Below are 57,671 nucleotides of genomic sequence, written 5' to 3' on the forward strand. Positions count from 1 at the left end.
ACAATCTATCAGTTAAAGTCTATTGGCCATAGTTGTTCTGACATAAAAATGAACAAGGGGCTTACCACACATATCGAAAGCGAATGGAAACACTTTATCGATGGTACTTATGGGCTATGCACCAAAAGCGGACTCCCCGAGGATATAGCCCGTAAAGAGCTGGCCTCTATAGTGATCAAGGAGTTAACAAAAGAGGGGAATCTCAGCAGAATAGGCCTACAAAAATTACAGAGGGCTGTTGACCTGCTAGAGAGCGCCAGCAGCCTTTTCGCACCCCATGAGCGGCATAAGAGTTCGAGGCAAATACTGATTCATGATATTCGTCAACAATTTAATCTCAGATAAAGACACTGTAAAAGCCAACGTCAAAAACTGAGAAACATATTGTCGCCACAAGCCAAGAAAAGCAGGGTAGACTACACCTATACCAAATGGCCATATGATTTGGCATGTACTAAACGTATATGCCCCTATAAAATCCCGCCCCTTTAATTGGCTCAAGCCTCTCCGCACTTTTATTAGAGATATTCCATGAAAAGCAGAGTTTACTGCCTTATATCCTTTCTATTGCTATCCGTCTTAACGGTATCAGCCTACGCAAGAGATTGGCGGGAATATAAAAGCACTAACTTTACCGTCTACTCCGATGTTTCATCGAAAAAAACTGAGGCCTTATTGCGCGAGCTGGAAAAATTTCGCAGCGCCTCACTTATGGTAACAGGCATGGAAGATCGTCCTGAAAACTCTAGGCTTAGGGTCTATCACTTTAATAAGTCTAGAGAATTTGAAAAATTCTCCGGAAAAAGAAGTATCGCAGGCTTCTACATCAATACCATCGATGGCCCCTTAATTTTTTCCCAGGAAAACAAACGTGGCATATTGAACGGCCAAGCAATCATGTTTCATGAATATGTTCACCATCTTATGCGTGAGCGCGGTTCCATGCGTTACCCCAGGTGGTATTCAGAGGGTTTCGCAGAATTATTAGCCAGTGCGACTATTGATCAGGATTCCATCACCATCGGCAACGTTCCGGAGTGGAGAGCTTACTCTCTGGAAGAAGGCACTTTGAAAGCCAGGGAAATTCTCCAACCAAACTACAACAGGAAAGGTTGGAAACATGCTAACCAGTATTACGCCAGTGCATGGTTATTATTACATTATTTATTTTTTAGCGAAGATGCCAGAAAAAATGCATATCATGAAAAAACCAAAAATTACCTGGCAGATATCAATAATGGAGGAGATCCACTAGATCTCTTTACACAACATTATGATATCCGAGAGGAAGATTTAGATATCGCATTAACTCGCCACCTAAAAGAACGGCGTCTGTCGGGCTACAAGGTTAATCTAACCAAAAACGTCTTTAAAATCGAAAAGCGCAAACTGAACCATAATGAAAAATCCCTATTATTGGCGGAGCGAGCGGTTGACCTTGAAAGATATGATCAGGCGTTAAGCTATCTGAATAAAGTAAAAAAAGATGCTGCCAAGTTACCAGGAGTTATCGCTCTGAAAGCGAATCTATTAATGCACAATCAGCAGGAGACTGCGGCACAGGCTTTACTTCAGGAATTATCAGAAATATCTGATTTGAATCATACAGCGGCAACGAATCTATCTGTTTACCATTTATATAGCTTACATGATACGCTTGAATCCCGGCAATGGGATGAGGGGAGCTATACCAAAACGGTGCATTATGCAGATATGGCTATAGCGCTAAATCCGGCTTCCCTATCGGCTTACCAGTACAAATGGATGGCTCAGCAGTACAAAGGCGAAAGTGTTGCCGCACTGAAAACCATGATGGCAGCCTATCAGAAGAATCCAAATAGTATTGAAATAAATAGCGCTATTGGCTTTCACCTCGCAAAACTTAAAAAGCCAAAGCTTGCAAAACCATTTCTGGAGAAAACTCTGGCCTGGTCCCACAATCACAAGGTTCGATCACGCGCTAAAAAATTGCTCGATTGGGTAGCAAAGGAAACTTCCACTGACAGTGGAGTGAGTTCAGAACAGATATCCTGAGTCCGAGCGCTAGATCAAGCGCATAGCACGTAGAGAATTACTTTCTACGTGCTATGAAAGCGAAGAAATTAGCCTCTCCTCTAACTCTTCTTTTCCTCTTCCCGCAAAGTCAGCACTTCATATCCATTCGCCGTAACCAGCACTGTGTGCTCCCACTGCGCGGAGAGCCTGCCATCTTTGGTCACCACGGTCCAACCATCTTTTTTGAGTTTGGTTTTGCGATTACCCTGATTGATCATGGGCTCAATCGTAAATGTCATTCCCTCGCGTAAAACAGCTCCGCTGCCCGCTCGGCCAAAGTGCATTACCTGGGGTTCTTCATGCATTTCACGGCCAATACCATGGCCACAGTATTCACGCACCACACTGAACCCGCGCTTTTCAACATACTGTTGAATCGTATGGCCCACATCACCAAAAGTCGCGCCGGGTTTTACGGTGTGAATACCGGCCCACATGGCATCGTAGCAACACTGCACCAGTTTTTTGGCAATGGGAGTCACATTACCGATCATATACATCTTGCTGGAATCGGCGATATAACCGGACTTTTCCAGGGTTATATCCACGTTGACGATATCGCCATCGCGCAACACCTGCCCCTCCCGTGGCATGCCGTGGCAAACCACCTCATTAATCGAAGTATTGAGAGAGTAGGGATAGTCGTATTGCCCTTTGCTGGCTGGGCGCGCCTGCAACTCCCGGGTAATAAACGTTTCCACCCGGTCGTTAATTTCCATGGTAGTAATACCCGGCTTCACAATACCATCGAGCATGGCGAACACCCGGCTCAATAATTCACCGGAGTTACGCATCAACGTCTGTTCCCTGGCGGTCTTTATTTTTATGTTATTCACGAGTGAGCTCTTCCAGAGTAAATGATTCGGTGCGCAGTAGTTTCTTGCACAACTGGCTGTAACTGAGTTCTGGATTTAGCTCGGCCAGCATACCGATCTTTATCCAGTACTCGGCCTGGGCGTTGATGGAACGCGCCAGCGTTGTGCTCGCTTTACGGATTTCATCGTGTAGTTCATCCGAGATCTTGACGATACCCATTTTATACACCGTATATATCATTCATATACAAAGTGTATATCTCTTTTCATTGAAAGTACAAGCCAACCAGCAAGATCAAAAATATGCAACTTGTTGCATAGTCAATATTTGAGCGATATGGTTGAGAGATAAAAATAAAAGTGATGAGGCCACCATGTCCGAAACTACTGAAAAGAAACGCAGCGCCCCCAAGCCCAGCCGCCTGCGTATTGGCCAGCGTTACCGTGCCAGTCGCTTGAACGGCCCCTACGATGCCCTGGTAATCGGCTCTGGAATCGGCGGCCTGACTACCGCCGCTATGCTGAGTGCCACCGGTAAGAAGGTACTGGTCCTGGAACAGCACTACACCGCCGGCGGCTATACCCATGCCTACGATCGCAATGGTTATGAGTGGGATGTCGGTGTGCACTACATCGGCGATGTGGGCGAGCACCCAACCATGACCCGCAGGATTTTTGACTTTATCAGCAGGGGTAAGTTGCATTGGGCGCCGATGGACGACACCTACGACCGCATTTGTATCGGTAAAGAGCAGTTTGACCTGCGCGCCGGTCGCCAAACGTTTATCGATGAACTGGTTAAACATTTTCCCGACGAGCGGGAGAATATCGAACGCTATCTGGGCCGCCTCAACGAGGTGGCCAAATCCATGCAACGCATAGCGATGGAGAAGCTGTTTCCCGGCTGGTGCGGTCCATTCCTGAGACTGTGGCGCAAGCTGCGCGATCCTTCCTGGCTGAACAAAACCACCCGCGAAGTGTTGGCTGAAATCACCAGTAACGAGAAGCTGATCTCCGTACTCACCGGCCAGTGGGGCGACAACGGCATGGCGCCGGCACAGAGCAGTTTTATTATTCACGCCCTGATTGCCAAACATTATTTGTATGGCGGTTACTACCCTGTGGGCGGTGCCAGCAAGATTTCCGAGACCATTATTCCGCAAATTCAGGCCAGTGGCGGCGATGTATTTACCTATGCCAAGGTAGAAACCATTCTATTAAATGGCAATAAGGTTCGCGGCCTGCGCATGAGCGATGGCACCGAAATCGAGGCGCCCTTGGTGATTTCCGGAGCCGGTGTATTTAATACTTTCGAAAAATTACTGCCCCAGAGTGCCAGTGAGCGCCTCGGCTACCTGCGCGACCTGAAAACCGTCACTCCATCTATGTCTCACCTGTGCCTGTATATCGGCCTGGAAAAGACCGCCGAAGAACTACAACTACCGAAAACCAATTACTGGCTCTATACCAGTGAGAACTACGAGGAGGATATGCAGGCCTTCCTGCAGGATAGCGACAAAGATATTCCGCTAGCCTATATCTCTTTCCCCTCGGCCAAGGACCCCACCTTTACCCAGCGCTATCCTGGGCGCGCCACTATCGAAATCGTTGCACCAGCCAATTACGATTGGTTCGCCCAGTGGCATGACAAACCCTGGGGCAAGCGCGGTGATGACTATGAAGCCCTGAAAGAGGCCTTCAGCCAGCGTTTATTGGAGCACCTTTACAAGCATTTCCCCCATCTGCGCGGGCAAATCGATTACTACGAATTGTCCACACCCCTGTCGACAGATTATTTCTGCTTCTATCCTCGCGGTGAAATTTATGGCCTCGACCACGATCCCAAACGTTTTGAGCAGCGTTGGCTGAGACCCAAGACTCGACTCAGTGGACTCTATCTCACCGGCCAGGATGTGATGAGTTGCGGCGTGGCCGGGGCAATGATCTCGGGGGTATTAACCGCTCAAAGTATTCTCGGCTTGCGCCAGGGGGCGAAGTTGATGCGCCAGGTTATTAGTGGGCAGCCTTTTCAAACACCGGCAAATAACGGTGAGGCGCTAGGCAAAGCATCCACCTGATTTGTCGGCAATAACGCTCATTCGGCAACTGTAATAATAAAAACCCGGCGATCAATGCCGGGTTTTTATTAAATTTATGGGCTCGGAGATGTATTTAATCGCGGCAATCTACTGGGCATTCGGTCGAAGTTTAAGACGCGGATGACCAGACGTCGGTTTTCTTTCTGCCCGGCCTTGCTTTCATTATCGGCGATAGGGTCTGTATCACCATAGCCCTGGGCCCGCATACGCTCACCGTCTACACCGCGCTCGATCAGGAAATTGCGCACCCAGTCTGCTCGCCACTGAGACAGGTGCAGGTTTTTCTTTGGGTCGCCGTCATTATCCGTGTGCCCCTCAATCGTAATTCGCATCTCGGGGAAATCGCGCATGATCACCAATAACGCCTCTAGATCGGCGATGCTGTCCATACGCGGCGCAAAGCCACCGGGGTCAAACTCCAGGCGCAATCTAAAAGTATCCCCATCTTTACGGGAATTTCCGCGTAAAAAGCGCACTAAATCATCGGCAAAGGGAGCCGCCTGCCGCGCCTCTTTCTCGCTGTCTCCGGACTGCACCGCAGACTGAGGCTCAAGGGCGTATTTCCTGTTGGGATCGGGGGTGGGGCAGCCGGCAAGTAATAGCACCAGCAGGGCGAGATAGCAGACGAATAAAGGCTTGCCCGCCATAGACAAAACTTCCGGTTTGCAGACGTCAAATTCAGTGTAGAACAAGCTGCCGGCGGGAGGAGATATCTAGCCGTTAGAGGAAGTTCAACACCGACATCATATCGCTAACTACCCGGGCACCGCGCTGCTCCAGCTGTGGCGCTCTCTGCTTATGGGTACTGTAACCGACCACGCGCATGCCAGCGGCTACCGCAGCTTCCACGCCAGCGTTAGAATCCTCCACGACCAGACAACGCCCCGGCTCCACCCCCATACTGGTGGCCGCATGCAGGAACAGCTCCGGCCAAGGTTTACCGCGGGAAACATCCTCAGCACTGTAGATCCTGCCGTCGAAGTAGTCGTAGAGACCTGTTTTATTTAAGGTGAGATGCATTTTCTGGTGAGAACCCGATGAGGCCACGCAACTGCGCATGCCGATCTGCTGTAAGTGATCGAGCAAGCCCTCAATACCGACTACGGGTTCCAACTCGGCGTGGAATGCTTCGCGAATACGGCGCTCGGTATTGCCAAAATAATTGTCTGGCAGGGGGCCGCCGAAACGCTTCTCGATTTCCAGTAGGCAATCCCTGGCGGGCCGGCCGCTGAATTGCTCATCCAGCTCCTCCGCAGTGGTGGCCATACCCAACTTATTCATTTCTTCGGCGAGTATGCGGCAGACGATACTCTCACTATCCACCAACACACCGTCGCAATCAAAAATGATCAAATCTATGGAAGACATGGGACCCCGTAAAATCAGCGCGCTGAAAGCAGCATAATACCGATAACCACACCGAGTATGCCGCTGATACGCAGGAAGTTTTCATTGCCCTGGGAGATTTTGATCGCCAGCGCCTTGCCGCGCTCAAAACCCATTTGCAGCATATAGGCGCCACTTAGCAGCACCAATACGCCCAGGGCGTTGAAGAGGATATACCAGTGGCGCGTGTCAGCGATCAACAACAGGAAGAGACCGATAAAGATGCGCAGCCAGGCGGAAAAGAAATAGCCCGTTTCGCTGAGTCGCTCACTGATGGTTTGCGCCAACTTGGGCTTGGCAATAACCGCCAGTGACAACAAGACAATGGCGATACCCAATAACCCTACAATCACTCGAATCATAGTTTCCCTTCCTGGTTTTCATCCTATCCAATTTTGGCTTGCGTCGGCTCCTACAGGTCACCCCATTGGAACTGTAATACAGACAGTGCGGCGATAGGCGCGGTTTCGGTGCGCATAACCCTCGGTCCCAAGCGCAGTGGCATAAAGCCGTGGCCCAAGGCCAGATCAATCTCCGCCTGGGACAATCCACCCTCTGGCCCCACCATCAACAGGGCCGAATCCGGCTTGCCATTGTCCGCTTCCCAGCGACGCAGATCCAGCTCGGTGCGGTGGTGTAATACCAGCTTGGTTTGCGGTGCACCCTGTTGTACTGAGATCTGCAGATAGTGCGGTAGCTTTACCGGCTCGGCAATTTTCGGCAATAGATTGCGCTCACACTGTTCACAGGCGCTGATGGCAATCTGGCGCCAGTGGCCGAGCTTTTTTTGCAGGCGTTCGCCGGAAAGTTTGACCTCGCAGCGCTCGCTGAACAGCGGCTGGATAGCCGCCACCCCCAGCTCGGTAGCCTTCTGTATCACCCAGTCGAATCGGTCACCACGGGAAATGCCAATAGCCAGGGTTAACGCCAGAGGGGACTGGCGATTGTCTTCGCGAAACGCACCAACACCCACTTGCGCACGCTTACCTGCTGTCAGCAACTCTGCGCTGTACTCGCCGCCCAAACCATCGAAAAGAGTAATAGGGTGGCCGGCGCCGAGGCGCAGGACTTTTACCAGGTGCCGGGAGGCGCCCTCATCCAACTCGATTTGCGAAACACAGGCCAGGGCCTGCTGGGAGAAGATACGCGGAATGCGCATGGGTAAAGATCCTGTAAAGCACTATAAAAAAGCCGACAGAGATGTCGGCATTTTGCAGGCGGGTAGTTTAGGCACTAATGCGCAGACCAGGCAATGGCGGAGAGCCCCCGCCATTGCCTGGCGTGAAAATCGCGATCAGGCTGTTTCCAGAGACACCGGGGTATCAGTTTGCTCCTGGCGCTTGCTTTTCGGACGCAGTACTTCGATCACCTTGTACAGGTTCGGCACCAATACCAGGGTTACCGCAGTGGCAAACAGGACGCCGAAGGCGAGACTGATCACCATCGGGATCAGGAACTGGGCCTGGATTGAACGCTCGAACATAATCGGTACCAGACCGATAAAGGTAGTGATCGAGGTCAGGATAATCGGGCGGAAACGATCCCGGCCCGCCTGTACCACCGCATCCATCACCGCCCAACCCTGGGCGCGCAGCTGGTTGATGCGATCCATCAATACCAGGTTATCGTTCACCACAACCCCCGCTGCGGCGAGGAAGCCGAGCATGGACATGATGCTGATATCGTGACCCATCAACAGGTGGCCTACTACCGCACCGAAGAAGCCGAACGGTACTGCGGTGAGGATCAACAGCGGCTGCGAGTAAGAGCGGAAAGCGATGGCCAGCAGGGCGTAAATGGCGAACAGAGACAGCACGAAGAACGCCAGGATCGCACCGTTGAACTCCTCCTCCTCCTGCATTTCACCGGCGGTTCTCAGGGAGAAACCGGGGAACTGGCGCTCCAGCTCAGGTACCAGAGTCTCGCGCATATCCTTGAGAATTTCCTGCGCAGTGGAGGTGTTCGGCGTTAGCTCGGCAAACACTCGCACGGTGCGCTCGCGGTTGTTGCGGCGGATGGTGGTGTAACCGGGCACATAGACCGCCTCGGCTACCGCAGAGAAGGGCACCTCACCTTCTGCCGTACGAATACGCACGCGATCCATCTGCTCTTCGCTGGCGCGCTCTTCCTGCGGGTAGCGCACCATCACCCTAACGTCCTCACGACCGCGGGGAATACGCTGTACTTCTTCACCGTAGAAACCCTGGCGCACCTGTCTGGCCACATCCGCCAGATTGATACCCATGGTGGTGGCGTGGGGCCTCAGCTGGATTTCGATATCGCGACGCGCACTGGTGAGATTGTCACGCACATCGTAAACACCGGCGTAGCTGTTCATCTTCTTCTTAACCGCATCAGCGGCCGCGCGCAATTCGTCCATGTCCCCGGAAGCGGTACTCAGGTTCAGACTCATACCGTTGCCGCCATCGTTGATAGTGGCATCAATATTGAGGTCTTCAACACTGGCCGGCATTTCACCAATCAGCTCGCGCCAGCGCAGCGACAGGGTTTTGGAAGTCACATCACGCATCTCTCCGTCGGTGAGCTGCAAGATCACAAAGATATTGCCGCGCCAGTTGAACACCATGGAGTTCATCACGAAGGGCTCGCCATCGTTGAGCTTCAGCATCTCCTCATCGGTAGCGAGCTTATCTGCGGCCTCCAGCACCTGATTCATCACGCGCTCGGCCTCATGGAAAGGCTCGCCATCGGCCATGCTGGCGCGCAATTCCAACAGATCCGACGGTACCTGCGGCGAGAAGGAAGAACCCACATAACCACTGGTAAAGACACTGATGGAAAGTACCAGCGCCATGAAAAAGACCATCACCGTGGTGCGGCTGTTGCCAAGGGACTTCTTAAGCAGCGGCAAGTAGTACTTGTCACCGGCGGTCTTCATGGCCCCGGCGAAGCGGCCGCGCAGCTTCTGCAACTTGATGCCCATGGCGGATTTGGCGGGTTGCTCCGGTTTCATGCCCACCAGGTGCGCCGGCAGAATCAGCAGAGACTCCACCAGGGAGAACACCAGACACAAGAGCACCACCACCGGCAGTGCCAGCATCATCTGCGCGGTATAACCGGGCAGGAACAACATGGGGATAAAGAACACCATGGTGGAGGTCACGGCGAAGATCACCGGCGCGGAGACCTGCTTCACACCCTCTTCCGCAGCGGCCAGACCGGTCACACCGCGGTCGTGGGCCGCATGCACCGCTTCCCCCACAATAATCGCATCGTCCACCACAATCCCGAGAATCAGCAGGAAGGCGAACAGCGACAGCATATTCAGGCTGACCCCGGTAATCGGCAGCAACCAGAAAGCACCGAGGAAGGCCACAATAATGCCCACCGTTACCCACATCGCCAGCGCCGGGCGCAGGAACAGCATCAACATGATAAAGACCATGGCGAAGCCGCTTAAGGCGTTGGTGGTCAACAGGTTCATGCGGCCTTCAAAAGCTTTGGAGAAGTCGAACCAGACGTCGAATTCCATACCCGGCGGCAACTGGGTGCGCGCCTCCGCCATAAACGCCTTGATACGCTCGGCGGTGGCCACCACATCCAGCGGCTCCCCCTGAACCACACGCAGGTTCATAGCCGGATTGCCGTTAAAGAGAATGACGTTGTTGTACTCCTCGAAGCCATCGCGCACGGTGGCCACATCGCGCAGCAGCAGTACAGAGCCATCGGCACGGCTGACTACCGGAATACGCTCGAAGTCTTCGGCGGTATAGGCCTGACCACGGGTCTGCACCTGGATATCACCGCGATCCGAACGCACCATACCCGCTGGCAGATCGAGGGAGGAGCGGCGCACCGCGTTGGCTACGTCATTGAAGCTCAGGTTGTAGCGGCGCAGGTCCAGCTCGGAAACCTCGATGGACAGCTCATCCGGGCGCTCGCCCCAGATATCCACACGGCGTACACCGGGAATCAGTGTGAGTTTGTCGCGCAAGTCCAGCGCGGTCTCCTTGAGCTGACGCTCGGAAACCGGACCGCCAATGGCGATCATCATCAGCTGGGTATCCCACTCCTGCAGGCGAATCACCGGGCGCTCGATACCCTCGGGGAAGGTGTTAATACTATCCACCTGCACCTTGATATCGTTGAGCAAGCGCAGCTCATCGTAGCCATCCACCGCTTGAACTTCGATAGAGGAGTGGCTGCGGCGAGAGGCGGAGTTCACCTCCTTGATGCCCTTCACCTCAGAGATAGCCTCCTCCACACGCACGGTCACCTGCTGCTCGACTTCCGCCGGGCCGGCACCGGGATAGGAGATTTCTACCTCGACAATACCGGGCTGAATCGCCGGAAATACCTCGCGATCAATCCCACTGATTCCGAAGAAGCCGCCGATGATGATCATAATCATCAACAGGTTGGCGGCCTTACTGTTGCGCGCGAACCAGGAAATAATGCCGTTCATCAGTGGCCTCCGTGGGCAGCGCTATTCGTGGCTGCGGTCTCACCGGTGGTACTTGAATCGGTTTCGGCATCGCTCTTAACACTGTCGATCAAACCGGCGGGCTTTTCATTGAGCGGATTAGCGGTAAGCGCCATGCCCTCGCGGGAGTAACCCAGGCTGGAAACCACAACGCGATCACCAACGGCGATATCACCGCGCAACCACACCTGATCACCGATGCTCTGCAACAGCTCCACAGTTTTGAAAACCAGCTTGCTCTCTTCATCCAACACCAGCAGGTGATCGCCTTCGTGCAGGGCCTGGCGTGGCAATACCACTATGCGATCCAGAGTGCGACCGGCAATATCGGCCTCCACAAACAGGCCGTTCATCAGCGGAACATCGCCCTCATAGGGATTCTGTACCTGAGCCACGGCATAAATAAAACGACTATTGGTGTCGATGCTGGCCTCGGTGCGCACCAGCTGGGCACGCCACTCGCGCTCAAGCCCAGCTACCATCGCCCGCAGGCGTACTTCGGGGCCATGCTCAAAGGATTTACCCAGGGGCAGATCGAGCAGCGCCAGCTGTTGATCGGTCAGAGGCAGGCGCACTTCGGCGATGCCGGTGCTGTGGATTTTTGCCAGAGGCGTACCGGGGGTGATGTACTGGCCCAGATCGACATAAGTCTCCACCACGCGCCCGGCAAACGGCGTTTTCACTGCGGTGCGCGCCAGATCGAGTTTGGCTTGGTCGCGATCCGCTCGCGCGGCGGCCACTGCGGCCTCGGCGGCTTCAAGGTGTGGCTTGCGCAGAAACAGGGCGTTGGCAGCTTCGCTGCCCAGATTGCGCCACTCGCGCTTGGCCTGCTTGGCGCGACCCTGCTCTTGAGCCAGGGCGGACTTGGCATCGGCCAGCTGTGATTCGGCACGTGTCACTTTATAGATGTAGTCGGCTTGCTCGAGCTGCAGCAATGATTCCCCCTCGGCAAAGAAGCCGCCGGGCACAAAGGCCTCGCCCACACCTTCAATCACACCGCCGACACGGGCCACCACCTCAATTTCATGGCGAGCATGCACGGTGCCCTGGCTCGGTACCAACAAAGTCTGGCGCCCCGGCTCCGCATACAGGACATCCGCCACCGGCGGTACCACCACCTCCGGTGGTTTTTCTTCCGGCTTGGGCTTCAATAACACCACCGCAGTAATGGCGGCCGCCCCGATAGCCAAAACGGTAAATAAAAGCTTGTTCTTGCTCGACACTTTCACAGGCACCCTCTACCCCATTCTGTGACCGATACTGGTCAAATTTTAATTAGCGCGCATTCTACTGGAGTTCGACGCAGATAAGAGTCGATTCGGATGCAGGTCGCCGCAGGAGTTTGTGCTTTATCGCAAACCTTCCTCGCTAGCCCCTGGTAACGCATAATGCCCGCCCCAATTTACCGTTGCAGGAGAGACAACGGGCCGCGCAAAGCCAAGGAAACCGATAGGCTATTTCCCGGTCAAACGCCGCTCCTTAAGGTACGAACCCCCGGAAAACGGATATAGACATCAAATGCTGGATATCAACGCTCGCATCGCAGAAGAACTCAACGTACGCTCCCAACAGGTAACTGCCGCAGTATCCCTGCTGGACGAAGGCGCCACGGTGCCCTTTATTGCCCGCTACCGGAAAGAAGTAACGGGAGCTTTAGACGACACCCAACTGCGCACACTGGAAGAGCGCCTGCGCTACCTGCGCGAACTGGAAGAGCGCCGCGCAGCCATCCTCAAGAGTATTGATGAACAGGGCAAACTCACCGCAGAATTAGCGCAGCAAATCAACGGTGCCGACACCAAGAACCGCCTCGAAGATCTCTACCTGCCCTACAAACCCAAACGTCGTACCAAAGGGCAGATCGCCATCGAAGCGGGCCTCGAACCTCTCGCCGACGCCCTGATTAACGATCCATCCCTCGATCCCGCCGCAGAAGCGCAGCAATACCTCAACACCGATCATGAAGACGCCTCCTTACAGGTAAAAGACATCAAGGCCGCCCTCGACGGGGCCAAATTTATCCTGATGGAACGCTTTGCCGAAGATGCCGAACTGCTGGGTAAACTGCGAGACTTCCTCAAGCGCGATGGCCAGGTTAAATCCAAGCTGCTCGACGGCAAAGAGGAAGAGGGAGCCAAATTCCGCGACTATTTCGAATACGCCGAGGACTGGTCCAAGGTGCCATCCCACCGCGCCCTGGCGATTTTCCGCGGCCGCAACGAGGGCATCCTCGCCATCAGTGTTGGATTACCAGAAGAGGAAGGTACTCCAGCCACCGCCAGCCATCCCTGTGAATCTATGATCGCTCGGCATTTCGATATCAGCGACGAAGGCCGCCCGGCGGACAAATGGCTCGGCGAAGTGGTGCGCTGGACCTGGCGTATCAAGCTGCTTACCGCGTTGGAAACTGACCTGTTGGGTGAGCTGCGCGAGAAAGCGGAAGAGGAAGCCATCAAGGTCTTCTCCCGCAATCTCAAAGATCTGCTGTTAGCCGCACCTGCCGGACACAAGGCCACTATCGGCCTGGACCCGGGACTGCGTACCGGTGTGAAAGTTGCAGTGGTAGATGCCACCGGCAAAATACTGGACCACACCGCCATCTTCCCCAATCCGCCGCAAAACCGTCATCAGGAATCCGCCGCGGTTATTGCCGCCCTGTGTAATAAATACAATGTAGGCTTGATCGCGATCGGCAACGGCACAGCCAGTCGCGAGACCGATAAATTTGTCGGTGAGACCATTAAGCAATACAAATTAAATGCGCAAAAGGTGGTGGTAAACGAGGCAGGCGCCTCCGTGTACTCCGCTTCCGAATTCGCCGCGCGGGAATTTCCCGATCTGGATGTCACCATCCGTGGCGCCATCTCTATTGCCCGTCGCCTGCAAGACCCGCTGGCTGAGCTGGTAAAAATCGAGCCTAAATCCATTGGTGTCGGCCAGTATCAGCATGACGTTTCACAGACTCAGCTGGCGCGTTCCCTCGACGCTGTAGTAGAGGACTGTGTAAACGGTGTCGGTGCCGAATTGAACTCTGCCTCAGCGCCACTGTTGGCCAAGGTTTCCGGCCTGACTGCCTCCATCGCCAGCAATATCGTCAGCTACCGCGATCAACACGGCGCCTTTAAAAACCGCAAACAGCTGATGGAAGTACCGCGCCTGGGGCCCAAAGCCTTTGAGCAAGCCGCCGGCTTCCTGCGAATTAATAACGGTGAAAACCCGCTGGATAAATCCGGGGTACACCCCGAATCCTATATCGTGGTGAAACGCATCGCCGAGAAAAACGACCGCGAGATCAACAGCCTGATCGGCGACTCCGCCTTCCTGCGCCGCCTCAACCCGGCAGATTACACCGATGAAAAATTCGGTGTGCCCACCGTTACCGATATCATCGCCGAGCTGGAAAAACCCGGCCGCGACCCACGCCCTGAATTCCGTACTGCGCGCTTCGAAGAGGGCGTTGAGGAAATCAAAGACCTGCGCCCGGCCATGGTGTTGGAAGGCACTGTTACCAACGTCACCAACTTCGGTGCGTTTGTGGATATCGGCGTGCACCAGGACGGACTGGTCCATATCTCCGCGCTTTCAGAAAAGTTCGTGAAAGATCCCCACGAGGTGGTTAAAGCCGGCGATATCGTCAAAGTGAAAGTGATGGAAGTGGATGTCGCACGCAAGCGCATCGGTCTTTCCATGCGCCTATCCGACGAGCCCGGCGAGCAGGGCAGCGGCGGTATCAACAAAGGCGACCAGCGTGAAAACCGCCAGGCCCAGCGCTATAACAAGCAGCAGGGCAATCGGCAGCAAAAGGGCAGCCAAGGGAATAGCCGTGGCAGCATGGGCGATCTGTTAATGGCGGCAATGAAGAATAAAAAATAATACGGCGGACCAACAAAAAAAGGGCGATCACCAGATCGCCTTTTTTTATTTAATGAAAAATCAAAGCCGGTTGTAAAACTAGCATTAACGATTATTCAGCTGAGAAAGCCTCTGGTAATTCACTGGTAATACTCAGGCGCTCTTGCGTCTCCGGATGCACAAATTCCAAAGCACTGGCATGCAATAATAATCTCGGAGCCGCAGCTAGGGCTTCTGAGTGTGCATAGAATGGATCACCCAATATCGGGTGTCCCATCGCCTGCATATGCACCCGCAGCTGATGGGAACGGCCTGTAACCGGCAAGAGGCGCAGTAAGCTGCTGTCTGCTGTACTAGATATTTTTTCCCAACGCGTGAGAGAGGGCTTACCCACCTCATGATCCACTTTTTGTTTTGGCCTGTTTGGCCAGTCACAAATCAGAGGCAGATCCACCTCACCTGAGTCTGCAGTAGGTATCCCCCACACTCTGGCAATATAGGTTTTATCGACCTTGCGATTTTGAAAGAGTGTGCTGAGTTTGCGGTGAACTTCCGGGCTCCGCGCCATTACCAACAGGCCCGAAGTATCCATATCCAGGCGGTGCACTATCAGTGCTTCCGGGTATTTTTTTTGTACCCTGCTTGCCAGACTATCTTTATGGGCCGGGTCTCTGCCAGGCACACTGAGGAGACCGCTGGGTTTATTTAAAATTAGAAAGGAGGAATCCTGATAAATGACCGATGAAAAAGGCTCGGTTGGTGGGCAATATTTACGCATTATTTAACTCTTACAACCTGCTAAATACTAATGCCCACACCCGGTGGCACTATAAAATATCAAGGAGGACTAGCGAGCCTCAAGGCCCAGGTCCTTTAAAATACTCTCTGAGGCACCAATCTGATTCATCGTATAAAAATGCAATCCTGGTGCGCCCCCCTCCAATAAGGTTTCACACAGGTCGGTAACTACTTCGAGACCCAGCTTACGGATATCATCGGGGTCGCGATAACTTCCCATACGTTTTTTCAGCCAGCGCGGAATCTCTGCGCCGCAGTTACGCGAAAAACGCACTAAATTATCGAAGTTAATAATTGGCATAATCCCCGGATAGATCGGTGCATCGATACCGGCTTTCTCACACTGATCTATGAAATAAAAATATGAATCCGGGTTATAGAAGTATTGAGTCAGGGCGCTATTCGCTCCCGCCTCAAACTTTCCTTTTAAATAGCGTATATCATCATCATAACTGTTGGACTCCGGATGAATTTCCGGATAGGCGGCAACTTCCAGGTGGAAATGATCGTCAGTATGGCGGCGAATAAAAGCCACCAACTCATTCGCGTAGACCAGTTGCGCCACCGCACCCATTCCAGAGGGCATATCCCCGCGCAGGGCCACAATACGATTTACACCGGCCTCTTTATATATATCTAATAATCCGAGAATGATCTCTTCATTGTCTCCACCAAATGACAGGTGCGGCGCGATGGAAATACCATCTTTGCGCATATTGGTAACAATATTGGCGGTAGTTTCACGTGTGGTACCACCGGCACCATAGGTAACTGAAAAGAATTCGGGATTAAACGCCTGTAAAGCCTCGCGGGTTTTATACAGCTTAACGCGGCCTTCGGGGGTTTTGGGTGGGAAAAATTCGAAACTGATGCGAATGGGATTTTTCATTATATTTTCCAGGCCCTCCGAAATTCAGATGCCGGCACAGCCGGCATCTTTTATGAGGGTATTAATATTTATAGCTTTCGGGCTTATATGGACCGTCGACAGAAACACCAATGTATTTGGCCTGCTCCTCGGTCATACGGGTAATTACTCCATCAAAACCTTCCACCATATAGCGCGCGACTTCCTCATCGAGGTGCTTGGGCAGTACCTTGACATAGAGTGCAGACACTTTTTGATCGGAGGCCAAGTCGGCAAACTTCTCTTCAAACAGGTGAATTTGCGCGAGAACCTGGTTGGCAAATGACCCATCCATAATACGGCTGGGGTGACCAGTGGCGTTGCCCAGGTTTACCAAACGGCCTTCGGACAACAACAGCAGGTGATCATTGGTTTCGCTATTGCGCACTATTTTATGCACCTGGGGCTTCACTTCTTGCCATTCCCAGTTCTCACGCATAAAGGCGGTATCGATTTCATTATCGAAGTGGCCAATATTGGAAACTACAGCGCCGCTCTTCAGTGCCGCCAGCATATGCTTATCGCAGACATTGGCATTGCCGGTGGTGGTGACAATCAGGTCAGTATTGGCCAGCAGCTCTTTATTAATGCCTTCGGCGGTGCCGGTGTTAATACCATTAATGTAGGGAGAAACCAGCTCGAAACCATCCATACAGGCCTGCATGGCACAGATGGGATCCACTTCAGAAACCTTTACGATCATGCCTTCCTGGCGCAGCGAAGCGGCGGAGCCTTTACCCACATCACCGTAACCGATAACCAGCGCTTTCTTACCCGCCAGCAGGTGATCAGTGGCGCGCTTGATTGCATCGTTCAGGCTGTGACGACAACCGTATTTGTTGTCATTTTTGCTCTTGGTTACGGCGTCGTTGACGTTGATCGCCGGAACTCTAAGGGTGCCTTCACGCAACATGTCCTGCAGGCGATGTACGCCGGTGGTGGTTTCTTCACTGATACCGTGGCAATTGTTCAGGACGGCGGGGTATTTACGGTGCAGCAGTTCGGTGAGGTCACCACCGTCGTCGAGAATCATATTCGGCTGCCAGCCGGCAACATCGGCACCCACGGTACGCTCTAAACACCACTCGTACTCTTCTTCCGTTTCACCCTTCCAGGCAAACACAGGAATTCCGCGTGCGGCGATCGCGGCAGCAGCGTGGTCCTGAGTGGAGAAAATATTACAGGAAGACCAACGTACTTCAGCACCCAGGGCAACCAGAGTTTCAATCAGTACTGCGGTCTGAATGGTCATATGGATACAGCCCATAATACGCGCACCGGCGAGAGGCTGTTCCGCGCGGTATTTCTCCCGCAGGGTCATCAGCGCCGGCATTTCACCTTCGGCAATTTCAATTTCACGGCGGCCCCACTCGGCCAGTGAGATGTCCGCGATCTTAAAGTCTTTAAATTCAGTGCTCATTTGATTCATTCTTTTGAGTTCCAGTAATGTTCTTTTCACTCACTGAGGCGCCACGGCGCCTCCTGATAGCGACTCACGATATGGAGCCGCGTTTATCCAGTAGATTACAAGCCCGCCTGCGCACGCAGCGCATCGACCTTGTCAGTCTTCTCCCAGGGGAAGGCGGTGAAAGTTTCGCTGCGCGCTTGGCCGTTGCCATCCACCCAGTTATAGGTGTGGGTAAAGGGATCGCGGCCAAAGTGGCCGTAGGCTGCAGTCAGCTGATACATGGGGTGCAGCAGATCGAGGGATTTTGAAATGGCATAGGGGCGCAGATCGAAATTCTCGCGCACCAGCTCCACCAGTTTCTCTTCGGAAACCACGCCTGTGCCAAAGGTATTGATGGCAACCGAGGTAGGCTCGGCAACGCCGATGGCATAGGACACCTGAATTTCACAGCGCTTGGCCAGGCCTGCGGCGACAATATTCTTGGCCACATAGCGACCGGCATAGGCCGCAGAGCGGTCCACTTTGGACGGGTCCTTACCGGAGAAGGCACCGCCGCCATGGCGCGCAGAACCGCCGTAGGTATCCACGATAATTTTGCGCCCGGTCAGGCCACAGTCACCGACGGGGCCGCCAATCACAAAATTACCGGTAGGGTTAATATGAAATTTGGTGTCCTTGTGTAGCCACTCTGTCGGCAGGGTATGGTGTACGATCAACTCCATCACCGCATCGCGCAGGTCGGCCTGGCTCACATCGGGATTGTGCTGGGTGGAGAGCACCACCGCATCGATAGCGCAGGGACGGCCCTGGTCGTCGTAGCGGAAAGTAAGCTGGCTCTTGGCATCCGGGCGCAACCAGGGCAGCAGGCCGGACTTACGCGCCTCAGCCTGACGCTCCACCAAGCGGTGGGAATAATAGATAGGCGCCGGCATAAAAGTCGGTGTTTCATTGGTGGCGTAGCCAAACATCAGGCCCTGGTCGCCAGCACCCTGGTCTTCCGGCTTGGCGCGGTCGACACCCTGGGCAATATCCAGGGATTGCTTGCCGATGACATTGATCACACCACAGGTTTCCCCGTCGTAACCCACGTCGGAGGAGGTGTAGCCGATATCGGTAATCACCTTGCGCACCAATTCCTCCAGATCAACCCAGGCGGAGGTGGAGATTTCCCCGGCAATAACCGCGATACCGGTCTTTACCAGAGTTTCACAGGCAACGCGCGCCTGCTTGTCACGAGCCAACAGAGCATCCAATACCGCGTCGGAAATCTGGTCGGCGATTTTATCCGGGTGCCCTTCAGACACGGATTCCGAGGTAAACAGTTTGTATTCACTCATGTGAGAGTCTCCATGTGTTCCGCCGCGGGCGGTTAGCAAAATTCTGGGCCTGACAATCGACTGCAGTTGTCAGGGTTTTACAAATTCTCTGATCTGAATCTGAAAGCCATTGCGCAGCGCACTGTAGACACTGCGGCCGTCCCTTAAACCGGCAGTTTGTGCCCACTGGCTCAGCTGTTCGGGGGCAAATCCCAGCCATAGATCACCGCAGGCTTCCCGCGCCCAGTCCTGACCGTGCTCCTGTAGCTCTGCCACCAGTAACTGGCCACCACTTTTCAGCGCGCCTTGTAAGTCCTGGAAAATCTGTGCGGGGTCGGGGGTGTGGTGCAATACCATATTCACCACAACGCTGTCCGCACTGGCTGGGCGTGCCGCTGCAGCACGGGTGTCACCACAGACAAATTCGATATTGGCCAGGCCCTGCTCATCGGCGAATGCCTGGGCGCGCTCCAACATAGCCGAGGACAGATCCAGCGCAGTGACTGTGGCAAAACGCAGGGATAACTCCTGTAGGAACTCCCCCTCACCGGGCCCCACCTCTAGGGCATGGCGGCCAGAGTTGAGCAGCTGTGCCACCTGCGGGCCATACACGCTGTAACTGGCGATCAACTCCTGCTGTTCACGAAAGCGATTGCCGTAGTCCGCAAAGAAGCGACGCGAGGCTTCGGCGCGCTCCTCCGAGATACGCGCCACCGATTGAGCCCGCGCGTCTGATAGCGGCAACTGGTCCAGGTTGGCGAACAGCTGAGCGAGCAGCGGTGTGCTGCCTGTGCGCCGGTAAAAGAGATTGTTACCCTCGCGGCGCTTGCTCACCAACCCCGCTTGGGCAAGCACCTTGAGGTGGTGACTCAGGGCCGGTTGGCGCAGATCAAAAATTCGGCAGAGTTCCAGCACGCTGTAGGAGTCCTGGCTAAGCAGGCGCAAAATCTCCAGGCGCAGGGGATCCCCCGCAGCTTTTAGGGTCGCCGCCAGTTGGGGAATTTCCGCGCCGGTGCCGGATTGAGAAATGGGCTGGATTTCAGACATGCGGACGAGTCTATCAGGCACACCACCCTATATCAAAGAACTTTGATATAGCTTTATAAAATTATTTTGATGTAGGTGCTTATGGCCACCATCAGCACATAAACCTGGGCAATTGTTGCTTCACTTAATAGCAATTTTCCTCCGCAAGCCTTTGCGTGAGACACACCTTTACGGGAAAATACGCCCCCATTTTGTCGCTGCGGGAAGCGCCTGTAGAGCACCCCGCGGCCATCCGAAAATCAGAGAGTTCTTCCTATGTCTTCTATTCCCTCTCGCACGGACAAGGCCAATGCTATTCGCGCCCTGTCTATGGACGCCGTCCAGAAAGCCAACAGCGGCCACCCCGGTGCGCCTATGGGTATGGCGGATATCGCCGAAGTGCTGTGGAATGACTACCTGAAGCACAATCCAGCCAACCCCGAGTGGGCCGACCGCGACCGCTTTGTGCTCTCCAACGGCCACGGCTCCATGCTGCTGTACTCGCTGCTGCACCTGTCCGGTTACGACCTGCCGATCGAAGAGCTGAAAAATTTCCGCCAGATGCATTCCAAAACCCCGGGCCACCCGGAGTACGGTTATGCGCCGGGCGTAGAAACCACTACCGGCCCTCTCGGCCAGGGTATTACCAATGCCGTTGGTATGGCATTGGCTGAAAAAGTATTGGCAGCACAGTTCAACCGTCCGGGTTACGAGCTGGTCGACCACCACACCTATGTATTTATGGGTGACGGCTGTTTGATGGAAGGTGTTTCCCACGAGGCCTGCTCCCTGGCCGGCACCCTGGGCCTGGGCAAACTAATCGCCTTTTATGACGACAACGGCATTTCCATCGACGGAGAAGTAGAAGGCTGGTTTACCGACGACACGCCCAAGCGCTTTGAATCCTATGGCTGGCACGTAATCCCCAATGTGGATGGCCACGACGCCACCGCCATTAAAGCCGCCATCGAAGAGGCCCGCGCGAACAGCGATAAGCCAACCATTATTTGTTGTAAAACCGTGATCGGCTTCGGCTCCCCCAACAAGCAGGGCCGCGAGGAGTGCCATGGCGCACCTCTGGGTGACGATGAAATCTCCCTGGTACGCGAAACCCTCGGCTGGGCCCACGCCCCCTTCGAAATCCCCGCGGAGATCTATGCCGACTGGGACGCCAAACCCAAGGGTGAAGCCCAGGAAGACGAGTGGAAAGACATTTTCGCCGACTACCGCGAAGAGTTCCCCGAGCTGGCTGCCGAATTCGAGCGCCGTATGCGCGGCGAACTGCCCGCAGACTTTTTTGCAAAGGCCGATGACTATATTCAGCAGTGCCAGGACGATGCGCAGAAAATCGCCTCGCGCAAGGCGAGCCAGAATGCACTGAACGCCTACGGTCCGCTGCTGCCTGATTTCCTCGGTGGTTCCGCCGACCTGGCTGGCTCCAACCTCACCATCTGGTCCGGCTCCAAGGGCGTCAGTGCCGAAGATGCCTCCGGCAACTACGTCTACTACGGCGTGCGTGAGTTCGGCATGAGCGCCATGATGAACGGCATCGCCCTGCACGGCGGTTTCGTCCCCTATGGCGCCACTTTCCTGATGTTTATGGAATACGCCCGCAACGCCGTGCGCATGGCCGCACTGATGAAGCAGCGCGTGATCTTTGTCTACACCCACGACTCCATTGGCCTTGGTGAAGATGGACCCACTCATCAGCCGGTTGAGCAGCTGAGTGCTTTGCGCTCTACCCCCAATCTACACACCTGGCGCCCCTGCGATGCCACCGAATCCGCAGTGAGCTGGAAAATGGCTATCGCACGTAAAAATGGCCCCAGCACCCTGGTGTTCAGCCGTCAGGGCCTGGCGCCGCAACCGCGCAATGCCGCACAGCTGGCCCAGGTAGAGAAGGGCGGCTATGTACTGTCCGACTGCGACGGCACCCCGGAAGCGATCATTATCGCCACCGGCTCTGAGGTGGAGCTGGCCATGGCCGCCCAAGAAAAGCTCGCGGGCAAGAAGGTGCGTGTGGTCTCCATGCCCTGCGCCGAAGCCTTTATGGAGCAGGACGAGTCCTACCGCGAATCGGTACTGCCCTCCGCCGTGCGCGCACGCGTGGCCGTAGAGGCCAGCCACCAGGATTACTGGTATAAGTTCGTCGGCTTTGACGGCGCCATTATCGGCATGAGCAGCTTCGGTGAGTCCGCCCCCGGCGGCGAGCTGATGCACCACTTCGGTTTCACCGTGGAAAATGTGGTGGAAACCGTCGAGAAAGTGCTGAACTAATTTCAGCACTCTAGCCGGGCGCCCCTTGCACACAATATCGCGAGGGGCGTCTCGGCTACGCCTTCAATTCCTATCCGGCATGTACCGCTATGACCACCCGACTCGCCATTAATGGCTATGGCCGTATCGGCCGCTCCGTTCTGCGCGCTCTGTACGAATCCGGCGCCCGCGATACCCTACAGATTGTCGCCATCAACGAGCTGGCAGACTGCGCTACCATCGGCCACCTTACCAAGTACGATTCGGTACACGGTCGCTTCGCCGGTGATGTCTCAGTGAAATATGACACACTAACAGTTAATGGCGATTCCATCGCAGTTACGCATTTCGAGCGTTTGGAAGACCTGAATTGGCGCGAAGAAAATGTCGATATTGTGCTGGAATGCACCGGTAGTTTTAAAGAGCGGCGCTGTGCCGAACTGCACCTGGCCGCAGGGGCAAAAAAAGTTTTATTCTCCCAGCCCGCCAGCCGCGATGTGGATGCCACCATTGTTTATGGGGTTAACGATCACACCCTGAACGGCAATGAAACTATTATTTCTGCCGCCTCCTGCACCACCAATTGCAGCGTGCCGGTAATCGCAGCGCTCGACAAGGCGTTTGGTATAGAAGCGGGCGTGCTGACCACCATCCACTCCGCCATGAACGATCAGCCGGTAAGCGATGCCTATCACCACACCGATTTAAGAAAAACACGCTCCGCCGTTACCTCAATTATTCCCGTCGACACCGCACTCGCCCGCGGCATCGAGCGCATATTGCCGCACTTATTTGGAAAGTTCGAAGCCCAGGCTATGCGCGTACCCACTGTTAATGTCTCCGCTATTGATCTATCGGTTCAATTACAAAAAGACGTAAGTCAAAGTGAGATCAACGCTTTACTAAAATCCGCAGCTGCGACCGAGTTTAAAGGCGTACTCGGCTTCACCGAAGAACCCCTCGCCTCCTGCGACTTTAATCACGACCCGCGCTCGGGAATTATTGATGCCAGTCAGACACGGGTTGCCGGCGGAAAATTAGTAAAGATATTGATTTGGTTTGATAATGAGTGGGGGTTTGCGAATCGGATGTTGGATGTGGCCAGAGAATTAACCCAAAAGAATACCTCCCATTAAAGCTAAACAAGCCATTTACTTCTAGCAGTAAAATACCGATTTTGCGTTAATAGGAAAATCGACACCTAATAAATATCAGTTCCAAGTATAGAGCTCATCAACTTAGCATGCTCAGGATAAGGACAAGAAAGGCGGTAAATCCTTACCGCCCTATAAGCCAATTGCAAAAATACAGTTCTTCTATTTGATTATGGAACTCTAATTTATTGGTCGACAGGCAATGGTACGGGCCTTTCACTAACTTTATACATGAATGAATTATATATATGCCCACCAACGAATATATTATTCGTTAAATCAGATAAACCAGGAATTTCATCACGTCTTTCATTTGAGAAAAATTTCAACTCCTTTCTAATCCAGAACAACTGCTCCTCTTCTGATACCTGAGAAAGGTTCCACTCTCGCTCACTACCAAGTGAGCAATCTGCATTGGATTGGGGATCCCAGTCACTAGGCATACAGCTGTCGCCATTCATTCTCCGGTAAAATCTAATAATCAAATTTCCATCATCAGATAGCTTCCAAAGCCCCGAATAAATATCAAGTTCATCACTAACTAACTCTCCATCAGAATCCCAATCAAAAATAGTTATTCTTTTTACTGTACCGTCAGAATTCACCTCAAACCAAGAGTAATCTAATGGTTGAGCAAAGTACGAGCTAAATTTATAAATACCCTCTACTGTATTCTCTTTCCATGAATCCAGATCTTTAGCTAGTACAGTATCAAAATCTATTAGTCGTCCTTTCTCTGACTCTTCTAGAACAAACGTTAAATTTTTTCCCTTATACATATAGTCTAGAAAAACATATGTGAATTTACTTCCTGCAGAGGTATCTATAATGATTTTTTTATCGTCTTCCAAGCGCCAAACCCCAGACATATTAGTGCTTGTCTTTCTTCCATCTCCCTCCACACCAGGAATAGATATATTGACCGTCCCACCAGTTTCAAACTCTCCCCTAAAGCTCATACCAAGAACTCTAACTGAAAGCCTGGGAGAAACCCCATCTACGGGATTTATGACTTCTCCAAGCATAGCTGGTGTCGGCATACTATATTCTTGTTCCAACTTAACTGACTCAGAAACTTTTATTATGCTTAAGGAGCGAATCGCAGTTTCTGCGTAAATATTGCTCTTTATCTCTGGATTAAGAATAATAGGATCAGGACTGACATCATATTCTTCAACTTGCAGAATAACTGATGAAATAGCATCACTGTCCATCATCCACACAAGATCGTTGATTACGATATGGCTTTCTACGGAGTAGGTTCCAAAAAAACTAACGTGCCTTATCAAATCTGCATCTTTAAACGTAATTCCATTATCATTTTTTGACCATGTAAAACTAGTATTATCAACTTCTCCATTAATTTCACCGGTTCCATCTGGTCGTAGAGTAAGCCTCACCTTCAAATATGGTAGATAATAGGTATCTGCTATTTGCAAATTACTATTAGATAAATAGCCAAATAATTTTATATTCTCAATTAGACTTGACTGTGCCTTATCGAACAAATCAGCAAGCCTTTCTTTTGCGTTATATACAGAAATAGATACTGCGGATTTATTGGCTGCTAACTCATATATATCACGATAAGCATTAGGGATAGAAAGACCGGAATCTTCCATTAAACTTTCATTACTACTATATAAACTAATGAAAGCAGCTATATCAAAAACTACGGAAGCATTAAGACTCCTTAAGGATAAAGTTAACTCTGAGTCTGACTTTATCTCCCCTGCATTTATGCTTTTTAGATGCGCGGAAAAAGCTGTAGAAATACTGGTAATATTTACCTCATTCTTTTCCTCCTGCACTAAGACTCCGTCTTCACCAGATTTCTCTAGCAAAGTTCTTACAGAGCCAAGTAGACTCACAAGTCTTATACTACTTTCGGCAGGAAAAATGGCTTCAGCTCTTACAAAGCTATCAATCTGAGATTCAGAGATATCTATATCGATAGAGTAATTCCCTAACGCATCTACCTCTCCATAAAATTCAGTATCAGCTACCTGTAACCTCACCTCAGCATGGGTAAAGCTCGTAGTTTCCACATATCCTTCAATCGTCAAGCTAACCGTTTTCTCGGGGGGCTCATTATTCTTGTCTTTATCATCGCTGCTACAAGCTGATAGAATTAATAAGCAACCAATTATTAAAAAATTGGATAAGAATTTAGGGTACATCATTCTACTCATTCATACTGGATGGAATTCTGAGGGACGGGACTATAAAGAAACAAGCAGAGCCAGGCCAGAAAAATTAAGATATGAAATTTTGAAATTACACTAACTAGCTGTCACACAATGCAAATAAATGTCTGAACATGACTTGTTGATAGTAATAGGATCAAGTTTAATCATTCTTATGGTTTGAAAAAATTTCCGGTAAAACCCTTTATCAAGAAAGGGTCGTCTACGACGATTTTTATATTAATCACGTAAAATGCATCTCATTTCATCTAGCCCTCCTTGCTTAATCTCTGAGTTTGACCGGCGATATTCATCCCCCAACTGGCGTAAACGTTCTTCGCGATTAACCTTACTTAAATCTCCCAACCTTTGCGCAGCATTATAAAAAGCCTCCCAACTACCACTATCCAAATAAAGCTGCTTAAAGGCCGGCACTTGGGATTCATATTCAGCAGCCAGGGCCAGGGTGGCATTGTTGGTTTTTTCTATATAGTTTTGATAGCGCGCAGGATTGGGCCAGTTTGCAGATAGCTTTCTATAGCATTGACGTAATCGGGATAAAACCCGGGCTTTTTGTTCGCGCTTTAAATCATCTGGCTGTGAAGATTGATAGACTGTTTGTAATTGGCTGCGTGCGGCTGCCATCAATTGACGCACAGACAAGGTTTCTGCACGTGCCTGAGCTGCGGAGCTGACCAGGCCCTGACTACTGAGCCAGCCGGGTAGGGCAATTTCTGAGACGGCGGTGGCAAAGCTCTCGTTGAACTGGGTATCACCGGAGATATAAACCCTTCTATGGGCCAGTTCATGAAATAAAAGACCGGCTAGGCGTTCCTGAGGCCAATTAACAAAACTGGATAATATTGGGTCGTTAAACCAACCGAGGGTGCTGTAAGCGGGCACCGCACCCAGATATACATCATAGCCCTGTCCGCGCAGTTGATTCGCTTTTGCCTCTGCCGCAGACTTGCGAAAATAACCTCGGTAGCTGGCGCAGCCGGCGATAGGGTAACACCAGCGCTTAGGCTCAAGGGAAAACTCCGGCGCTGCCAGGACATTCCAAATCGGGTAGGTGTCATCTAACTGTACATAAGCGTTATAGGCATCACCTACCGGCAGTTGCAAAACTTCAGCTGCATAGGCACGAATCTGCAATACCAGTTGTAGCTGCTGTTGTAATTGCTCACTGGTACCCGGTTCATTAATGACTTTTTCTATCGGCTGACGCCCAGACAAAATACGCCACTGGCCGGCAGCTGCTTGGGCGTAATAACCGACGGTTTCACACCCCGCCAAATACAGTGGGATGATAAGCAGCCATAAGCGCAAATTAAGCCATTTTTTTGGCAGGCCCGTGATAAGCAATCTGCTATACACTTCCTTTCCTATTGTCATTTTAATGTGATCTGGCCAGGGCCTTTTCTTCCCCTTCAATAGCCTCTAAGGGTTATAGCATGATGCCAGTTAGCGCGGTTCTGACAGTATTTGCCCTGGCTTTTGCCGCCATTGCATGGCTGCGATTAGTGAAAGTGTGCTTTGACGACAGCACTATAGCTGGATTCCTCGCTCTTTTTATACCTCCCTTGGCACTTGTGCTGCTTCTCCCTCGCTGGCGCCAGGAGCAGGAGTTATATCTACTATGGGGCGCAGCACTTGCCTGCCTGCTATTAAGTTTTGTGCTGCACTGATGAAAAAACTCCCTATGCTCTAAAGTGCATATATGAATCTAGCTAACTCTACCAAGTAAAATACTGGTCAGTCGCAGTACTGCACCTTCTCCTTTAGGAAAAGTAGCCCCCTAAGAACACCTGCACTTGGTATCAGCTTATATACGCCCAGCTAAAGACCACAGATCCTTCTCTTCTCCAGTAACTCAAGCCCAGTTGATTTAGGTCAAGAGGTTTGTAGCACTACTCCATACACTGCATAACTGAAGCATTGGCGTACTGGAGAGAAAGATGGATGCCTTAATTGATCTATTTACCAGCTTTTCCGGCTTGCTCAGTCTGGCCGTAATCGGGTTTATATTCCTGATGGCATTCTATTTTTATCGACTGGTTAGCAACAATGTGGAAAAAGCAGTAGCGGAGCAGGAAAAGAAAGAGCGCGCTGCAGCCACCCGTGTCAATAAAACGGCGGCTGCATCTCGCTAATACCTGGGGTCTCAGGGTAGTACCATTGCCGCAAGTTTTTTGCGGCGCAGGCGGTTATTTTAAGAAACAGGAGTTTCGGATCTTAATCGCTAATTTCCTCAGCTGACCGTTTGGTTTTTGTTGCGATGGGGGCTTGCCAGTAGTGGCGCAAAAACCAATATCGTTCGGCTTTTTATTGCATGGAACGCAGACTGTCTACCCACAACCAGCTCTGTTTGAGAGCACGGCGTTGGATTTTGGTTAGGGCAGGTAAAACAACAGGGCGACTGCCCCGGCCGCGAAAGCAGTCGGGGCATTTTATTGCGCAAGCAAAATGTTGATTTGAAAAACTACTTCGAGCCGTTTAAGTGATGGCGGAAATGTAATTTTTAAAAATCCGCAAATCAAGACTGCTCGGCTTGCTCTTTCGACCGGCGTGATGTAATCCAGCGACCAAACAAGATTCCCACCTCAAACAGCAACCACATGGGTACGGCCAGTAGGGACTGGGAGATAACATCCGGTGGGGTGAGCAGCATACCGATCAGGAAGCAGCCCACAATCACATAGGGGCGTTTACTCCCCAGGGTTTTGGCATCCACTGCGCCACTCCAAATCAATAACACCGTGGCGATGGGTATCTCGAAAGCGAAGCCGAAGGCAAAAAACAACTTCAATACTAAATCCAGATAGCTGCGCATATCCGGCATAACTTTGATATCTGCGTGGGCCGAGCCAACAAAGAAATCAAATAAAATAGGAAACACTACGAAATAGGCAAAGGCCACACCGGCGTAAAACAAAAATACGCTGGTGACCAAGATTGGAATCGCAATACGCTTTTCATTTTTATAAAGACCGGGAGCTATAAAAGCCCAGGCCTGATAGAGCACAAAGGGAATGGCGATGAAAAACGATACAATAAAGGTGGTCTTAAATGGCGTAAGGAAGGTGGAGGTCACCTCTGTGGCAATCATGCCTGCATCGCCGACCAAACGTTCCTGTAGCGGATTGGCAATAAAGTTGTAGATATCCGAGGCAAAGGGTACCAGGCAGGCGAACAAAACCACTACAACCAGTAAAGTGCGCAGCAGCCGATCCCGCAGCTCGATCAAGTGATCGATAAAGGGCTGATGGCTGTCTTGTGATTGATCGCTCATGGTTGCTTGTCTTTTTCCTGTTGCGATTCTTTTTCTAGGTCTTTAGGCGTATTTTCCGGGTGCTCCGGATTCAGTTCGGGATCACCTAAATCGTGCCAGTGCTCCGGGTATTCCGGGTCCTGCAACTCTTCAACAGTTTCATCCTGCTCCGGTAAATAGTCTTCTTTTTCCGCGCGCGGATGTTCGGGCTCCTGGGGCACTTTGGCTGGAGCTTTTTCCTTAGGTTTGGCCGACTCGCTGGGCTGTGGCTCCTCCTGCTGCTGCAGGGATTCATTCACCTCGCGGTTGGCCTCACTAAAGGTACGCTCCATTTCCCGGCGACTCTCCTCGATCTCCTTGAGGATGCGCTCATTGTGCAGTTCTCGGCGGATATCGTCGGCACCGACTTCCCGTTCCAGTTCCTCACGCGCACCTTGCAAGGTTCGCTTCAGGCCAGACCACCAGCGCGCTGTCGTGCGGATGGCATCGGGCAGGCGCTCCGGGCCCACCACAAGCAGTGCCACTACCGCGACCAGTAGTAGTTCAAAAAAGCCAATATCAAACACGGGGCATTACTCGCGTTAACAGTGCCGAATTATTTGTCCTGGGACTGCTTGTCTTTTTCTTTCGAGGTGCTGCCCTGTTGCGGCTTTTCTTCCTCATCGTGCTGAAGACGCTCAGGGTCTTTGTCTTTATCTTTGTCCTCATCCTTATCATCGTCCTTCACCGCTTTGCGGAAGCCTTTCAGTGCACCGCCCAGATCACCACCGAGGTTTTTCAAGCGCTTGGTTCCGAAAAGCAGCAGGACAATGACCAAGATAATCAACAGCTGCCAGATGCTAATTCCACCGAATCCCATAATTGTCTCCATGTCATTTAATACGGCAGCCGATTTGCATTGCCATTGGCCACCATGGGTAAAACCACAAATTATCAGAGGACTGTTACGCCAGTCCTTCCAACTGAATTCTTATCCCTCTTTACTGCGGGATGCCTTTTCCTCCAGGCCAGAGAGGCCAAAGCGTCGACCCAGTTCACGCACTACATCCTGGGAGTCCGCTCCCAGGTGCGAAAGCATCACTAATGAGTGAAACCAGAGATCCGCCGTCTCGGCGATCATATCCCGGTTGTCGCCACTGGCCTGCGCATCTTTGGCGGCGAGAATTGTTTCGGTGGCTTCCTCGCCCACCTTTTCCAGTATTTTGTTGAGCCCCTTCCTATGCAGGCTAGCCACATAGGATTTATCGGCATCCTCTGCGCACTTGCGGCTCTCTAGTACCGCATCGAGTTGTTGCAGCAGATCACTCATTTCCGGGCTCACTTGTAGATGGCTTTGGGGTCTTGCAATACCGGTTGGCTAACGCGCCATTCACCGTCCTGCAAGAGGTTGTAAAAACAGCTACTACGGCCCGTATGGCAAGCAATTCCGCCCTCTTGCTCAACCATTAACAGCACGGTGTCACCGTCACAGTCGAGGCGAATCTCGCGTATTTTCTGTAGGAAGCCGGATGACTCCCCTTTGCGCCACAGGCCCTTGCGGGAACGCGACCAGTAGACCGCATAGCCCTCGCTAGCGGTCAGTGCCAGAGACTCGCGATTCATCCACGCCATCATCAGCACGCGACCGCTTTTAAAATCCTGGGCAATGGCGGGTACCAGGCCATCGCTGTTCCAGCTGACCTGATCAATAAAGCCGCTTGTTGGCACAGCTTGAGTCAATGTCTCTTCCATCAGAATTCCAAGTGTAGGCCGGCGCGACGCCGGCAAAATACTGCCGCCAGTGTCATTAGGGCCAGAGCAGTAAAATCAGGGCTGCGATGCCCAATACCCAACCAGAAGGTGGCAACTGCTCCAGCCACTGCGGCCGGCTTAAGGCCAGGGCACCTGCAGCGAGCAGTACACCGCCGAGCCGACGCAAATACTGCCAGCGCCCACGGCGCTGACTGCTCGCCAGTTTTTCACCGATATTTTCCAGTTGTGGCGCCAATTCCCGCGACTGCTCAAGGGCTGAATAGACCAATTGCGGCATCTGTGGAAACTTCTCCAGCCACTCGGGACCGTAGCGCTTGATCTCGCCCACCAGTGTTTTGGGGTGGATGCGTTCACGCATCCAACGCTCCAAAAATGGATGAGCAGTCTTCCACAGATCCAATTCCGGATAAAGCTGGCGTCCCAAACCCTCTATATTCAACAGGGTCTTCTGCAATAACACCAGTTGTGGCTGCACCGCCATATCGAAGCGTCGCGCAGTCTGGAACAGGCTGATCAATACCCGCGCAAAGGAAATCTCCCCCAGGGGTTTCTCAAAAATCGGCTCGCACACGGCGCGAATTGCCGCCTCGAAGGCATTCACAGGGGTATCCGCACGAACCCAGCCACTCTGTACATGCAGCTCCGCCACCATGCGGTAATCGCGCCGGAACATGGCGAGCAGGTTGCGCGCCAGGTAGTACTGATCTTCTCGCGATAAGCTGCCGACAATGGCGGTGTCGATGGCGATATACTGTGGCCGCTGCGGGTGTTCCCGGGAGACAAAAATATTGCCCGGGTGCATATCCGCGTGGAAAAAGTTGTATTCAAAAACCTGCTTGAAGAAGATCTCCACGCCGCGCTCGGCCAACAGCGGCATATTGGTATCCTGCTCGCGCAGCTGCTCTAGATCAGTGACAGGAATACCATTGATACGCTCTAGCACCAGCACGTTTTCGCGGGTGTAATCCCAGTAAACTTGGGGGATATATAGCAGTGGGGAATCAGTGAAATTACGCCGCAACTGGGTGCCGTTGGCCGCCTCGCGGGTTAAATCCAACTCGCCCTCGATGGTATGACGGTAGTCTTCCACCACTTCCACCGGGCGCAGACGCCGGCCCTCTGGCACGAAGCGTTCGATAGCCCGGGCAATCACCCGCAACAGGCGCAAATCTTCCTGAATCACTTCGCCGATGCCCGGGCGCAGCACCTTGACCACGACCGACTCGCCACTTTTGAGCACGGCGGCGTGAACCTGTGCCACCGAAGCTGCCGCTAAGGGCTCGTGCTCAAAGCTGGCAAAGACTTCATCGACACTAGCGCCAAGGGCTTCCTCAATCAGTGCGCGACACTGATCACTGGGGAAGGGCGGTACTTTGTCCTGTAGGTAGTCGAGCTGCTCAACCACATCCGGTGGCAGCAAATCCGGACGGGTGGAGAGCAGCTGGCCGAATTTCACAAAGATAGGTCCCAGCTCTTCTAGGGCGCGACGCAGTCGCTCGCCGCGCTCCATCTTTGGTTGCGGCAACAGTTTGAGAGGGGCCAGTAATCCGCGCAGCCACAGGGGACGGCGTTCGGCTGGTAATAACAGATCTAAGCGATGGCGCAGGAAAACCCGCGCGATGGTAACAGTACGGGATATAGGCAAGACTACTCGGCCTCCCCGCGGGAAAACTGTTCCTGCAGTAGGCGCACCCGCGCCTCCAGGCGCTCGGTAGCCAGGGACAACTCGGCGAGGTCATCCGCGAAAGCTTCAAATTGTGCCTGTGGTGGCGTCAACTGCCATTCCTCACTGATCGTCTCTGCGGCCGCAACCGGCGCGCGACTTAGGCTGGCACTTAACCAGCTACTAGCACTGCGCAGCACATTGCCGATGGAGTGGGCGGGAATATCGCCAAACACTTGCGCAAGTGGTGCCTCCCAATCGATATCCAGATCGCTCATGATCCACTGCAACTCCGCCAGTAGGGCACTGGAACCGCTGATAGAGACACGCAGTGCCGCAGGCGTGGCATCGGGGTCCTTTAGTAATCGCACCAGGGAAATAGCCGAGCCGCTGATGGTGGTCGTTACATCTCCCTCCCAGTGCTGGCGCACGCGCACCTGATCGCCCTCAATACATAGGCAGCATTGCAACTTTGGAGCCGTCAGGTCGAGCGCCATGGTTTTGCCGTCCAACTCCTGCAGGCGTGCTCGGGTCGCGGGATCGTATTGCAAGGCAGTATTAATAGCGGTTTCCAGCGCGGCGTCAAAACCCGCGCGATAGGTGGGATCGCTCATGGTGGTTATTGGCCTCGTGCCATCACTTGGGGGTCAATCACGACGGGCACCTCTCAGGGCTTGATACCACGGTGTAACGCCACAATGCCACCGGTCATATTGTGAAATTCACAATCGACAAATCCAGCATCCACCATCATCTGCTTGAGCGTTTCCTGATCCGGATGCATGCGGATGCTCTCCGCCAAGTAGCGGTAACTCTCCGCGTCGTTGGCCACCAATTTCCCCATAAATGGCAGCAGGCGGAACGAGTAGTGATCGTAGACTTTTTCCAGCAGTTTCGATTCCGGCTTGGAGAACTCCAGTACCAGTAAGCGCCCACCGGGTTTTAGTACCCGCAACATGGAGCGCAGCGCCAAATCTTTATCGGTGACATTGCGAAGACCAAAAGCGATGGTAATACAATCGAAGGTGTTGTCCGGAAAGGGCAGGTACTGGGCGTCCGCCTGTACCGGCACTACGTTGCCGGCAATGCCACGATCGAGCAGGCGGTCGCGGCCTACCCTGAGCATCGATTCATTAATATCTGCCAACACCACCTGACCACTGGCGCCCACAATACGCGAGAAACGCGCGGTGAGATCACCGGTGCCCCCGGCGATATCCAGAATTTTCTGTCCCGGCCGCGCACCGGACAATTCGATGGTGAAACGCTTCCAGAGGCGGTGAATACCCCCGGACATCAAGTCGTTCATTACGTCGTAACGCGCCGCCACTGAGTGGAACACTTCCGCCACACGACCGGCCTTTTCCTCCACCGGGACCTCTTGGTAGCCGAAGTGGGTGGTCTTGCGATCCTTCATGCTGTGCTGCCTGCTGAGCCAAATTCAGTGCGCCATTGTACATCGACCAAGCCGGCGGAACAGTGCCCATGATTCGCCCAGTGGCAACTCACTAAAATTAAATCACACGAGAGAAAATACTGGGTCCAGGGCAAATTCATGGATTACCGACTCGACAGCGACATGCCCGCTGCACTGAGTCTGCGCACTGCGGCTCGCGCAGAAATACGCGCCGCCTGTGATAATGCCCGGCTTCTGCCAGGTGAACATGCCGTTCATGAGCTACGTAAACACTGTAAGAAACTGCGTGCTCTACTGCGACTGATTTTTCCGAAAGAAAATTCACTCTTCCAACTCGAGAATGATCGCTACCGGAAATTAGCGCGATCCCTATCGGCGGGCCGCGATCTTGTCTCCATTCGCACCGCTCTACTTACCCTAGCTCCCCCCAGCCACTTTGAAAAAATGCATAGAATACTGCACCAATTACAGCGGTCGCTGCAAGACGAGGAGAGCCTTATTCGGGTCGAAGGGTTACTGCATGAGGCACAAAAGAGTATTGAGTGTTGGCCCCTGCAAAATACTGATTGGGGAGATATCGACGTGGGATATTTACGCGGCTACCAGCGCGCGCGCAAAGCCTGGGTGGAAGCACGAGAAGGAGACAACGCCCATAAACTGCACCAATTGCGCAAAAGAATAAAAGATCACTGGTACCACAGCCGCCTACTCAGAGAGAAGCACCCCCAATCTGTAGCGCTGCGCTGTGAACCGCTCAAACAACTCGCGCAATTACTAGGGGACTGGCGTGATCTATACCTACTGTGTCGCTTTGCCATCACGGTCGGAGAGCCATTAGGGGAAGAGTTAATTAAGCTATTGGAGATGGGGGACTGGCACAAGATGCGACTGCGCAGGAAAATAGAAGACGGTTGCGCCATTTTCTTTGCCCACAAAACACTTGTGATCTAAGTGATGCTGGCACAGAGGGCGCTGAAACTACTCACCAAAAAATAAAAAGGCGCAGGAGGGTTTCCCGCGCCTTAAGCTCGCCAACTTATTTGGCGCTCTGCTCCAGCAGGCCGCCGGCGCGGGCCATCACATGGAACAGATAGTTCTGCTCATTGGTGCCGCTCACCAAGTGGGCACCGGGACCACGGGCCCAGACCCCTACGTCTTCGCCGCCGTGGGTTTCTCCAGAAAGAGGGACAAGGACTTCCTGGTGGAAGCCGGGAGCGGTGGTGTCCACATCGGTAAGATCCTGACGCCCTTGAACAATATCGTCATAGTAGCGGTCATCAGCATCGGTATTGTCGCCGTAATGTGCAAAACCGCGACCATTGGCATAGTTCAGGGTAGTGTAAGGCAAGCCGGTCTTATCCAGCTTGGGCATCTCTTCAGCCACACCGGTCTTGTCATTTTTAACTACCTTGCCGAGAATTGGGTTGCCACGGGTAGTCCCACCGGCAATGGTCATCACGTGACTGTGGTCCGCGGTTACAACGATTAGGGTATCTTCGGCACTGGTGCTATCCAGGGCTACCTGCACCGCCTTGGCAAACTCTTCCGCATCGCTGAGGGCATTGTAGGCATTGTTGGCGTGATGACCGTGGTCGATACGACCGGACTCCACCATCAGGAAGTAACCCTTGTCGTTTTGCTGCAGCATCTCGATGCCCTTGGCAGTCATCTCACTCAGGGAAGGCTCGCCGCCAACATCGTTGCCACGATCGGCCTCATAGCGCATATGAGAGGAGTTAAATAACGCCAATAGCTTATCGGTGTTATTCACATCCAGCTGGTCAAACCCGGCTTTGTCTTCCGTATAGTGCGCGGTGGTTACGCCATCGTTGTAACGAGTTTTCCACGCTTCAATCAGATTGCGCCCATCGATGCGCTTACCAGTCTTGCCTTCCGCATCGGTGAAGTCCGCTGGCAGGAAGTTGCGACGGCCGCCGCCCATTACCACGTCGATACCATCACCGGCTTCCAGTTCAACCAAGTGGGTGGCGATATCGCGACAACCGTCCGGAGCAGTGTATTCCCACTCGCGCTCTGGCACCTTGGCATAAGTGGCTGCGGGTGTGGCGTGGGTGATACGCGCGGTGCTGATAATACCGGTGCTCTTACCCAGTTCCTCGGCCAGTTCCAGGGAGGTGGTGAGGGGGCGTTCGAGGCTGGCGGCGCAGTCACCGCGAGCGACATCTTCGGCCACACTCAGGATACCGGCCTTGGTTTTCACACCGGTAACCAGAGCGGTCATGGTGCCAGCGGAATCCGGGGTCTGCTGGTTGGTGTTGTAAGTTTTTACCAAACCGGCAAAGGGCATTTTTTCGAAGCTCAGCTGGTATTCCTCGCCGTCTAGGCCTAGTTTTTGGCCGGCGAAGATGCGCGCGGCGGTGACAGTGGAGATACCCATGCCATCGCCCACAAACAGAATAATGTTTTTTGCGGCACCCGGCGTATTGTTGATTTTCTCTGCGCTCGCCGCAGCTACCGCTTTCTGGCCATCTTCGAACCAGCTGCTTTCACTTTGGGTTGAGGAAAGGCCTAAATAATTCTGCTGCTGCGGTGTTTCAGTAGCATCCAGCACTTCGGCAACATTGTTGGAGCTGGAGTTATCGTCGCTACAGGCACTGGCCAGTACGGCAACGGAAAAGGCCAGCAGGGTCTTTTTAAACTGTTTCATGGTCAATACCCCCAATTATTCTTCTGACAGCGACAGGTCGGTCGCGGCAGTCATTATGTGGAAAACCGCGTTCTGTTCCAGATGTCCCTGCACTTTTTCGGCACCGGCGCCGATCGCGTGCAGACTAATATCCTCACCGCCGTGGCTTTCGCCCCCCAGGGCAACCAGGGACTCCTGATGGAAACCCGGCTTTTCGGTATTTATCTCTGTCAAATCATGACGACCGGCGGCGATATCATAGTTATCGCGCTTGTCCGCATCGGTGTTTTCACCTGAATCCACATAGGCGAAGCCGCGCCCATTGGTGTAAGTCAGGGTAGTGTAAGGCTTATTGTCCTCGGCCAGGGAGACGGCCTGATTTGGCGCACCGCTGTCATCGTTGCCGATCACCTTGCCCAGAATAGGGTTACCTCTGGTGGGATAGCCCGCCATATTCATTACGTGGCTGTGGTCAGCAGTCACCAGGATCAGGGTTTCTTCCAGATTCACTTTTTGTAGCGCTGCCTTGACCGCGTCAGATAACTCGATCGCTTCATTCAGCGCGTTATAGGCGTTACCGGAATGGTGAGCGTGATCGACTCGGCCGGATTCCACCATCAGGAAGAAGCCGTCTTCATCCTTTTGCAGCATATCGATAGCGGTGGTGGTCATCTCGACGATACTGGGCTCTTCGCTGTTCTTGGCGATGCGGTCAGCATCGTAGCTCATGTGATCTTCGGTAAAGAGACCCAGCAGCTTATCTGTTTTAGCGATATCCACTGCCGATAGTTCGAAACCATTTTCGACGTAGACCGCATTCTGCTCACCGTCATAGCGCAGCAGCCATTCACCTGTTAGATTGCGCTCGTCTTCACGCAGGCCACCCTCGGCCACCGGTGTAAAGTAGTTGCGGCCACCACCGAGCATGACTTCCATGCCATCGCCGATATTCATTTCCACCATTTGTGTAGCGATATCGGTACAGCCCTCATCGGCCGTGTGTTCCCACTTGCGGCTGGCGCTATGTGCATAAGTGGCTGCTGGAGTAGCGTGGGTGAGGCGTGCGGTAGAGACAATGCCGGTAGCCTTGCCGCGGCTCTCCATCATCTCAAGGAAGCTATTCAAACCCAGCTCCTTACTCGCAGCACAGTCAGCCACTAAGCCCTTGCCATCCACATTGATCATACCAGCGCGAGTTTTCACCCCGGTCATCATGGCTGTCATGGTGCCGGCGGAGTCGGGGGTCTGCTGGTTAGTGTTGTAGGTTTTGATCAGGGCACTGTGAGGAAACTCCTCAAAAGAAAGACTGTTCTCTTCACCGGGTTCACCGCGGCGCTGGCCCTCGAAGATACGGGCTGCGGTCAGGGTGGAAATCCCCATGCCATCGCCAACAAATAGGATGACGTTTTTTGCAGTTTTGGCTTCACGGGTAAGAGAAACGCGTTCTTCCAGGCGATCGGACGCCTCGGTAAACCATTCACTCTTAGTTTGGTAATCGGGCAGGCTCGCGGCGGAAACCGCGGAAGCGAGAGGAATCAAACAAAAGGCGCTGAGTGCGCGGGCAAGTTTTTTTGCCACGGTGGGCCTCCGGAACTCGTGAATTTGGCGAGCATTAGAGTCCGGAAATATGACAAAAGAATTACGCGCCGATTAACATCTCGTTTTCTTTGTCATAAAGATTTGTACGCTTGTTACAACTGCAAAAAGACAGCCACATAATTGTTACAGTATTGCGAAATAATGCGGGAAATTATTGTTTTTCCTCGCTTTTTTAATACTTTGTGAGGGAGGGAAAGTGCGCCACTGGAGGGCGCACTTGGCAGCTAACCGATAAATTTCACCACACTTTCATCCGGGTCGCGCCCCTTGCCCGCCGCGCGCAAGCGCTCCAGGTAGGCCTCCCAGTTGGCGGTGTGTTTTTCGGCTAGTTCACGCAGGTATTCCCAGGTGTAAATGCCGGTGTCGTGGCCGTCATCGAAATCGATTTTCAGACCGTAACGACCGGCAGCTTCGACCCTGTCGATACCCACATGGATTTTTCCATCCACCAGCAGGGCGGGGCTATTGCCGTGGCCGCGCACTTCAGCGCTGGGGGAATAGACACGCAGATACTCTGCCGGCAGGGTGTATTCAGCGTCGGTGTACACCAGCAGTAGGTTTTTCTCTGCGCGATTTAAACGGATTTTTTGCAGTTTCATTTACAGGATAAAACGCGAAAGGTCCTCGTTTTTACTCAATTCACCCAGGTGGCTGTCCACATAAGCCGCATCCACTTTGAGAGACTTGTCGCCGTCGCCGGCATCGAAGGAAACTTCCTCCAGCAGGCGCTCCAGTACCGTATGCAAGCGGCGTGCACCGATATTCTCTGTGCGTTCATTCACTTCGTAAGCCACTTCAGCGATACGGCGAATGCCGTCTTCGGTAAATTGCAGTTCCAGACCCTCTGTAGCCAGCAAAGCCTTCTGCTGTTCGGTCAGAGACGCGGAGGGTTCGGTGAGAATACGCTCAAAGTCCGCGGAAGTCAGCGAGCTCAGCTCCACGCGGATCGGCATACGCCCCTGCAGCTCGGGAATCAGGTCTGAGGGCTTGGACAGGTGGAAGGCACCGGAAGCGATAAACAGAATATGGTCTGTCTTGATCATGCCGTACTTGGTGTTGACGGTGCTGCCTTCGATCAGTGGCAACAGGTCGCGCTGCACCCCTTCACGGGAGACATCGGCACCGCCGCTCTCCTGGCGCTTGGCCACCTTGTCGATCTCATCGATAAAAACGATACCGTTTTGTTCGGCAGCGCGAATCGCACGGGTTTTGATATCTTCATCGTTCACCAGCTTGGCGGCTTCCTCATCGGTAAGCTGTTTCAACGCCTGCTTGACCGGCAGCTTGCGCTTGCGCGTCTTGCCCTGGGACATATTCGAGAACATGCCCTGCAGCTGGTTGGTCATTTCCTCCATCCCCGGAGGAGCCATAATCTCCACACCCATAGGCGCGGCGGCCATATCAATTTCCACTTCCTTACTATCCAAGTCGCCCTCGCGCAGCTTCTTGCGGAACAGCTGGCGGGTGCTGGAATCCTTGTCGTTGGGCTCAGCCGAACGCGCAGGTGGCAGCAGGGCGTCGAGAATGCGTTCCTCGGCCGCATCCATAGCACGCTGTTGCACGCCAGCCATAGCCAGTTCGCGCTCCTGCTTCACTGCCATCTCGACAAGATCACGCACGATAGATTCTACATCGCGACCCACATAGCCCACTTCGGTGAACTTAGTCGCTTCGACCTTAATGAAAGGCGCATTGGCAAGCTTTGCCAGACGGCGCGCGATTTCGGTTTTACCCACACCGGTGGGGCCGATCATCAGAATATTCTTCGGGGTAATTTCGGCGCGAAGATCCTCGCTCACCTGCATACGGCGCCAGCGGTTGCGCAGCGCAATCGCTACCGCGCGTTTGGCATCCTGCTGGCCAACAATGTGGCGATCGAGTTCATGGACGATTTCACGGGGGGTCATCTGGGACATACAAATTCCTGCAAAACGGTTGTGCGGGCCAGGTTGCAGCCCGCTGGACTCAGGCGCTTTTTCTGAGAGCGCCCGGTCAGTAAGTCAATTCTTCGATAGTGTTGTTGTGGTTGGTGTAGACGCAGATATCACCGGCAATTTTCAAGCCCTGCTCAACGATCGAGCGCGCGTCCATATCGGTATTGTCGAGCAGCGCGCGCGCTGCCGACTGGGCAAAGGGGCCGCCGGAACCGATAGCAATCAGGTCATCTTCCGGCTGAATCACATCGCCGTTGCCAGTCACAATCAAACTAGCGCTGTCATCTGCCACCGCTAATAGAGCTTCCAGGCGACGCAGGGCGCGGTCTGTGCGCCAGTCTTTGGCCAGCTCCACCGCAGCGCGGGTCAGCTGGCCACCGTGGGCTTCCAGCTTGGCTTCAAAACGCTCAAACAGGGTGAAGGCATCGGCGGTGCCACCGGCAAAACCAGCGATAACCTTATCTTTATAAAGTCGGCGCACCTTGCGCGCATTGCCTTTCATAATGGTGTTGCCCAGAGACACCTGGCCGTCGCCGCCAATCACAACTTTGCCGTTGCGGCGACAGGATAAAATGGTGGTTCCGCGATACTGTTCCAATGGAGACCTCTCGGATTACGCGTGTACTGTGGCTGTGCAAGGCCTGTTGCCTTACACGCCGGGAAAATTAGTCAGATTAGATAAGTGAGGACGGGACGCACCGATTTCAATAAGAGAAGGGCCAATTGCTATACTGAGAACCCGTCATCCATTGCGGATTCGCCTCTTGGCTCTGCTTCCCTCCCGCTACTTCAAGCCGCTTTTCACCCTGGTTATGACCTGCGTGATGTCGGGAGTAATCTCTGGGGCGATTACCTACTCCCACCAGGGATTCAGCGAAGGATTTCTGCCGATATGGGGCCGGGCCTGGTTACTGGCCTGGATAATTTCCCTGGGATTGCCGCCACTGATCAGACCGGTAATAAAAAGTCTGCTGGGCAAACTGGCGGCGCCAGACGAGGAATCCAGCGGTTGATTTAATTTGCAGGTCGCTTCAATACCAGCGGCATCAGGCGATGTTCTGCCAGAACCTGGCGGGCTTTGGCCATGCGCGAGCGGTTGTCAAAGGGGCCAACCAAGACCCGATGCCAAGTGCCGCGGCTATCACTGGCAGACTCCACTTTGACATCCAGATTGGCCAGGGTGAGCTGGGCGCGCAGGCGCTCGGCTTCCGCCGCCTCGCGGAAAGAGGCGGCCTGCAAGATATAAACCTGCGCTTTGACCTTATCAGCAGCCCCTTGTTTATTGGAGGAAGACTCTCCACGAATGGCGGGCTTGGCCACCTTGGGTGGCGGTACCGAAACTTCGTTTTCCTTGAGCATGGTATAGAAATCAAAGCGCGGTTCTGACGGCGCCTGCGCCGTCGGTTTGGTTGCCGGAGCTCTGTCACCAGCGGCACCTTTGCCATTGCCGGCCACACCGAACTGCAGCAGCAAGAACACCGCAAAGCCACCCACGGCATTGCCCAGTACAAACCACACCCATGCGGGTTTGCCCGAGGCACTTTTGCTGCGGCGTTTCGTGTTGCGACGGCTCATGGTGGAATTCTTCCCTGGATAGTCTACTCAGCGGGCAAATTGTACCGCCAATTTACACAAGGGCATTGCTCTCTCGCAAAATTCACGACAATTCCTGCGCATCCATGTCCACCGCCCAGCGCAAGCGGCGATTCTTATTGCTCTCGGCCCAGGCACATACCCGGGCCAGCAGGGGTTGTAACTGGGCGCGATTTTGTGCGGTCACCTGAACATAAAAACGGTAGCGACCAGATTTGCGCTCAAGCAGCGCCGGCACCGGACCCAGATATTGCAACTGGGGTGAGGGCGGCACTAGGGATTGCATAAATAGGCGTGCATTATGCAGAAATTCCTCGGCCCAGGCGGGCTCCTCACACTCGGCCCGCACCAGTGCCATGGCGTGGGTCGGAGGCAGCTGTGCCACCGCACGATCGCGCAACAGCTGGCGCGCAAAAGTCCCGTAGCCTTTTTCCAACAACATTTGCAGCAGCGGATGCTCCGGGAAGCGGCTCTGCACCAATACGCGGCCACTCAAGCTGCCGCGCCCGGCGCGCCCCGCCACCTGCTCAAGCAACTGGCCTGTGCGCTCGGGCGCGCGAAAATCGGCACTGAACAAGCCGCCATCGGCATCCTGGATCACCACCAGGGTCACCCTCGGTAGATGGTGCCCCTTGGCCAGCATCTGAGTGCCCAGTAACAGACAGGGTTCGCCATCGCGGGCCGGCGCCAGCAAGCGATCGAGAGCCTGCTTACTGGTGGTGGTATCCCGGTCAACGCGAATTACCGGGTAATCGGCAAAGCGCCGCGCCAGCAACTCTTCGCTGCGCTCGGTGCCGCCTCCCAGGGCAGAGATTGAGCGGCTGTGGCACTGCGGACAAGTATCCACCAGGGGGCGGCGATAATCACAGTGGTGACAACGCAGCTGGCGCTGGCGTCGGTGCATGGTGAGTTTACTGGAACAGTGCGGACAGTCGGCAATCCAGCCGCAATCATCACAGTTGAGTGCCGGTGCAAAGCCACGCCGGTTAATAAACACCAGCACTTGCTCTCCGCGAGCCAGTGTCTCGCCGATATGACGTAAAACCTGAGGCGAAAAACCCTCTTCCAAGGGCTCGCGTAGGGTCGGCACCACGTGGATCTGCGGCGGGCGCGCATCGCCGGCGCGCTGGCGCATGCGCAAATGTTGATAGCGACCATTAAGGGCGTTGTGCAAGGTTTCCAGGGAAGGCGTTGCAGAACCCAGCAGCACCGGCACATCACTGTTGCGCGCCAAAACCACCGCCAGGTCACGGGCGGAATAGCGCACACCATCCTGTTGCTTAAATGAAGCGTCGTGTTCCTCATCTACTAACACCACACCGAGTCTCGGCAGTGGCGTCATAATTGCCGAGCGGGTGCCAATAACGATATCCGCTTGGCCCTCAGAGGCGGCGAGCCACGATTGGGCACGCTCGCCCTCGGCCAGCCCCGAGTGCAGGGCGGCGATACTGTGCTCGGGAAAGCGCGCGGCGATGCGCCGCAAGGTCTGCGGAGTGAGACCGATTTCCGGCACCAACAACAAGGCCTGGCGCCCTTCGGCCAGAACCCGCTCCATTAACCGCAGGTAGACCTCGGTCTTGCCACTGCCAGTGGTGCCTTCTAACAAGGTGGCGGAAAAGCAACTGCAATCTACCGCAGCGAGTACCTGCTGCTGCTCACTATTCAGCTGCGGTGGCGGAGTGGCCTCCGCAGCCGGCATCGGCGGCGGCACCGTAGGACCCGAGACCCACTCCACCAGTTGGCGCTCCTGCAAGGCGCGAATCACCGCCGGAGTATGCCCCTGGGTTTTCAGGTAGGTGCGGCTCTGCTGGCCGGCGCGCAGTAATTGTTGCAACAGGGCCTGCTGCTTGGGCGCCCGCGCCAGTGCAGATTCCGGTAGCCCCTTGCCCTCGGTAGTGAGTTGCAACCACTGCTCAGCCCAATGATCAGCCGGCTTGCCCTTGCGCAACGCGGCGGGCAGGGCGGCGGCGTAAACCTCTCCAACCGGGGCCTGGTAATAGTCGGCGATCCAGTTGAGAAGTTTGCGCGCGCCACTGTCGAACAGGGCTTTGCTATCAATCAGTTCCTGCGCCGGTTTCAGCTGTGCCTGCGGCGACTCCAGCACTACCTTCACCAACACGGCTACCAATTTGCGCCCAGCAAAAGGTACCCACAAGCGTTGGCCGGGTTTCAATTCAGCGGGATTGAGGCCCTCCGGGGGCAGATAATCGAAGAGACGCCGCAGTGGCACTGGCACCGCCAACCGCAGGATAACTCCCTGTTGCACTGTCTTTGGTACCGTCTGCTGCACCCCGCCCCCAATAACCTCGGTAAAAGGCGCTAGTGTACTGGCTGTTACGACAAGGTACAGAGACTGCAAATTTTACTTGCCAACTCTAAAATTCAGAGTACTCTATAAATCAACTCTAATATTTAGAGTTCACTAAGTTAGCAAGGAAGACAGCCATGACCGATATGGAAAAACTCAAAGACAGCCTGGATTTTGTCAGCGATGCCGTGCGCAGTAACCAAGTGGAGAACGGCATCCCATCACTCTATTTCTTGTGGGGACTACTAATTTTTATCGGATTCGCTTTGGCGGACCTGGCCCCGCAACTCACCGTGTATTACTTCCTGGTGGCGAGTACCGCCGGCGGACTGTTCAGCTGGTGGCTGGGCGAGCGAACAGCACGCTGCACTGGCATCAATAACAGTACCTTTGGTCGCAAGTATGGTTGGCACTGGCTGGTAACTGGGATCGGTTTCCTGTTGATATTGGCCACAATGATCGCCAAGCCCAACGCCGCTGGCCCGGAGCAATTTCTGCTTTTAGCCGGACTCTCCTATAGCCTCGCCGGTATCCACCTGATCCGCCCACTGCTCTACAGCGGTATATTGATGCTGGCCAGTTACCTGCTGATCATTTTGCTGACACCGCCCTACGCCTGGGTACTGAGCGGCCTGGCGATCGGCTGTGGACTTGTTTGGACCGGCCTGGTACAGCGGGCCAGGCAAACTAATGGAGCGGCGCAATGAAAGCCCTTGCGGACTTGGACCCGGTCCTCGAACACCGGGTACGCCTCGCGATTTGTGTGATACTAGCGAAATACGAGGAAATCAGCTTCTCTCTTTTCAAGGAGCAGTTGCAGGTAACCGATGGCAACCTCGGCGCACAGCTGCGCCGCTTGGAAGAGCAGGGCTATATTGCTCTGCGCAAAGACTTTGTAGAGCGTAAACCCGTCACCTGGTATCGCCTCACTGAGAGCGGGCGAGAGGCGCTGAACAAGCACCTGCAGGCTCTGCAGCAACTTATCGCCGCCGCGGAATAACACCATTACCCGGCCTTGTATTTGGGCTTGAACCCCGGCGCTAATCTGATAGTATGCGCCGACTTTTTAATCAGCCTGGAACCAATCCGGTTCCTGCTCCAACGACGATGCCGTGCCCGGCAACAGATCGAGTGGCGGTTTCGGAAAGAGGCAATCATGAAAGCAGATATCCATCCTAACTACACCGACATCACCGCTACTTGCTCCTGCGGTAATGTTGTTAAGACCCGCTCCACCCTGGGCAAAGACCTGCAGATCGACGTCTGCTCCCAGTGCCACCCCTTCTACACCGGCAAGCAGAAGCAGGCTACTACCGGTGGACGCGTGGACCGCTTCAAGAAGCGTTTCGGCAGCCGCATCGGCAAGTAATCCGAATAAAGAGGTACTTTGGTACTTCAGAAAGGGCGCCCTGGAATTTTCCACGGCGCCCTTTTTTGTGCTGCAAATTCAGCGCTCTGCACAGATCCAGAGCGCTGGGGCGAAATCGATTTGTATCGCTTAATATATTCGTTATTAGCAGTAAATTTATCCTTCAAATTGAATATTAGACGGCTGATCATCCTGAATTTGGCCAGATGTTAAGGGCAAAATAGTAATAAGTAGCTGTTTCATTGCCTCTGTGCGCTTGTGACTGCAAGCACCCCTCGGTTATTCTCTGAAACCCGCAGTAACCGGGATGACGCCTGAAGTGTCGCCCCCCGTTTTCGAGAGAACAGCCCCCAAATGACGGATTCATTGCGCCAGGCAGCGCTCGATTACCACGCACTCCCCAGCCCCGGCAAACTTTCAGTCGAGCTGACCACCCCCGCTGAAACTCAGGAGGACCTGTCGCTGGCCTATAGTCCCGGTGTGGCGGAACCTGTGCGTGAAATTGCCAAGGACCCAGAGGCCGCCTATCGCTATACCGGCAAAGGCAACCTGGTGGCGGTCATTTCCAACGGCAGCGCCATCCTCGGCCTCGGTAACCTGGGCCCACTGGCCTCCAAGCCGGTGATGGAGGGCAAGTCACTACTGTTCAAGCGCTTCGCCGATATCAACTCGGTGGATATCGAAGTGGACGTCAACAGCCCGGAGCAGTTTATTCAGACAGTTGCCGCCATCGCCAATACCTTCGGCGGCATCAATCTCGAAGATATTAAAGCGCCTGAGTGCTTCCATATTGAAGAGGCACTGATTGAGCGCTGCCCAATACCCATATTCCACGACGACCAGCACGGCACTGCAATTGTGACCGTTGCCGGCATGCTGAATGCCCTGGAGATCCAGGGAAAGAAAATCAGCGACGTGCGCATGGTGTGCCTTGGAGCTGGTGCCGCCGCCACCGCTTGCTGCAAACTGCTGCTGGCCGCCGGCGCACGCAAAGATCAAATCACCATGCTCGACAGCCGTGGGGTAATTCACTCCGGCCGCACCGATATCAATGCTTATAAAGGTGAGTGGGCGCGGGATACTGATATGCGCACCCTCGATGACGCTATCACCGGTGCCGATGTATTCCTCGGAGTATCGGGCCCAGATCTGCTCTCCGCCGAACAGCTGCAGCGCATGGCGCCGAAGCCAGTGGTATTCGCCTGCTCAAATCCAAATCCGGAGATCAAACCAGAGCTGGCCCACAGCGTACGCGACGACCTGATCATGGCTACCGGGCGCTCGGATTACCCCAACCAGGTCAACAATGTACTCTGCTTTCCCTTCATATTTCGTGGCGCGCTGGATGTGCGTGCGGCGCGTATCAATGAAGAGATGAAGCTGGCCGCAATTGAAGCCATCCGTAAGATCGCCCATTTACCGGTGCCGGACTCGGTACGCGAGGGCTACGGCGGGGTAGAACTGAGCTTTGGCCCAAGTTATATCTTGCCCAAACCCACGGATCCACGCCTGCTTCCGGAGGTTGCCGCCGCAGTAGCGCGCGCAGCGGTAGACAGCGGCTGTGCCCGCCTGCCTTACCCCGAAAACTACCCGCTGCAAACACTCTAGGGCCGGTTAATTCGTCCCTAGCAGCCCGCCTTATCCTCCCGGGGCGGGCGTTTGCCGCTTTCACCCCCACAGACTTCTTGAGCCATAAAGCACCCGTCGCTAAACTGCCTTTCTGTCACAGCATCAAAGTTGCCCAACACAATGAGTCACGTGTATGTGCTGACAAACCAGCACCAGCAGTTCCTGAGCAAAAGCGGCGAATGGCTTGATGGCCGCGAGCCCAACAAACTGTTTCGCAGCGAGCATAAAGATGTCGCCATCAACCAGATGTTCGAGGCCAATACCCGTGATGTCGGCTTGCGTATCGAATTGCTGCAGTGTGCGCTGAACCCCAAAGCCCAGCCACTGATACCGGAAGAAGCCCTGGCTGAGCAATCTTCGGCGCCCGAGGATCCGGAGATCGAGCCCGGTGTACCAGAGGAGATCCCGGCTGCAGAGCCCACCGAGCTGGAACCACAGCCAGAGCCGGAAGTGGCCCCGGAACAGGCTCCTGAGGTCGCGCCAGCACAAACCCCGGATGAGACGCCCGCACAACCCGGCGAGCACAAATCGGAATCGGAGTCTGCCGCCTGAGCGGAGATTCTTTTAGCACCGGCACAAGTAGCCCCAACGGCGACAACAAGAAAGAGTTCCGGTAGTACCAAGGAGATTCGAGTGCCTATTCCCCACCTGGCTGCCCTATCCCAGGCCAAACCCGTGCAACTGCTCAAGGGCATACGTCGCGGCCTGGAAAAAGAGAGTCTGCGGGTCGCCCACGACGGCACCCTGGCGCAAACGCCACACGCGCAGACACTGGGCTCCGCGCTGACCCACGAGAGCATCACCACCGATTTTTCTGAGGCGCTGCTGGAATTTATTACCCCTCCGGTGGCTACCCCGGAGGAAGCCCTGCGGATTCTCGACCGCATTCATCGCTTTACCTACAGCCAGATCGGAGACGAACGCCTGTGGGTCAACAGCATGCCCTGTGTTATCGGCGCCGATAGCGATATCCCGGTGGCCCGCTACGGAGATTCCCATAGCGGCACTATGAAGACCATTTATCGGCTGGGACTCGGCCTGCGCTACGGCCGCGCCATGCAGACCATCGCCGGTATCCACTACAATTTTTCTCTGCCGGATGAATTCTGGCTGTGGCTGCACGAGTTCGAAGGCAGCAGTGAAGCCCTGTGCGAATTCAAGACCCGCCGCTACTTCGACCTGATCCGTAATTTCCGCCGCAACTACTGGCTGCTGATCTACCTGTTTGGAGCCGCACCTGCGGTGTGTTCCTCTTTTGTCGAAGGACGCCAGCATAAGCTCGAAGCTTTTAACGGCGACGGTCACACCCTACACGCTCCCTTCGCCACCTCCCTGCGCATGGGCGACCTGGGCTACAACAGCGAAGTGCAGCAGTCTCTGGTGGTTTGCTACAACAACTTGCGTAGCTACCTGTCCACGCTCTGTTCAGCGATTAGCCGGCCCTATGGCCCCTACAACGAGCTCGGAGTCAAGGATAGCGATGGACAGTATCAGCAGCTTTCCGCCGGCGTGCTGCAAATCGAAAATGAATTCTATTCACCGATCAGGCCAAAGAATCCCGCCAAACGCGGCGAGACCGCCCTGGCGGCACTAGATAATCGCGGAGTCGAATATATCGAGGTGCGCTGCCTCGACCTGAACCCGTTTATGCCGCTGGGCATTGATGCGCAACAAATGCGCTTTATCGACAGCTTCCTGTTGCACTGCCTGCTGACAGAGAGCCCCGAGACCGATGAGGTCGATTACCGTTCGACCCAGGAAAACCAACAGCGTATCGTCTATCGCGGCCACGAGCCCGGCCTCAAGCTGCGCTGCAACGGAAGCGAGCGGCAGCTCAGTGAGTGGGCTTCCCAGCTACTCGGGGAGGTGGATACTGTAGCCGAGTTGCTCGACAGCGCTTGGGGCGGCGACCAGTACCGCAGTGCCGTAGGAGTTCAGCGCGCCAAGGTCAAAGGGGAGATACCCACCCCAGCCCAGCAGATCCTGGCGGAAATGCAGGAGCAAAACCTGAACTTCTACCATTGGGCTATGCACAAAGCCGAGCAACATCGCCGCTACTTTCTCGAGCGCCCTCTCGACAGCGAGTCGGTGCGGGATTTCTCTCGTGAAGCCGAGGAGTCCCTGCTCAGACAAAAGCGCGTGGAAGCGGAAGACAAGGGCTCCTTCGAGGAATTCCTCAGCCACTACTACGCGCAATATATGTGTTGCCAGGGCTAGCCCTGGCAACACAGAGCACCGGCGCAGGGTCCGGATATCCGCCCCATAGGGATTGAGCGCATGAACTATCTCGCCCACCTGCTGCTTTCTGGTCCCGACACCCGCTGGCGCTTGGGTGGGCTACTCGGAGATTTTGTGAAGGGTCCACTCAAAGGCGAGCGGCCGGAGGCCATTGAGGCCGGTATCAAACTGCACCGCCGCATTGATGCCAGCACCGACAGCAATGCCTCTTATCGTGAGGCCCTGGCGCAGTTGGACCCCAGCTGGCGCCGCTATGCCGGTATCGCACTGGATATCTGGTTCGACCATCTGTTGGCACAGCATTGGCAGGAGTGGCATCCACAGAGCCTGGAAGAATTTTGCGACCAGTGCTGGAGAGACTTTCGCAGCCACAGCCGGTATATTCCGCCGCAGGCACGGGCATTTATGGCCCGTGCCGAGCAAATTAAATTACTGCAGAGTTACCGCGAGGAACGCATCATCGGCCTCACCCTGGAGCGGGTAGGTCAGCGCCTGCGCCAACCGGTTGCGCTGCAGGAAATACTGCCTGAGCTCAGTAGCGGGCGGGCAAAACTGGAAAACAATTTCAATAAACTACTAACCGACTTGAATCTCGAAGCCCAGCGCTTTCGGCAGCACTATTCAGGATCCGATAAACCATGACCTTACCCAACCCGCGCATTACCTTTCTGTTGGTATTTCTAATTGTCGTCTTTTTGCTCGGCTCCGCCTTTTATCTGGAGTACGCTCGGGGCCTGGAGCCCTGCAAGCTGTGTATTACCCAGCGGGTGATGTTACTTGGCATTGGACTGGTCTCTCTCATAGCCTTCCTGCACAATCCTGCAACGATCGGCCGGCGCGTTTATGGGTTGCTGGTTTCCATTTGGGCTCTGGGCGGCCTCTATTTTGCCGGGCGCCAGCTGTGGCTGCAGAGCCTGCCGGAGGGCCAGGTGCCCGCCTGCGGACCCAGCGTCAGCTACATGATGGAGGTCTTTCCTATGGCCGATGTCCTAAAGGCACTGCTCACCGGCGACGGCAACTGCGCCGAAGTCCAATGGACCATGATGGGCCTCAGTATCCCCGGCTGGTCCGCTATCGGTTTTGCCGGACTGATCCTATTTGGCGGCTGGCAGGCATTTCGCAAAGCCTGAATCAACCGGACACTAAACCGCGGCTCAGCGGAGCCGCCCTTTGCCAATGACAGCACCATCCCCACGCGAGCTAGCCCATTGGGTGCTCGGTATCGCAATCCTGTTTGGCTGCGAACGGCTCGGTAGCCTGATCGGAAAGGCGCTCGCCCTACCGGTGCCCGGTACTGTAGTGGGGATGTTGCTGCTACTGGTGGGCCTAATGGTCTACGGCAGCGTGCCCCGCGGCCTGGCAAAAGTCAGTGCACAGCTGCTCTTTTTACTGCCGCTGCTATTTTTACCCGCCGCCACTGGGGTCTTCTTTCTGCGCGATCTCTCCTTATCCGATTGGCTGGGCCTGCTCGCCGCAATTCTTTTTGGCACCCTGATCAGCCTTACGCTATGCACTCTGTTGCTGCGCCGCCTACTCAGAAAAACCGATATAGTGCACAACAATGAGTAGTGAGTTACTACACAGCCCGCTGTTTGCCCTGCCATTGAGTTGTGGTGCCTTCTGGTTTGGGGTGCTGCTGTACCGACGCACGGGTACGGTACTGCTACACCCGATAATCACCGCAAGTCTGCTAGTTTTCGCAGCTCTCTATAGCCTGGATATCCCCTACCGCGACTACCAGGATGCCAGCGGTTTACTCTACGTCTTACTGGGTCCGGCCGTAGTCGCGCTGGCCGTACCGCTGAAACAAAACCTGACAGTGATTCGCCGCGCTGGCTGGCCTCTGCTGGTAACCATCGCCATCGGAGCCCTGTTAGCCCCCGCGGTTGCCGTGGGGATCGCACTTTTACTCGGAATGGGGAAGTCTGTACTACTCGCCCTTAGTGGAAAATCCATTACCACACCCATCGCACTGGCACTGGCTGAAAAGATTCACGCAACCTTAAGCTTAACCGCGGCAATTGTGGTGCTCACTGGAGTATTCGGAGCCCTGGCTGGGCCGCCGCTGGTACGCCGCCTGGGTATTCGCGACGAGCGGATTCTCGGGGTGGTGCTCGGCATCAATGCCCATGCTGTGGGTACGGCACGCGCACTGGAAATCAGCGCACTTTGCGGTGCCTGCGCCGCCCTCGCTATGGGGCTCTGTGGCGCCTTAAGCGCGCTATTGTTACCGCTAATTATCGCCCCCTGAGTCACCTGCCGACGCGAGCAGTGAAATTCACACAGCCGTCACAGCATTCTGACGTACTTTGCGCCTGACTCCTTGCTGCCGGCGGGGGAATCTCCTATCTTCCTAAGGGCCTTCGAGATCAGCAAAAAGCTAATAAGCTGCCACTGCAGCAACAGTAACAAAAGGACATCTTGGCGATGCTGGAAAATTGCAAGTCGGCGCGGGAGCGCTGGGGTGGTGTCAGCGAAATTATTGACCGCTGGCTTCAGTCACGACAAAACCTATTAGTGAGTTTCTACCACCTCTCCGAAAAAAAGGAATTCAGCGAGGATGACCCTGAAACCGAAGACCGTGTCCGTCAGCTGTGCCAGCTGCTGGTGGACTATGTGTCGGCCGGTCATTTTGAGGTCTATGAACAACTGATGCGTGAGGGGCAGGCCTTCGATGATAAACAAGGTCTGCAAAAAGCCTGTGAACTCTACGATGATATCGATAGAACTACAGATATCGCCGTTGATTTCAACGATAAATATCTGGAGACGGACGATCTTTCCAGCCTGGCACCGGATCTGTCCGAACTGGGAGAGGCGCTAGAAACCCGCTTTAGCTCCGAAGACAGAATGATCGCCCTGTTACACACCGCTCACAAAAATCGGATTGCTTAGCACAACCACCTCCTGTTGCATGCAATTTTTCTTTGCCCAGGGACTCCTATTTTCTGCTCGCCTTCACTCGCCGGCTGACGACCAGTTAGCCGGAATATATCTGCGAATGCATTTAATCTTTAAATAAAACCAGGTAGCCAAGCGAAATAAATTCAAGCACAAAAAAAGGGCGCCTATTGGCGCCCTTTTTCAGTAAAGTTCGAAAAGTCAGATTATTCAGATGGAGCTTCTTCTTTCTTTTCTTCTTTTTTCTCGGAACCCTCATCACCAGCAACATTTGCTTTGTGCAGTTCCACTTCAAAAATCAGAGTGGCATTGGGGCCAATTTTACCGCCTGCACCACCGGGACCGTAAGCAAGCTCAGAGGGGATATAAAGTTCCCACTTGGAGCCTTCTTTCATCAGTTGCAGAGCTTCTGTCCAGCCCTTGATTACCCCGTTTACCGGAAACTGAACCGGCTCACCGCGCGCGTAAGAGCTGTCGAACTCCTCACCGTTAATCAGGGTACCTTTGTAATCAACTTCAACGGTGCTGGTAGCGCTTGGCTTGCTGCCGCTACCCTCTTTAATCACTTTATACTGCAGGCCAGAATCAGTGGTGACTACACCATCTTTCTTCGCGTTCTCTTCGAGGAAAGTCTTGCCTTCCTGCATATTTTTGTCGGCGCTCTCTTTAAATTCTTTCTCCTGCTGAGCCAGCATTTCCTGCTGTTTCTTCTGCATCTGCTCCTGGAAAGCGGCAATAGTCTGCTGCTTTTCTTCATCGGACAAGCGATCCTCGCGGCCACTGGCAACGTCGTTCAGTGCCATCGCAACCACTTTGGGATCCAGCTGCACATCTTGAGCCTTTAGGCGCTTAGCCATATCTTCGGCAATGATGTAGCTGACCTTCTTCTCCTGAGTGTCCAGGGCAACTTCTTTTTCCTGCTTCTGTCCCTGTTCGTTACAGCCGGTCAGCGCCAGGCCAAGGGCAATTGCTGCAGCCAAAGGGTATTTATTCATGGGTGTTGTCTCTTTGTCCGTATTGCGTTTATAGATTCGCGCTTGACCTTGGTCCAACGCCAACAGCGGTATTTCAAGCAACTCTGTTCCGGCCCTAAGCCACCAGGCGCACAGTTTCCGCCAGTGCGCCCAAGTCTAACCCAAGGCGACTCCCAGTGCATACTGATGACGCGCACACTGTGCAGGACACCACATTCCCCTTGCAGGTTCCAGCCGCTTCACAAAAAATCTGCAGACAACGCTTTTTTCGCAGTACACGGCATACATTTTTTTTAAAAACAGCGCTATTATCGGCCAGTAACCGGTTATTGTTCTGGACTGTTTGAAGTGCTTTTCAGTTTGGGGCAGTGCGCGGTGCGCATATCTCTTGCTAGAGCGGTATCCATCGTATTTAAAGGAAGAAGAGCGCACTATCCGGAAGTGCCAATCGATAATAAACGTCAGGACATTTACTCATGGCTGCCAAACCAAAAGCTGTCAATCCGGTTGCAGAGCTGGAAGCACAAATTTCCAAACTCGCCGCAAAACTGGACAAAGCCCGCAATAAGAAAATCACCGATGCCGGTAAAGCGGTACTCAAGGCCGGAAAAAACCTGACCTCAGCAAAAGACAAGCTGAGTAAGGCAAAGGACAAGCTGGGTGAAGCCCGCGCTAAGGCGAAAACCACCAAGACGCCCGCAGCTCTAAAGCGTGTGGAAACCGCTAAAAGCAATGTAGAGAAATTTAACGAGGTATTTCAACAGGCTAAGCAAGCTGCTGCCGACGCCAAGTATCTGCAAGCCAGAGCCAAAGCAGAGCTCAAAGCGGCGGAAACCGTACGTAAAGTCGCAGCTAAAACGGAAAAAGAGCTGCTTAAGATTCAACCTAAGGCGAAAAAACCCACCGCCACTAAGCAAGCCACTAGTAAAACCTCTGGTAAGTCTGTAAAAGCTGGCACGGCAAAATCTACGAGAAAGACGGTAGCAGCAAAGGCCAGCGAAAAGAAAGCTGCTGCGAAAAAGACGAGCACTGCTAAACCATCAAAGAAGGCAGCAGTTAGTAGCACAAAGAAAACCGCTACCAAGCCGGTAAAAACTACCACCGCGAGCAAGCAAAAAGTAGCAAAACCCGCCAGCAAGAAAGCTACCCAACCTAAAGCCGCAACAGCGACAAAAACTTCTGAAGTTGCTAAACCTGAGCAGGTAAAGGCCAAAGAAGGAAAGCCGCAACAGGAAAAACCCAAGCAAGCCGCACCCAGTGAAAGCAAAATTCAGGAAAAACCCACTGAAGAAGCAAAGAACCTGGCATCTGATGAGCAGCAAAAACCACTGGAGCAAACTCCACCAGCACCATCGATTACGCCAACTACACCGGCCAATAGCCTGTTTTCCACAGAGGGTCACCGTGGCGAATAGGCGCTCCTAATACTTTGTAAACAGATTGGCACCCGGCCGGTTCTATTAGGGTGGGTGCCAAGTAGCCAGTCCATTACGGTGTAATTTATTGGAAGTATGGGGTTAGTAGTAGGTAGAAACCTTCCAATTTTATTGGCAGCACACTGTGTTTGCTAAGGCCGCTGCCTGAAAAATTCAGACGGCATCCAGATTTTCGACCGAAGCCATAAAGCTCTCAATTAGACCTGCCCAGTGAACCTGATCTTTTTGTAAAAGCCCATATTGCTGCCCCGCAAGCTGTAGCGCAGGCTTATCTCCCGGCCATGCCTCCAGGCAAATTTTCCAAAGTGCCGCCAGCTGCAAGCGTTCCAAGTTCAATTCATAACGCTTACACATTTCGTACACACGCACTGTATGAGGGCGAAAGCGCCCTAGTAAGCGACGCAGGTGGCGCACACTGATAATCATTCTACGACGCGGTGCCAAACCGCGATCAGCCACACGCCACCCCTCCTCACTCAACTGGTGTCCACAAACCGCTGCATAGCTAGCCCAAAGCATTAAACACACGTCGGCCCCCTTCGTGTCCTGGCAGTCGAGCAAGAAGTCTTCAACCCCTTGATGACGATAGAAGTCCAGACTGAACTGCCACAGTGGGTTTTCCTTGGAAGAGGATGGAGGTGTGCTATCTGTCACGTTAAAATCCAGGCCCTTTGCGGTTCGGCGCGCTCAAGCGGCGGCGAATACGTACAAATACGTCGAATAGCCTAGCATTCATCGGCCTGTTCATAAGAGGTTTTTTCCAGTGATTAATTTGCAAGGTGTCTCCCTGCATCGAGGCGAGCGCGACCTGCTAAACGGTGCAGACTGCCGTATATTCCCCGGCCACAAGGTGGGAATTATCGGCGCGAATGGCTGTGGTAAGTCAACGCTGTTTAAGTTGCTACTGGGTCAACTGGAAAGCGACGCTGGACAGGTGGATATCCCCGGTGGCTGGCGAATTGCCCATATGGCCCAGGAGGTGGAGGCTAGCGATCAGTCGGCCCTCGACTATGTACTCGACGGCGATCGGGAACTGCGCAACCTGCAAGACCAGCTCAAAAAGGCTGAAACCAGCGGGGAATCCGATGGCCACAAACTGGCTGAGCTGCACGAGCGTATGGCCAGCATCGACGGCTATAGCGGGCCCGCGCGTGCCGCACAGTTACTCGACGGCCTGGGTTTTGCGCACGCGGAACAACAGCGCCCGGTGCGCAGCTTTTCCGGTGGCTGGCGCATTCGCCTCAATTTGGCTAGAGCATTGATGTGCCCCGCGGATTTGATGCTGCTGGACGAACCCACCAACCACCTGGATCTAGACGCGACCCTCTGGCTGGAACAGTGGTTACAGCGCTTCCCCGGTACCCTGTTAATTATTTCCCATGATCGCGATTTCCTCGATGCAGTGGTTGATGGCATTGTCAGTTTTGAACAGCAAAAACTCGTGCTTTATAGCGGCAACTACAGCGCCTTCGAACGCACACGCGCCGAGCGCTTAGCCCAGCAACAAATACAATACGAAAAACAGCAATCCGAACGCGCCCACATGGAAGACTTTGTGCGGCGCTTTCGCGCCAAGGCCAGCAAGGCCAAACAGGCGCAGAGCCGTTTAAAGGCATTGGACCGCATGGCACAAATCGCCCCAGCCCATGTGGACTCACCCTTTCACTTCACCCTGCCATCTGCAGATAAAACTTCCAATCCGCTGATCGACCTGCGCGAAACTGATATCGGCTACGCCGACAAAGTGGTCGTGAGGAAAGTACAACTGGGTATTCAGCCCGGCCGCCGTATCGGCCTGCTCGGTCCCAATGGCGCGGGTAAGTCATCGCTAATTAAAACCCTTGCCGGCGAGCTTGCTCCCAAGAGCGGTGAGCGCCAATGTGGCGAACATCTGGCTATTGGCTATTTTGCCCAACACCAGCTCGAAGCTCTGGATGGCAAGGCCTCTCCTTTATTACACCTGCAACGACTGAGTCCCGAGGCCAGTGAGCAATCTCTGCGCGACTTCCTCGGCGGATACGGCTTTATTGGCGACCGGGTCTTTGAAACCGTAGCCGGCTTCTCTGGTGGAGAGAAGGCCCGCCTGGCATTGGCGATCCTCGCCTGGCAAAAACCCAACCTACTACTGCTCGACGAGCCCACCAACCACCTAGACCTGGAAATGCGCCATGCTCTTACCATGGCCCTGGCTGAGTTCCCCGGTGCGGTTATTTTGGTATCCCATGATCGCCATCTACTCGCCAATACCGCCGATGAATTTATTCTGGTCGCAAATGGTCGTGCGGAACCCTATCGCGGTGACCTCGAGGACTACAAACAGTGGCTATTGGGTTTTAACCGGGAAAAGCGGCGTGAGGAAAAATCAGTAGAAAGCGGTGATAATCAGGAAAAACCTGCAGAAGATAAAAAGGCCCAACGCCGTGCCGCTGCCGCCTTGCGAGAACAACTAAAACCCCTGACCAATAAATTAAAAAATATTGAGCGGCAAATGGCCGCAACAGAGGAAAAACTTCAAAAAGTTCAAGGCAAGTTGGCCGATGAGCAACTCTACATGGGAGGTCAGCAAGATGAAATTGCACGTCTCAATAAAGAGCAAACCGAATATCGCGAAGCTCTCGACCTTCTGGAAATGGAGTGGTTGGAAATTTCTGAGCAACTTGAGCAATTGCGCGGGGAGTAACTCGACCGTTTGCCTATCAAAATAGCTCCTGGAGGGCATCTTCACCGCCCTCCAGGAGCTACCCCGGAAGCCTTTAAAAAGGCATTAGCTATCTGCGAATACAGCCATATTCATCCACGGCGGTGCCGACTGGTGTATTCGGGCACTGATCGATATAGGCCGGCACGCCATCAAAGTCGATATCCATGGGGCAGCCATCGGGGCCAACATCAACACCTACCGGGGTCTGTGGGCACTGATCGGTTGCATCGATAATCCCGTCCGCATCCTCGTCGTACCAAAAGTCCGGGTACTCGATCCACTGGTAGCCAATCGCAACGCTGGCAAAACCATCCAACCCACCGTGATCCACCCCCTGAAAAAGTCGCACATCCGCACGGGCCTGCCAGCGGGGACCGAGGCTATATTTTATCCCCAGACCGAGATTGACCATGGTTTGGCGATCATGCCAGTTGCACAGATATCTCCGGTAGGGGTGCCAGTCAGGATATTTATAACCGTGTTTATACCGATATTTACAGTCGTAACGTTCTATCCCATCCTCGTCCGTGTAATATC

The 57,671-nt window shown here is 53.9% G+C and carries 56 protein-coding genes (2 of these 56 running past the window's edge); 23 read left to right on the forward strand and 33 right to left on the reverse strand.

Annotated features, from left to right (window positions below):
• Both MJO52_RS20460 and MJO52_RS20465 read left to right on the forward strand, forming a co-directional pair.
• Positions 1-345: the 3' portion of a DUF6058 family natural product biosynthesis protein gene (locus MJO52_RS20460; protein ID WP_252083795.1), read on the forward strand. The gene continues 288 nt to the left of window position 1, outside the view; the window shows 345 of its 633 coding nt (coding positions 289-633); its start codon lies beyond the left edge, outside the window; the stop codon is at positions 343-345.
• A 186-nt stretch (positions 346-531) separates the two neighbouring features.
• Complete coding sequence (locus MJO52_RS20465; RefSeq protein WP_252083796.1) at positions 532-2,034, forward strand: tetratricopeptide repeat protein; 1,503 nt, start codon at positions 532-534, stop codon at positions 2,032-2,034.
• Between the two features lie 80 nt (positions 2,035-2,114).
• On the opposite strand, the gene map is transcribed toward MJO52_RS20465, so the two are convergent.
• Positions 2,115-2,891 carry a type I methionyl aminopeptidase gene (map, locus tag MJO52_RS20470; protein WP_252083797.1) on the reverse strand — a complete coding sequence of 259 codons (777 nt, stop codon included), beginning with the start codon at positions 2,889-2,891 and terminating at the stop codon, positions 2,115-2,117.
• Positions 2,884-3,090, reverse strand: coding sequence for a ParD-like family protein (locus MJO52_RS20475; protein WP_152455728.1), 207 nt, complete (start codon positions 3,088-3,090; stop codon positions 2,884-2,886). The genes map and MJO52_RS20475 overlap by 8 nt, the downstream gene beginning before the upstream one ends.
• Positions 3,091-3,244: 154 nt before the next feature.
• On the opposite strand from MJO52_RS20475, the gene MJO52_RS20480 reads away from it, so the two are divergent.
• Positions 3,245-4,948: a phytoene desaturase family protein gene (locus MJO52_RS20480; RefSeq protein ID WP_252083801.1), complete on the forward strand. Its 1,704-nt coding sequence runs from the start codon at positions 3,245-3,247 to the stop codon at positions 4,946-4,948.
• Between the two features lie 74 nt (positions 4,949-5,022).
• Here the strand turns inward: MJO52_RS20480 and MJO52_RS20485 are convergent, their stop codons facing one another.
• The 6 genes from MJO52_RS20485 to MJO52_RS20510 form a co-directional block, all read right to left on the reverse strand.
• The gene (locus MJO52_RS20485) at positions 5,023-5,616 is read right to left on the reverse strand and encodes an OmpA family protein (RefSeq protein ID WP_252083802.1); all 594 of its coding nucleotides are present in this window, start codon (positions 5,614-5,616) and stop codon (positions 5,023-5,025) included.
• 73 nt (positions 5,617-5,689) lie between these two features.
• Entirely contained in the window at positions 5,690-6,337 is a 648-nt protein-coding gene (locus tag MJO52_RS20490) for an HAD family hydrolase (RefSeq protein ID WP_252083804.1), read from the reverse strand.
• Positions 6,338-6,351: 14 nt separating this feature from the next.
• Positions 6,352-6,717 (reverse strand): hypothetical protein, encoded by a 366-nt coding sequence (locus MJO52_RS20495; protein ID WP_252083806.1) that lies wholly within the window; start codon positions 6,715-6,717, stop codon positions 6,352-6,354.
• 50 nt (positions 6,718-6,767) lie between these two features.
• Positions 6,768-7,514, reverse strand: coding sequence for a 16S rRNA (uracil(1498)-N(3))-methyltransferase (locus tag MJO52_RS20500; protein WP_252083807.1), 747 nt, complete (start codon positions 7,512-7,514; stop codon positions 6,768-6,770).
• 135 nt (positions 7,515-7,649) lie between these two features.
• The gene (locus MJO52_RS20505) at positions 7,650-10,781 is read right to left on the reverse strand and encodes an efflux RND transporter permease subunit (RefSeq protein WP_252083809.1); all 3,132 of its coding nucleotides are present in this window, start codon (positions 10,779-10,781) and stop codon (positions 7,650-7,652) included.
• A complete protein-coding gene (locus tag MJO52_RS20510; RefSeq protein ID WP_252083811.1) occupies positions 10,781-12,028 on the reverse strand; it encodes an efflux RND transporter periplasmic adaptor subunit in 1,248 nt (415 codons plus the stop codon). Before MJO52_RS20510 ends, MJO52_RS20505 begins: the two co-directional genes overlap by 1 nt.
• A 289-nt stretch (positions 12,029-12,317) precedes the next feature.
• Between MJO52_RS20510 and MJO52_RS20515 the strand changes: the two genes are divergently transcribed.
• A complete protein-coding gene (locus MJO52_RS20515; protein WP_252083812.1) occupies positions 12,318-14,672 on the forward strand; it encodes a Tex family protein in 2,355 nt (784 codons plus the stop codon).
• A gap of 91 nt (positions 14,673-14,763) precedes the next feature.
• Here MJO52_RS20515 and MJO52_RS20520 read toward each other — a convergent pair whose 3' ends face one another.
• From MJO52_RS20520 to MJO52_RS20540, 5 genes are all read right to left on the reverse strand, one after another.
• A complete protein-coding gene (locus tag MJO52_RS20520; RefSeq protein ID WP_252083813.1) occupies positions 14,764-15,429 on the reverse strand; it encodes an RluA family pseudouridine synthase in 666 nt (221 codons plus the stop codon).
• Between the two features lie 69 nt (positions 15,430-15,498).
• Entirely contained in the window at positions 15,499-16,338 is an 840-nt protein-coding gene (gene metF, locus MJO52_RS20525) for a methylenetetrahydrofolate reductase [NAD(P)H] (RefSeq protein ID WP_252083814.1), read from the reverse strand.
• Between the two features lie 61 nt (positions 16,339-16,399).
• Complete coding sequence (gene ahcY, locus MJO52_RS20530) at positions 16,400-17,785, reverse strand: adenosylhomocysteinase (RefSeq protein WP_252083815.1); 1,386 nt, start codon at positions 17,783-17,785, stop codon at positions 16,400-16,402.
• A gap of 95 nt (positions 17,786-17,880) precedes the next feature.
• Positions 17,881-19,101: a methionine adenosyltransferase gene (metK, locus tag MJO52_RS20535; protein ID WP_252083816.1), complete on the reverse strand. Its 1,221-nt coding sequence runs from the start codon at positions 19,099-19,101 to the stop codon at positions 17,881-17,883.
• 69 nt (positions 19,102-19,170) lie between these two features.
• Entirely contained in the window at positions 19,171-20,127 is a 957-nt protein-coding gene (locus MJO52_RS20540) for a metalloregulator ArsR/SmtB family transcription factor (protein ID WP_252083817.1), read from the reverse strand.
• Positions 20,128-20,391: 264 nt separating this feature from the next.
• On the opposite strand from MJO52_RS20540, the gene tkt reads away from it, so the two are divergent.
• Positions 20,392-22,383: a transketolase gene (tkt, locus tag MJO52_RS20545; RefSeq protein ID WP_252086042.1), complete on the forward strand. Its 1,992-nt coding sequence runs from the start codon at positions 20,392-20,394 to the stop codon at positions 22,381-22,383.
• An 89-nt stretch (positions 22,384-22,472) separates the two neighbouring features.
• Positions 22,473-23,498, forward strand: coding sequence for a type I glyceraldehyde-3-phosphate dehydrogenase (gene gap / locus MJO52_RS20550; RefSeq protein WP_252083818.1), 1,026 nt, complete (start codon positions 22,473-22,475; stop codon positions 23,496-23,498).
• A 203-nt stretch (positions 23,499-23,701) separates the two neighbouring features.
• Here gap and MJO52_RS20555 read toward each other — a convergent pair whose 3' ends face one another.
• A complete protein-coding gene (locus MJO52_RS20555; RefSeq protein WP_252083820.1) occupies positions 23,702-25,696 on the reverse strand; it encodes a hypothetical protein in 1,995 nt (664 codons plus the stop codon).
• A 246-nt stretch (positions 25,697-25,942) separates the two neighbouring features.
• Positions 25,943-27,079, reverse strand: coding sequence for an aminopeptidase (locus tag MJO52_RS20560; protein ID WP_252083822.1), 1,137 nt, complete (start codon positions 27,077-27,079; stop codon positions 25,943-25,945).
• A gap of 77 nt (positions 27,080-27,156) precedes the next feature.
• Between MJO52_RS20560 and MJO52_RS20565 the strand changes: the two genes are divergently transcribed.
• Both MJO52_RS20565 and MJO52_RS20570 read left to right on the forward strand, forming a co-directional pair.
• The gene (locus MJO52_RS20565; RefSeq protein WP_252083823.1) at positions 27,157-27,390 is read left to right on the forward strand and encodes a hypothetical protein; all 234 of its coding nucleotides are present in this window, start codon (positions 27,157-27,159) and stop codon (positions 27,388-27,390) included.
• 270 nt (positions 27,391-27,660) lie between these two features.
• Positions 27,661-27,855, forward strand: a complete 195-nt coding sequence (locus MJO52_RS20570) for a DUF3149 domain-containing protein (RefSeq protein WP_252083824.1) — start codon at positions 27,661-27,663, stop codon at positions 27,853-27,855.
• Between the two features lie 383 nt (positions 27,856-28,238).
• Here the strand turns inward: MJO52_RS20570 and tatC are convergent, their stop codons facing one another.
• From tatC to ubiE, 8 genes are all read right to left on the reverse strand, one after another.
• Positions 28,239-28,994, reverse strand: a complete 756-nt coding sequence (tatC, locus tag MJO52_RS20575; RefSeq protein WP_252083825.1) for a twin-arginine translocase subunit TatC — start codon at positions 28,992-28,994, stop codon at positions 28,239-28,241.
• A complete protein-coding gene (gene tatB / locus MJO52_RS20580; RefSeq protein WP_252083826.1) occupies positions 28,991-29,539 on the reverse strand; it encodes a Sec-independent protein translocase protein TatB in 549 nt (182 codons plus the stop codon). Before tatB ends, tatC begins: the two co-directional genes overlap by 4 nt.
• Before the next feature lie 29 nt (positions 29,540-29,568).
• A complete protein-coding gene (gene tatA, locus MJO52_RS20585; RefSeq protein WP_252083828.1) occupies positions 29,569-29,832 on the reverse strand; it encodes a twin-arginine translocase TatA/TatE family subunit in 264 nt (87 codons plus the stop codon).
• 111 nt (positions 29,833-29,943) lie between these two features.
• Positions 29,944-30,282, reverse strand: coding sequence for a phosphoribosyl-ATP diphosphatase (locus tag MJO52_RS20590; protein ID WP_252083830.1), 339 nt, complete (start codon positions 30,280-30,282; stop codon positions 29,944-29,946).
• Between the two features lie 8 nt (positions 30,283-30,290).
• Positions 30,291-30,704 (reverse strand): phosphoribosyl-AMP cyclohydrolase, encoded by a 414-nt coding sequence (gene hisI, locus MJO52_RS20595; protein WP_252083831.1) that lies wholly within the window; start codon positions 30,702-30,704, stop codon positions 30,291-30,293.
• 55 nt (positions 30,705-30,759) lie between these two features.
• Positions 30,760-32,370, reverse strand: a complete 1,611-nt coding sequence (ubiB, locus tag MJO52_RS20600; RefSeq protein WP_252083832.1) for a ubiquinone biosynthesis regulatory protein kinase UbiB — start codon at positions 32,368-32,370, stop codon at positions 30,760-30,762.
• Positions 32,371-32,372: 2 nt separating this feature from the next.
• Positions 32,373-33,002, reverse strand: coding sequence for a ubiquinone biosynthesis accessory factor UbiJ (locus MJO52_RS20605; protein WP_252083833.1), 630 nt, complete (start codon positions 33,000-33,002; stop codon positions 32,373-32,375).
• A gap of 53 nt (positions 33,003-33,055) precedes the next feature.
• A complete protein-coding gene (ubiE, locus tag MJO52_RS20610; protein WP_252083834.1) occupies positions 33,056-33,805 on the reverse strand; it encodes a bifunctional demethylmenaquinone methyltransferase/2-methoxy-6-polyprenyl-1,4-benzoquinol methylase UbiE in 750 nt (249 codons plus the stop codon).
• A gap of 138 nt (positions 33,806-33,943) precedes the next feature.
• On the opposite strand from ubiE, the gene MJO52_RS20615 reads away from it, so the two are divergent.
• Positions 33,944-34,756: a CHAD domain-containing protein gene (locus MJO52_RS20615; RefSeq protein ID WP_252083835.1), complete on the forward strand. Its 813-nt coding sequence runs from the start codon at positions 33,944-33,946 to the stop codon at positions 34,754-34,756.
• Positions 34,757-34,841: 85 nt separating this feature from the next.
• Here MJO52_RS20615 and MJO52_RS20620 read toward each other — a convergent pair whose 3' ends face one another.
• The 5 genes from MJO52_RS20620 to hslV all read right to left on the reverse strand — a co-directional run bounded on the left by MJO52_RS20620 (position 34,842) and on the right by hslV (position 40,583).
• A complete protein-coding gene (locus MJO52_RS20620) occupies positions 34,842-36,473 on the reverse strand; it encodes an alkaline phosphatase (RefSeq protein ID WP_252083836.1) in 1,632 nt (543 codons plus the stop codon).
• A gap of 15 nt (positions 36,474-36,488) precedes the next feature.
• Positions 36,489-38,030, reverse strand: coding sequence for an alkaline phosphatase (locus tag MJO52_RS20625; protein WP_252083837.1), 1,542 nt, complete (start codon positions 38,028-38,030; stop codon positions 36,489-36,491).
• A gap of 245 nt (positions 38,031-38,275) precedes the next feature.
• Positions 38,276-38,650, reverse strand: coding sequence for a gamma-butyrobetaine hydroxylase-like domain-containing protein (locus MJO52_RS20630; RefSeq protein ID WP_252083838.1), 375 nt, complete (start codon positions 38,648-38,650; stop codon positions 38,276-38,278).
• Complete coding sequence (gene hslU / locus MJO52_RS20635) at positions 38,651-39,967, reverse strand: ATP-dependent protease ATPase subunit HslU (RefSeq protein WP_252083839.1); 1,317 nt, start codon at positions 39,965-39,967, stop codon at positions 38,651-38,653. It lies immediately after the preceding gene.
• 76 nt (positions 39,968-40,043) lie between these two features.
• Positions 40,044-40,583: an ATP-dependent protease subunit HslV gene (gene hslV, locus MJO52_RS20640; protein WP_252083840.1), complete on the reverse strand. Its 540-nt coding sequence runs from the start codon at positions 40,581-40,583 to the stop codon at positions 40,044-40,046.
• 166 nt (positions 40,584-40,749) lie between these two features.
• On the opposite strand from hslV, the gene MJO52_RS20645 reads away from it, so the two are divergent.
• Entirely contained in the window at positions 40,750-40,998 is a 249-nt protein-coding gene (locus MJO52_RS20645) for a DUF2798 domain-containing protein (protein ID WP_252083842.1), read from the forward strand.
• 1 nt (position 40,999) lies between these two features.
• Here MJO52_RS20645 and MJO52_RS20650 read toward each other — a convergent pair whose 3' ends face one another.
• Positions 41,000-41,560: an SPOR domain-containing protein gene (locus MJO52_RS20650; RefSeq protein WP_252083843.1), complete on the reverse strand. Its 561-nt coding sequence runs from the start codon at positions 41,558-41,560 to the stop codon at positions 41,000-41,002.
• 82 nt (positions 41,561-41,642) lie between these two features.
• On the reverse strand, positions 41,643-43,868 hold the full coding sequence (locus tag MJO52_RS20655; protein ID WP_252083844.1) for a primosomal protein N': 2,226 nt from the start codon (positions 43,866-43,868) through the stop codon (positions 41,643-41,645).
• Between the two features lie 155 nt (positions 43,869-44,023).
• On the opposite strand from MJO52_RS20655, the gene MJO52_RS20660 reads away from it, so the two are divergent.
• The 11 genes from MJO52_RS20660 to rsd all read left to right on the forward strand — a co-directional run bounded on the left by MJO52_RS20660 (position 44,024) and on the right by rsd (position 52,017).
• Entirely contained in the window at positions 44,024-44,593 is a 570-nt protein-coding gene (locus MJO52_RS20660; RefSeq protein WP_252083846.1) for a hypothetical protein, read from the forward strand.
• The gene (locus tag MJO52_RS20665; protein ID WP_252083847.1) at positions 44,590-44,886 is read left to right on the forward strand and encodes a winged helix-turn-helix domain-containing protein; all 297 of its coding nucleotides are present in this window, start codon (positions 44,590-44,592) and stop codon (positions 44,884-44,886) included. The genes MJO52_RS20660 and MJO52_RS20665 overlap by 4 nt, the downstream gene beginning before the upstream one ends.
• A 156-nt stretch (positions 44,887-45,042) precedes the next feature.
• On the forward strand, positions 45,043-45,255 hold the full coding sequence (rpmE, locus tag MJO52_RS20670) for a 50S ribosomal protein L31 (protein ID WP_083922744.1): 213 nt from the start codon (positions 45,043-45,045) through the stop codon (positions 45,253-45,255).
• Between the two features lie 354 nt (positions 45,256-45,609).
• Entirely contained in the window at positions 45,610-46,863 is a 1,254-nt protein-coding gene (locus MJO52_RS20675; protein ID WP_252083848.1) for a malic enzyme-like NAD(P)-binding protein, read from the forward strand.
• 141 nt (positions 46,864-47,004) lie between these two features.
• Positions 47,005-47,436 (forward strand): hypothetical protein, encoded by a 432-nt coding sequence (locus tag MJO52_RS20680; RefSeq protein ID WP_252083851.1) that lies wholly within the window; start codon positions 47,005-47,007, stop codon positions 47,434-47,436.
• A gap of 81 nt (positions 47,437-47,517) precedes the next feature.
• A complete protein-coding gene (gene gshA, locus MJO52_RS20685) occupies positions 47,518-49,101 on the forward strand; it encodes a glutamate--cysteine ligase (RefSeq protein ID WP_252083852.1) in 1,584 nt (527 codons plus the stop codon).
• Positions 49,102-49,161: 60 nt separating this feature from the next.
• A complete protein-coding gene (locus tag MJO52_RS20690; RefSeq protein WP_252083853.1) occupies positions 49,162-49,764 on the forward strand; it encodes an ACP phosphodiesterase in 603 nt (200 codons plus the stop codon).
• Positions 49,761-50,252, forward strand: a complete 492-nt coding sequence (locus MJO52_RS20695) for a disulfide bond formation protein B (RefSeq protein ID WP_252083854.1) — start codon at positions 49,761-49,763, stop codon at positions 50,250-50,252. Before MJO52_RS20690 ends, MJO52_RS20695 begins: the two co-directional genes overlap by 4 nt.
• 46 nt (positions 50,253-50,298) lie before the next feature.
• Complete coding sequence (locus MJO52_RS20700; protein ID WP_252083855.1) at positions 50,299-50,691, forward strand: CidA/LrgA family protein; 393 nt, start codon at positions 50,299-50,301, stop codon at positions 50,689-50,691.
• On the forward strand, positions 50,684-51,373 hold the full coding sequence (locus MJO52_RS20705) for an LrgB family protein (protein ID WP_252083856.1): 690 nt from the start codon (positions 50,684-50,686) through the stop codon (positions 51,371-51,373). The genes MJO52_RS20700 and MJO52_RS20705 overlap by 8 nt, the downstream gene beginning before the upstream one ends.
• A 176-nt stretch (positions 51,374-51,549) precedes the next feature.
• A complete protein-coding gene (rsd, locus tag MJO52_RS20710; RefSeq protein WP_252083857.1) occupies positions 51,550-52,017 on the forward strand; it encodes a sigma D regulator in 468 nt (155 codons plus the stop codon).
• 212 nt (positions 52,018-52,229) lie between these two features.
• On the opposite strand, the gene MJO52_RS20715 is transcribed toward rsd, so the two are convergent.
• Positions 52,230-53,018: an FKBP-type peptidyl-prolyl cis-trans isomerase gene (locus MJO52_RS20715; protein WP_252083858.1), complete on the reverse strand. Its 789-nt coding sequence runs from the start codon at positions 53,016-53,018 to the stop codon at positions 52,230-52,232.
• A 455-nt stretch (positions 53,019-53,473) separates the two neighbouring features.
• Between MJO52_RS20715 and MJO52_RS20720 the strand changes: the two genes are divergently transcribed.
• Positions 53,474-54,412: a hypothetical protein gene (locus MJO52_RS20720; RefSeq protein ID WP_252083859.1), complete on the forward strand. Its 939-nt coding sequence runs from the start codon at positions 53,474-53,476 to the stop codon at positions 54,410-54,412.
• Between the two features lie 174 nt (positions 54,413-54,586).
• Here MJO52_RS20720 and MJO52_RS20725 read toward each other — a convergent pair whose 3' ends face one another.
• Entirely contained in the window at positions 54,587-55,087 is a 501-nt protein-coding gene (locus MJO52_RS20725) for a TIGR02444 family protein (RefSeq protein WP_252083860.1), read from the reverse strand.
• A 109-nt stretch (positions 55,088-55,196) separates the two neighbouring features.
• On the opposite strand from MJO52_RS20725, the gene MJO52_RS20730 reads away from it, so the two are divergent.
• Positions 55,197-57,113, forward strand: coding sequence for an ATP-binding cassette domain-containing protein (locus MJO52_RS20730; RefSeq protein ID WP_252083861.1), 1,917 nt, complete (start codon positions 55,197-55,199; stop codon positions 57,111-57,113).
• 88 nt (positions 57,114-57,201) lie between these two features.
• On the opposite strand, the gene MJO52_RS20735 is transcribed toward MJO52_RS20730, so the two are convergent.
• Positions 57,202-57,671, reverse strand: partial view of an outer membrane beta-barrel protein gene (locus MJO52_RS20735; RefSeq protein WP_252083862.1) — the 3' portion only. Its footprint extends 427 nt past the window's final position; 470 of the gene's 897 nt are visible here — the last part of the coding sequence; the start codon falls outside the window, past its right edge — the gene reads right to left on this strand; its stop codon occupies positions 57,202-57,204.

The sequence above is a fragment of the Microbulbifer variabilis genome, from assembly GCF_023716485.1.
Classification (GTDB): domain Bacteria; phylum Pseudomonadota; class Gammaproteobacteria; order Pseudomonadales; family Cellvibrionaceae; genus Microbulbifer; species Microbulbifer variabilis_B.

Bases quoted from the DNA above. Each gene is read 5' to 3' on its own strand.
- hslU (WP_252083839.1), bottom strand. From the start codon at position 39,967: ATGTCCCAGATGACCCCCCGTGAAATCGTCCATGAACTCGATCGCCAC.
- MJO52_RS20500 (WP_252083807.1), bottom strand. From the start codon at position 7,514: ATGCGCATTCCGCGTATCTTCTCCCAGCAGGCCCTGGCCTGTGTTTCG.
- MJO52_RS20570 (WP_252083824.1), top strand. From the start codon at position 27,661: ATGGATGCCTTAATTGATCTATTTACCAGCTTTTCCGGCTTGCTCAGT.
- MJO52_RS20700 (WP_252083855.1), top strand. From the start codon at position 50,299: ATGACAGCACCATCCCCACGCGAGCTAGCCCATTGGGTGCTCGGTATC.
- MJO52_RS20615 (WP_252083835.1), top strand. From the start codon at position 33,944: ATGGATTACCGACTCGACAGCGACATGCCCGCTGCACTGAGTCTGCGC.
- MJO52_RS20680 (WP_252083851.1), top strand. From the start codon at position 47,005: ATGAGTCACGTGTATGTGCTGACAAACCAGCACCAGCAGTTCCTGAGC.
- MJO52_RS20465 (WP_252083796.1), top strand. From the start codon at position 532: ATGAAAAGCAGAGTTTACTGCCTTATATCCTTTCTATTGCTATCCGTC.
- MJO52_RS20660 (WP_252083846.1), top strand. From the start codon at position 44,024: ATGACCGATATGGAAAAACTCAAAGACAGCCTGGATTTTGTCAGCGAT.
- hisI (WP_252083831.1), bottom strand. From the start codon at position 30,704: ATGGAAGAGACATTGACTCAAGCTGTGCCAACAAGCGGCTTTATTGAT.
- MJO52_RS20490 (WP_252083804.1), bottom strand. From the start codon at position 6,337: ATGTCTTCCATAGATTTGATCATTTTTGATTGCGACGGTGTGTTGGTG.
- ubiE (WP_252083834.1), bottom strand. From the start codon at position 33,805: ATGAAGGATCGCAAGACCACCCACTTCGGCTACCAAGAGGTCCCGGTG.
- MJO52_RS20705 (WP_252083856.1), top strand. From the start codon at position 50,684: ATGAGTAGTGAGTTACTACACAGCCCGCTGTTTGCCCTGCCATTGAGT.
- MJO52_RS20515 (WP_252083812.1), top strand. From the start codon at position 12,318: ATGCTGGATATCAACGCTCGCATCGCAGAAGAACTCAACGTACGCTCC.
- MJO52_RS20480 (WP_252083801.1), top strand. From the start codon at position 3,245: ATGTCCGAAACTACTGAAAAGAAACGCAGCGCCCCCAAGCCCAGCCGC.
- MJO52_RS20620 (WP_252083836.1), bottom strand. From the start codon at position 36,473: ATGAAACAGTTTAAAAAGACCCTGCTGGCCTTTTCCGTTGCCGTACTG.
- MJO52_RS20630 (WP_252083838.1), bottom strand. From the start codon at position 38,650: ATGAAACTGCAAAAAATCCGTTTAAATCGCGCAGAGAAAAACCTACTG.
- MJO52_RS20485 (WP_252083802.1), bottom strand. From the start codon at position 5,616: ATGGCGGGCAAGCCTTTATTCGTCTGCTATCTCGCCCTGCTGGTGCTA.
- rpmE (WP_083922744.1), top strand. From the start codon at position 45,043: ATGAAAGCAGATATCCATCCTAACTACACCGACATCACCGCTACTTGC.
- MJO52_RS20505 (WP_252083809.1), bottom strand. From the start codon at position 10,781: ATGAACGGCATTATTTCCTGGTTCGCGCGCAACAGTAAGGCCGCCAAC.
- MJO52_RS20715 (WP_252083858.1), bottom strand. From the start codon at position 53,018: ATGAATAAATACCCTTTGGCTGCAGCAATTGCCCTTGGCCTGGCGCTG.
- metF (WP_252083814.1), bottom strand. From the start codon at position 16,338: ATGAAAAATCCCATTCGCATCAGTTTCGAATTTTTCCCACCCAAAACC.
- MJO52_RS20650 (WP_252083843.1), bottom strand. From the start codon at position 41,560: ATGAGCCGTCGCAACACGAAACGCCGCAGCAAAAGTGCCTCGGGCAAA.
- MJO52_RS20695 (WP_252083854.1), top strand. From the start codon at position 49,761: ATGACCTTACCCAACCCGCGCATTACCTTTCTGTTGGTATTTCTAATT.
- MJO52_RS20475 (WP_152455728.1), bottom strand. From the start codon at position 3,090: ATGGGTATCGTCAAGATCTCGGATGAACTACACGATGAAATCCGTAAA.
- MJO52_RS20555 (WP_252083820.1), bottom strand. From the start codon at position 25,696: ATGTACCCTAAATTCTTATCCAATTTTTTAATAATTGGTTGCTTATTA.
- MJO52_RS20665 (WP_252083847.1), top strand. From the start codon at position 44,590: ATGAAAGCCCTTGCGGACTTGGACCCGGTCCTCGAACACCGGGTACGC.
- ahcY (WP_252083815.1), bottom strand. From the start codon at position 17,785: ATGAATCAAATGAGCACTGAATTTAAAGACTTTAAGATCGCGGACATC.
- MJO52_RS20495 (WP_252083806.1), bottom strand. From the start codon at position 6,717: ATGATTCGAGTGATTGTAGGGTTATTGGGTATCGCCATTGTCTTGTTG.
- gap (WP_252083818.1), top strand. From the start codon at position 22,473: ATGACCACCCGACTCGCCATTAATGGCTATGGCCGTATCGGCCGCTCC.
- metK (WP_252083816.1), bottom strand. From the start codon at position 19,101: ATGAGTGAATACAAACTGTTTACCTCGGAATCCGTGTCTGAAGGGCAC.
- MJO52_RS20690 (WP_252083853.1), top strand. From the start codon at position 49,162: ATGAACTATCTCGCCCACCTGCTGCTTTCTGGTCCCGACACCCGCTGG.
- tatC (WP_252083825.1), bottom strand. From the start codon at position 28,994: ATGAGCGATCAATCACAAGACAGCCATCAGCCCTTTATCGATCACTTG.
- MJO52_RS20565 (WP_252083823.1), top strand. From the start codon at position 27,157: ATGATGCCAGTTAGCGCGGTTCTGACAGTATTTGCCCTGGCTTTTGCC.
- MJO52_RS20590 (WP_252083830.1), bottom strand. From the start codon at position 30,282: ATGAGTGATCTGCTGCAACAACTCGATGCGGTACTAGAGAGCCGCAAG.
- rsd (WP_252083857.1), top strand. From the start codon at position 51,550: ATGCTGGAAAATTGCAAGTCGGCGCGGGAGCGCTGGGGTGGTGTCAGC.
- MJO52_RS20540 (WP_252083817.1), bottom strand. From the start codon at position 20,127: ATGTCTGAAATCCAGCCCATTTCTCAATCCGGCACCGGCGCGGAAATT.
- MJO52_RS20605 (WP_252083833.1), bottom strand. From the start codon at position 33,002: ATGAGCGATCCCACCTATCGCGCGGGTTTTGACGCCGCGCTGGAAACC.
- MJO52_RS20520 (WP_252083813.1), bottom strand. From the start codon at position 15,429: ATGCGTAAATATTGCCCACCAACCGAGCCTTTTTCATCGGTCATTTAT.
- MJO52_RS20675 (WP_252083848.1), top strand. From the start codon at position 45,610: ATGACGGATTCATTGCGCCAGGCAGCGCTCGATTACCACGCACTCCCC.
- MJO52_RS20720 (WP_252083859.1), top strand. From the start codon at position 53,474: ATGGCTGCCAAACCAAAAGCTGTCAATCCGGTTGCAGAGCTGGAAGCA.
- tatA (WP_252083828.1), bottom strand. From the start codon at position 29,832: ATGGGATTCGGTGGAATTAGCATCTGGCAGCTGTTGATTATCTTGGTC.